The sequence below is a fragment of the Brevibacillus sp. MCWH genome, assembly GCF_013096935.1.
GTDB classification, from domain to species: domain Bacteria; phylum Bacillota; class Bacilli; order Brevibacillales; family Brevibacillaceae; genus Brevibacillus; species Brevibacillus aydinogluensis.
This window is the reverse complement of the sequence record NZ_SDLF01000003.1, coordinates 230,685-279,150: the sequence shown is the minus strand read 5'-3', so window position 1 is coordinate 279,150 and position 48,466 is coordinate 230,685. Positions and strand designations below refer to the sequence as shown.

General features: G+C 57.1%; 45 protein-coding genes (1 of these 45 running past the window's edge). 4 read left to right on the top strand and 41 right to left on the bottom strand.

Features of this window, described 5'->3' with window-relative positions; genetic code table 11:
• Positions 1 to 353 precede the first annotated feature (353 nt).
• The 15 genes from glnA to miaB all read right to left on the bottom strand — a co-directional run bounded on the left by glnA (position 354) and on the right by miaB (position 17,835).
• Positions 354 to 1,688, bottom strand: a complete 1,335-nt coding sequence (glnA, locus tag ETC00_RS04425; protein WP_171564739.1) for a type I glutamate--ammonia ligase — start codon at positions 1,686 to 1,688, stop codon at positions 354 to 356.
• Between the two features lie 34 nt (positions 1,689 to 1,722).
• Complete coding sequence (locus ETC00_RS04420; RefSeq protein ID WP_171564738.1) at positions 1,723 to 2,133, bottom strand: MerR family transcriptional regulator; 411 nt, start codon at positions 2,131 to 2,133, stop codon at positions 1,723 to 1,725.
• A gap of 188 nt (positions 2,134 to 2,321) precedes the next feature.
• The gene (locus ETC00_RS04415; protein WP_171564737.1) at positions 2,322 to 3,599 is read right to left on the bottom strand and encodes a methionine gamma-lyase family protein; all 1,278 of its coding nucleotides are present in this window, start codon (positions 3,597 to 3,599) and stop codon (positions 2,322 to 2,324) included.
• An 8-nt stretch (positions 3,600 to 3,607) separates the two neighbouring features.
• On the bottom strand, positions 3,608 to 4,900 hold the full coding sequence (gene hflX / locus ETC00_RS04410) for a GTPase HflX (protein ID WP_171564736.1): 1,293 nt from the start codon (positions 4,898 to 4,900) through the stop codon (positions 3,608 to 3,610).
• Positions 4,901 to 4,947: 47 nt separating this feature from the next.
• Positions 4,948 to 5,904, bottom strand: coding sequence for an AAA family ATPase (locus ETC00_RS04405; protein ID WP_171564735.1), 957 nt, complete (start codon positions 5,902 to 5,904; stop codon positions 4,948 to 4,950).
• Positions 5,905 to 5,973: 69 nt separating this feature from the next.
• A complete protein-coding gene (locus tag ETC00_RS04400; protein WP_171564734.1) occupies positions 5,974 to 6,762 on the bottom strand; it encodes a DUF4184 family protein in 789 nt (262 codons plus the stop codon).
• 153 nt (positions 6,763 to 6,915) lie between these two features.
• The gene (gene hfq / locus ETC00_RS04395) at positions 6,916 to 7,158 is read right to left on the bottom strand and encodes an RNA chaperone Hfq (protein ID WP_171564733.1); all 243 of its coding nucleotides are present in this window, start codon (positions 7,156 to 7,158) and stop codon (positions 6,916 to 6,918) included.
• Between the two features lie 29 nt (positions 7,159 to 7,187).
• Entirely contained in the window at positions 7,188 to 8,147 is a 960-nt protein-coding gene (gene miaA, locus ETC00_RS04390) for a tRNA (adenosine(37)-N6)-dimethylallyltransferase MiaA (RefSeq protein ID WP_171564732.1), read from the bottom strand.
• Positions 8,144 to 8,929, bottom strand: coding sequence for a class I SAM-dependent methyltransferase (locus ETC00_RS04385; RefSeq protein ID WP_171564731.1), 786 nt, complete (start codon positions 8,927 to 8,929; stop codon positions 8,144 to 8,146). Before ETC00_RS04385 ends, miaA begins: the two co-directional genes overlap by 4 nt.
• A complete protein-coding gene (mutL, locus tag ETC00_RS04380; RefSeq protein WP_171564730.1) occupies positions 8,930 to 11,059 on the bottom strand; it encodes a DNA mismatch repair endonuclease MutL in 2,130 nt (709 codons plus the stop codon).
• A 24-nt stretch (positions 11,060 to 11,083) separates the two neighbouring features.
• The gene (mutS, locus tag ETC00_RS04375; RefSeq protein WP_171564729.1) at positions 11,084 to 13,663 is read right to left on the bottom strand and encodes a DNA mismatch repair protein MutS; all 2,580 of its coding nucleotides are present in this window, start codon (positions 13,661 to 13,663) and stop codon (positions 11,084 to 11,086) included.
• Between the two features lie 116 nt (positions 13,664 to 13,779).
• Positions 13,780 to 15,072: a putative amidoligase domain-containing protein gene (locus tag ETC00_RS04370; protein ID WP_253264231.1), complete on the bottom strand. Its 1,293-nt coding sequence runs from the start codon at positions 15,070 to 15,072 to the stop codon at positions 13,780 to 13,782.
• Positions 15,073 to 15,194: 122 nt separating this feature from the next.
• Entirely contained in the window at positions 15,195 to 15,755 is a 561-nt protein-coding gene (gene cotE / locus ETC00_RS04365) for an outer spore coat protein CotE (RefSeq protein ID WP_171564728.1), read from the bottom strand.
• A 123-nt stretch (positions 15,756 to 15,878) separates the two neighbouring features.
• A complete protein-coding gene (locus ETC00_RS04360; RefSeq protein WP_171564727.1) occupies positions 15,879 to 16,316 on the bottom strand; it encodes a YlbF/YmcA family competence regulator in 438 nt (145 codons plus the stop codon).
• Positions 16,317 to 16,323: 7 nt separating this feature from the next.
• Positions 16,324 to 17,835, bottom strand: coding sequence for a tRNA (N6-isopentenyl adenosine(37)-C2)-methylthiotransferase MiaB (gene miaB, locus ETC00_RS04355; protein ID WP_171564726.1), 1,512 nt, complete (start codon positions 17,833 to 17,835; stop codon positions 16,324 to 16,326).
• A 232-nt stretch (positions 17,836 to 18,067) separates the two neighbouring features.
• Between miaB and ETC00_RS04350 the strand changes: the two genes are divergently transcribed.
• Positions 18,068 to 19,291, top strand: coding sequence for an S-layer homology domain-containing protein (locus tag ETC00_RS04350; protein WP_171564725.1), 1,224 nt, complete (start codon positions 18,068 to 18,070; stop codon positions 19,289 to 19,291).
• Positions 19,292 to 19,435: 144 nt separating this feature from the next.
• Positions 19,436 to 20,278 carry a lipoate--protein ligase family protein gene (locus ETC00_RS04345; protein WP_171564724.1) on the top strand — a complete coding sequence of 281 codons (843 nt, stop codon included), beginning with the start codon at positions 19,436 to 19,438 and terminating at the stop codon, positions 20,276 to 20,278.
• Between the two features lie 62 nt (positions 20,279 to 20,340).
• Here the strand turns inward: ETC00_RS04345 and ETC00_RS04340 are convergent, their stop codons facing one another.
• The gene (locus ETC00_RS04340) at positions 20,341 to 21,027 is read right to left on the bottom strand and encodes a hypothetical protein (protein ID WP_171564723.1); all 687 of its coding nucleotides are present in this window, start codon (positions 21,025 to 21,027) and stop codon (positions 20,341 to 20,343) included.
• Positions 21,028 to 21,313: 286 nt separating this feature from the next.
• Here ETC00_RS04340 and cbpB point away from each other — a divergent pair, with 286 nt between their 5' ends.
• On the top strand, positions 21,314 to 21,784 hold the full coding sequence (cbpB, locus tag ETC00_RS04335) for a cyclic-di-AMP-binding protein CbpB (RefSeq protein ID WP_171564722.1): 471 nt from the start codon (positions 21,314 to 21,316) through the stop codon (positions 21,782 to 21,784).
• A gap of 76 nt (positions 21,785 to 21,860) precedes the next feature.
• Here cbpB and ETC00_RS04330 read toward each other — a convergent pair whose 3' ends face one another.
• The 3 genes from ETC00_RS04330 to ETC00_RS04320 all read right to left on the bottom strand — a co-directional run bounded on the left by ETC00_RS04330 (position 21,861) and on the right by ETC00_RS04320 (position 24,484).
• Entirely contained in the window at positions 21,861 to 22,940 is a 1,080-nt protein-coding gene (locus tag ETC00_RS04330; protein WP_171564721.1) for a YheC/YheD family endospore coat-associated protein, read from the bottom strand.
• A gap of 205 nt (positions 22,941 to 23,145) precedes the next feature.
• Positions 23,146 to 23,709, bottom strand: a complete 564-nt coding sequence (gene mnmM, locus ETC00_RS04325; RefSeq protein ID WP_171564753.1) for a tRNA 5-(aminomethyl)-2-thiouridylate-methyltransferase MnmM — start codon at positions 23,707 to 23,709, stop codon at positions 23,146 to 23,148.
• Positions 23,710 to 23,734: 25 nt separating this feature from the next.
• The gene (locus ETC00_RS04320) at positions 23,735 to 24,484 is read right to left on the bottom strand and encodes an MBL fold metallo-hydrolase (protein WP_171564720.1); all 750 of its coding nucleotides are present in this window, start codon (positions 24,482 to 24,484) and stop codon (positions 23,735 to 23,737) included.
• 52 nt (positions 24,485 to 24,536) lie between these two features.
• Between ETC00_RS04320 and ETC00_RS04315 the strand changes: the two genes are divergently transcribed.
• Positions 24,537 to 25,574, top strand: a complete 1,038-nt coding sequence (locus ETC00_RS04315) for a YkvI family membrane protein (protein ID WP_171564719.1) — start codon at positions 24,537 to 24,539, stop codon at positions 25,572 to 25,574.
• Positions 25,575 to 25,659: 85 nt separating this feature from the next.
• On the opposite strand, the gene ETC00_RS04310 is transcribed toward ETC00_RS04315, so the two are convergent.
• From ETC00_RS04310 to ETC00_RS04205, 22 genes are all read right to left on the bottom strand, one after another.
• Positions 25,660 to 26,526 (bottom strand): 2-oxoacid:ferredoxin oxidoreductase subunit beta, encoded by an 867-nt coding sequence (locus tag ETC00_RS04310; protein ID WP_171564718.1) that lies wholly within the window; start codon positions 26,524 to 26,526, stop codon positions 25,660 to 25,662.
• Positions 26,498 to 28,276, bottom strand: coding sequence for a 2-oxoacid:acceptor oxidoreductase subunit alpha (locus ETC00_RS04305; protein WP_171564717.1), 1,779 nt, complete (start codon positions 28,274 to 28,276; stop codon positions 26,498 to 26,500). Before ETC00_RS04305 ends, ETC00_RS04310 begins: the two co-directional genes overlap by 29 nt.
• Before the next feature lie 194 nt (positions 28,277 to 28,470).
• The gene (locus tag ETC00_RS04300; protein WP_171564716.1) at positions 28,471 to 29,412 is read right to left on the bottom strand and encodes a dipeptidase; all 942 of its coding nucleotides are present in this window, start codon (positions 29,410 to 29,412) and stop codon (positions 28,471 to 28,473) included.
• Positions 29,413 to 29,565: 153 nt separating this feature from the next.
• Positions 29,566 to 29,826, bottom strand: coding sequence for a stage V sporulation protein SpoVS (gene spoVS, locus ETC00_RS04295; protein ID WP_003385776.1), 261 nt, complete (start codon positions 29,824 to 29,826; stop codon positions 29,566 to 29,568).
• A 117-nt stretch (positions 29,827 to 29,943) separates the two neighbouring features.
• Complete coding sequence (locus ETC00_RS04290) at positions 29,944 to 30,738, bottom strand: TIGR00282 family metallophosphoesterase (RefSeq protein WP_171564715.1); 795 nt, start codon at positions 30,736 to 30,738, stop codon at positions 29,944 to 29,946.
• A gap of 168 nt (positions 30,739 to 30,906) precedes the next feature.
• The gene (rny, locus tag ETC00_RS04285) at positions 30,907 to 32,445 is read right to left on the bottom strand and encodes a ribonuclease Y (protein WP_171564752.1); all 1,539 of its coding nucleotides are present in this window, start codon (positions 32,443 to 32,445) and stop codon (positions 30,907 to 30,909) included.
• Between the two features lie 288 nt (positions 32,446 to 32,733).
• Positions 32,734 to 33,375, bottom strand: a complete 642-nt coding sequence (locus ETC00_RS04280) for a regulatory protein RecX (RefSeq protein WP_171564714.1) — start codon at positions 33,373 to 33,375, stop codon at positions 32,734 to 32,736.
• 103 nt (positions 33,376 to 33,478) lie between these two features.
• A complete protein-coding gene (gene recA / locus ETC00_RS04275) occupies positions 33,479 to 34,537 on the bottom strand; it encodes a recombinase RecA (RefSeq protein ID WP_171564713.1) in 1,059 nt (352 codons plus the stop codon).
• A gap of 164 nt (positions 34,538 to 34,701) precedes the next feature.
• Positions 34,702 to 36,288: a DEAD/DEAH box helicase gene (locus ETC00_RS04270; protein ID WP_171564712.1), complete on the bottom strand. Its 1,587-nt coding sequence runs from the start codon at positions 36,286 to 36,288 to the stop codon at positions 34,702 to 34,704.
• A 6-nt stretch (positions 36,289 to 36,294) separates the two neighbouring features.
• Entirely contained in the window at positions 36,295 to 37,536 is a 1,242-nt protein-coding gene (locus tag ETC00_RS04265; protein WP_171564751.1) for a competence/damage-inducible protein A, read from the bottom strand.
• Between the two features lie 137 nt (positions 37,537 to 37,673).
• Positions 37,674 to 38,249, bottom strand: coding sequence for a CDP-diacylglycerol--glycerol-3-phosphate 3-phosphatidyltransferase (gene pgsA / locus ETC00_RS04260; RefSeq protein ID WP_171564711.1), 576 nt, complete (start codon positions 38,247 to 38,249; stop codon positions 37,674 to 37,676).
• Positions 38,250 to 39,596, bottom strand: a complete 1,347-nt coding sequence (gene rimO, locus ETC00_RS04255; protein ID WP_171564710.1) for a 30S ribosomal protein S12 methylthiotransferase RimO — start codon at positions 39,594 to 39,596, stop codon at positions 38,250 to 38,252.
• Between the two features lie 380 nt (positions 39,597 to 39,976).
• A complete protein-coding gene (locus ETC00_RS20920; protein ID WP_171564709.1) occupies positions 39,977 to 40,882 on the bottom strand; it encodes a helix-turn-helix domain-containing protein in 906 nt (301 codons plus the stop codon).
• Positions 40,883 to 40,894: 12 nt separating this feature from the next.
• Entirely contained in the window at positions 40,895 to 41,674 is a 780-nt protein-coding gene (locus tag ETC00_RS04245) for a YmfK family protein (protein WP_171564708.1), read from the bottom strand.
• A gap of 122 nt (positions 41,675 to 41,796) precedes the next feature.
• The gene (locus ETC00_RS04240; RefSeq protein WP_171564707.1) at positions 41,797 to 42,060 is read right to left on the bottom strand and encodes a DUF3243 domain-containing protein; all 264 of its coding nucleotides are present in this window, start codon (positions 42,058 to 42,060) and stop codon (positions 41,797 to 41,799) included.
• Between the two features lie 91 nt (positions 42,061 to 42,151).
• Positions 42,152 to 42,886, bottom strand: a complete 735-nt coding sequence (gene ymfI / locus ETC00_RS04235; protein WP_171564706.1) for an elongation factor P 5-aminopentanone reductase — start codon at positions 42,884 to 42,886, stop codon at positions 42,152 to 42,154.
• A gap of 9 nt (positions 42,887 to 42,895) precedes the next feature.
• Positions 42,896 to 44,188: an EF-P 5-aminopentanol modification-associated protein YfmH gene (gene yfmH / locus ETC00_RS04230; protein WP_171564705.1), complete on the bottom strand. Its 1,293-nt coding sequence runs from the start codon at positions 44,186 to 44,188 to the stop codon at positions 42,896 to 42,898.
• 1 nt (position 44,189) lies between these two features.
• Entirely contained in the window at positions 44,190 to 45,485 is a 1,296-nt protein-coding gene (yfmF, locus tag ETC00_RS04225; RefSeq protein WP_171564704.1) for an EF-P 5-aminopentanol modification-associated protein YfmF, read from the bottom strand.
• A 189-nt stretch (positions 45,486 to 45,674) separates the two neighbouring features.
• Positions 45,675 to 45,830 carry a hypothetical protein gene (locus tag ETC00_RS04220; protein WP_171564703.1) on the bottom strand — a complete coding sequence of 52 codons (156 nt, stop codon included), beginning with the start codon at positions 45,828 to 45,830 and terminating at the stop codon, positions 45,675 to 45,677.
• 242 nt (positions 45,831 to 46,072) lie between these two features.
• Complete coding sequence (locus tag ETC00_RS04215; protein WP_171564702.1) at positions 46,073 to 47,032, bottom strand: ABC transporter permease; 960 nt, start codon at positions 47,030 to 47,032, stop codon at positions 46,073 to 46,075.
• Positions 47,032 to 48,102 (bottom strand): ABC transporter permease, encoded by a 1,071-nt coding sequence (locus ETC00_RS04210; RefSeq protein ID WP_171564701.1) that lies wholly within the window; start codon positions 48,100 to 48,102, stop codon positions 47,032 to 47,034. The genes ETC00_RS04215 and ETC00_RS04210 overlap by 1 nt, the downstream gene beginning before the upstream one ends.
• A protein-coding gene (locus tag ETC00_RS04205; protein WP_171564750.1) for an ABC transporter ATP-binding protein crosses the window boundary here: on the bottom strand, positions 48,095 to 48,466 show its 3' end. 1,143 nt of this gene lie beyond the right edge of the window; 372 of the gene's 1,515 nt are visible here — the last part of the coding sequence; the start codon falls outside the window, past its right edge; it ends in the stop codon at positions 48,095 to 48,097. Before ETC00_RS04205 ends, ETC00_RS04210 begins: the two co-directional genes overlap by 8 nt.

Below are 48,466 nucleotides of genomic sequence, written 5' to 3'. Positions count from 1 at the left end.
AGCGAGCTCCTTTGACGACCTGCTCAGCGGAAAAACGAAGACGCGGGAATCAACAGGGGACACAAGTCTCACTTCCTCGAAATACCCAGATGTTTGTCCCCTGCCCGCGTCTCGTTTTGGAGCGGACATCATTCGCTTCTGTGCTGGGCGTCAAGCGAGCGAGCGGGCCCGATCTCCCATGTGCCGCGGACTTTGTCTACACGCTGTGCAGCCCCTGCCATGGGGCTGCTGTTTTTTTTTGCTCTCTGGAGCCCATACGCCCTCGTCCTCAAAAATAACAAAAAGGAGCAGGGCCATCACTCGGCCCCACTCCCGGAACTTCCCCGCTCCAACAGGCAAAGGGGGTTCGCTGATTAGTAGGTGTTCATGTATTGTTCGCGTTCCCAATCGTGGACGCGGGTACGGAACATATCCCATTCGATTTCTTTTGCCTCGGTGAAGTGTACCAGGGCATGCTCACCCAGCGCTTCGCAGATGACCGGATCGGCCTTCAGGCAGTCGATCGCTTCCTTCAGGGTTGCCGGCAGGCTTTCGATGCCGGCAGCTTCGCGCTCTTCTTCGGTCATCACGTAGATGTTGCGGTCCACCGACGGCGGCAGCTCCAGTTTTTTCTTGATGCCGTCCAGCCCTGCTTTCAGCATGACAGCGAGAGCCAGGTACGGGTTGGCAGCCGGGTCCGGGTTGCGCACTTCAATCCGCGTGCTCAAACCACGGGAAGCCGGGATGCGTACCAGCGGGGAGCGGTTTTTCGCCGACCAGGCCACATAGCACGGCGCTTCATAGCCGGGCACCAGACGCTTGTAAGAATTCACCAGCGGGTTGGTGATGGCGGCAAATCCGCGTGCATGGTGCAGAATGCCGGCCAGGTAGTGTTTAGCCGTTTGGCTGAGGCCCAGCGGATCAGATTCGTCGTAGAACGCATTTTCTTTGTTGCGGAAGAGAGATTGGTGAGCGTGCATGCCGGAACCGTTCACGCCAAACAGCGGCTTCGGCATGAACGTCGCATGCAGGCCGTGTTGACGGGCAATGGTTTTCACCACCAGTTTGAAGGTGACGATTTGGTCAGCCGCCTGCAGCGCGTCGGCGTATTTAAAGTCAATTTCGTGCTGACCCGGTGCTACTTCGTGGTGGGATGCTTCAATTTCGAAGCCCATTTTTTCCAGGGTAAGCACGATGTCGCGGCGGCAGTTTTCACCAAGGTCGAGCGGCGCGAAGTCAAAATAACCGCCCTGGTCGTTCAGATCGAGTGTCGGTTCCCCTTTCTCGTTAATCTTGAAGAGGAAAAACTCCGGTTCCGAACCGACATTGAAAGCAGTGAAGCCCATCTCTTCTGCTTCCTTCAGTGCACGTTTCAGGATATAGCGCGGGTCCCCTTCAAACGGGGTGCCGTCTGGCATGTAGACGTCACAGATCAAACGTGCCACTTTGCCGTGCTCGGTGCCCCACGGGAAAACCACCCAGGTATCCAGATCCGGCACCAGGTACATGTCGGATTCCTCGATACGCACAAAGCCCTCGATGGACGAACCGTCAAACATCATTTTGTTGTCCAGTGCCTTGGGCAGTTGGGAGAGCGGAATCTCCACGTTTTTAATGACCCCCATCAGGTCGGTAAACTGCAGGCGGATGTACCTGACATCCTCCTCATGGGCCAGACGCAAAATGTCTTCCTTGGTGTACTTGCTCACGTTTCTCTCCTCCTATCGCGTTTGTTGGCTTGTATTAGTGGAAGAAGCGCGAAAGCTCTCCACGTATCAACGCATTCTCGCCGTGGCGAGTCGCGTTGTTAAACATGATTTGCTGCTTCAAAAGCTGATGCAGTTCCTTTTCGGACATTTCCTTCCGCTTGGCCTCGGAAGTGGCAGTGATCTCCGTCTTTTCCGCGGCGGACTGCTGCATCTGCAGCACCTGCTTGATGCCGGCGATGTTGAGTCCTTTTTCGATCAGCGCCTTGATTTCCAGCAAGCGATCGACGTCGTTAAAGGAGAAGAGTCGCTGCTTCCCTTCCGTACGTGCCGGCTGAATCAGTCCGTTTTGCTCGTAATAACGGATTTGCCGGGCGGTCAGATCGGTCAACTTCATGACGATCCCGATTGGAAAGAGAGCCATGTTTCGACGAATGTCATCACTCATGACGTGTCCCTCCTCTTCTCAATCCTTGATTGTATTGTATGCGTTTTTAAGAATCCTGTCAATGGATGTTAGAAAAGATTACACAAAATGATGCATCTTTCGGCAAATCAACGCGAAAAAACGGGAAGCGTCTCTTGCAACGCTCCCCGTTTGCAGGCAATTGACTCGTTCACGCCGGTCTGCGACGCCTACGTATTCGGCAGTTCCAGCAGCCCTTTTTCTAACAGGAGGTCCAGCGCGGTCAGGATGCCCACCTTGACATGGGAGTAGGTCAAACCGCCCTGCACGAAGCCCAGGTACGGCGGACGAATCGGGCCGTCTGCGGAAAACTCAATGCTCGCCCCCTGGATGAACGTGCCGGCCGCCATGATGACCGGATCGGCGTATCCGGGCATGTCACTCGGATAAGGGGTGACGTGGGAATCGACCGGTGCCGCCTTCTGGATGCCCTGACAAAACGCGATCAATCGCTCCGCCGAACCAAATTCGACCGATTGGATCAGGTCGGTGCGCGGCTCGTGCCACAGCGGATTGGTCCGAAAGCCCAGCCGCTCCAAGAGTGCGGATGAAAAAATCGCCCCTTTGAGCGCTTCGCCAACCACATGAGGAGCGAGGAAAAAGCCCTGGTACATTTCCAACAGGGAGTACAGCGACGCTCCTCCCTCCGCGCCGATGCCGGGAGCGGCCATCCGGTAGGAAGCGAGCTTCACCAGGTCCTGTCTGCCGACGATGTATCCGCCGGTCTTGACCAGACCGCCGCCCGGGTTTTTGATCAGCGAACCTGCCATGATGTCCGCGCCCACCTGCAGCGGCTCCCGCTCCTCGGTAAACTCTCCGTAGCAGTTGTCCACAAAGACGATCAGTTCCGGATTCCGCCCTTTGACAAAGCGAATCATCTCTTCCAGCTTGGCGATGGTAAACGACGGACGATCAGCGTATCCGCGGGAACGCTGGATGCCGATCACCTTTGTATTCGGGGTGATCGCCTCGGCCACAGCGGCAAAGTCAACTTCCCCCTCCGGCGTCAGCGGCACATAGCGGTACCCGATGCCATAGTCCTTCAGCGAGCCTTGTCCCTCGCCGCGCACACCTACTACTTCTTCCAGCGTGTCATACGGTTTGCCGGTGATGTACAGCAGTTCGTCGCCGGGACGGAGCAGGCCGAACAGGCAGATGGCGATCGCGTGCGTGCCGGAGATGATGTGCGGCCGGACCAAGGCCGCCTCCCCGCCAAACACGTCCGCATAAATCGCTTCCAGCGTCGCACGGCCCGTGTCATCGTAGCCGTATCCCGTCGACGGCGCAAAGTGAAACTCGTTTACTTCATGCTTCTGAAACGAACGGAGCACCTTCAACTGGTTGTAGTCGACCAGGGCGGCAATCTCCTGATGCCGCCCGGCAATCATTGCTTCGACTTCCTGCACGATCGGGCGCAGCCGTTCTCCATGGGTGAATAATGAAAACATTGTCGTTCCTACCAACTCTCTTCTGCAATCTCTGGCTTGTCCAGGAGAAACGGGACAACTTTCCCGTAGATGGGATGGTCCCGGTTGATGCGTACGGTAATCAGATACGCGGCATTCGCTTCGTCAAACGTCTGCTCCATCTCGATACCTTCGCGGTGCAGCAGCGACACGATGTCTCCGCGCTCTACCGGCACTTTCAGCTTGATCCGGTCAAAGGAAGCGTAGACGTACGTTTCGATGCGCTCCAACAGCCGCTGCAAGTCTTCATCTCGCAGCGCGGAGATGAGAATGGAATCGTCCACCGGCGGCAAGTACGTGCCCTCGGGTATCAAATCAGCCTTGTTGAACACCACGAGCTGCGGGATTTCGTTCGCCCCAAGCTCACGCAGGATGCGCTCCACCACTTCCATGTGGATTTCCAGATCGGGATGGTGGCTGTCCACCACATGCAGGATCAGATCAGCTTCCTGAACGCCTTCCAGCGTAGAGCGGAAAGCAGCCACCAGCGTTGTCGGCAAATCCTGGATAAACCCGACGGTATCCGTGAGCAGCACCTCCATGCCGCTTGGCAGGGAAAGCTGCCTCGTCGTCGGGTCGAGGGTGGCAAACAGTTTGTCTTCCTGCAGGGTGTTCGCGGAGGTCAGCCGGTTTAACAGCGTGGATTTGCCGGCGTTGGTGTAGCCGACCAGCGCAATTTGATAGACGCTGTTTTTCTTGCGCCGCTCCCGGTGAAGCTGGCGGGTGCGCACGATGTCGGCCAGCTGCTGCTTCAGTTCGCTGATTCGCCGTCTGATGTGGCGCCGATCGCTCTCCAGCTTGGTCTCCCCGGGCCCGCGCGTGCCGATCCCGCCCCCCAGGCGGGAGAGCTGCTTGCCCTGTCCCGCCAGGCGCGGCAGCAGGTAATTGTACTGGGCCAGTTCCACCTGGATCTTGCCCTCCCGGGACTGCGCCCGTCCGGCAAAAATGTCCAGGATCAGCTGGGTGCGGTCGATTACCTTGCAGTCGAACACCGTGTCCAGGTTGCGGGTCTGACTGGGCGACAGCTCGTCGTTGAAGATGACCAGATCCACGTCCAGTTCCTGCGCGCGGTGGGCGATCTCCTGTATCTTGCCGCTGCCCAGATACCAGGCGGGATCGATGCGCTCGCGGTTTTGGGTGACCACGTCAAGCACGTCGACGCCGGCCGTCCGCGCCAGCTCGTGCAGTTCCTCCATTGAGAGACGTGCCCGCTCCGCATCGCGGTTATCCAAAAAACAGCCGACCAGAATGGCTGTTTCAACACGTTTGATCACATCGTCCACGTATTCACGTCCTTTCCCACCCTATCATACCACAATTCATCCGGTTGTCAGGAAGCGGGCCAGACAAAATCCTCCGGCAGCAGCGTCATCACCTCGTCGCGCGTCGGTTCCGCCACGTCCAATAGCCGCACTGCCTGTCTGCGGATGGCCTGTTCAATGGCGTTCCGAACATAGCGGGCGTTGCTGAAATTGACTTCAAACACATCGTTGCGCTTGCGCATCAGATGGTGTCGCAACTTTTCCCTGGCGGAGGGTGACAGCTTGTATTCCTTTCCCTCCACCATCAACTCGGCAATGCTGATCAGTTCGTCTACCGTGTAGTCGGCAAACCGCAGTTGAATGGGAAAGCGGGAAGGCAATCCGGGATTCAGCTCCAGAAATGCATCCATCTCATCGGTGTAGCCCGCCAGAATGCAGATAAAATCATTGCCGTGGTCTTCCAGTGCCTTTGTCAAACAATCAATTGCTTCCTTGCCAAAATCCTTTTCTCCGCCGCGCGCCAGGGAGTACGCCTCGTCGATGAACAAGATGCCGCCAAGCGCCTTTTTGATGAGCTCGCGCGTCTTTTGCGCGGTATGGCCGATAAATTCGCCGACGAGATCGGCCCGTTCCACTTCGATCAGATGTCCCTTGCTCAAAATGCCCATTTCGCGAAAGAGTTTGCCAAACAAGCGGGCGACCGTCGTCTTGCCGGTGCCCGGATTTCCTTTGAACACCATGTGGTAAACTTGCTTCTCCAGCTTCAGGTTGTGTTTTTCCCGCTCCTTGTTTACCCTCAGCAGCGCGTGGATCTCGTACATCAGCTTTTTGGCTTCACGCAAACCGATCAGTCGCTCCAGCTCGTCGAAGGCGGCGGCCACATTGCCGGGTGCGGTAGTGCGTACCTTGTCGGCCAATGTTTCCGGACGTTTGACCTTTTCCGGCCGGCGAAAGACTACCTGGATGCGGTTAGGAGCCTTGTCTGTCACGGAATCAGCCGGCGGTTGATTGCCCGACGGTTTCACCAGCGATCACCTGCCTCATGGTCATACATTAAGTATACGCATGGGGCTGGCAGACCTGCCCATTTTTTTCTACAGGGACGTATACCTGTGGACACCCGCCCGGCCAATCCGGTTGAAAAACCATGACATGACCAGCAGTCCGGCCATGCACCCGGAGAGAAACGGCACGACGCCGCCCAGCAGACGCGCCATCGTCCATGCGCCGCCAGCGCTCCATACCCACGCGGCAGCCGCGAACAGGCCGCATCCGCCCACACCCAGCCAATACAGCCATTTTATCCGGACCAAAAGACGTCTCCCGCCGACCACCATTGCCTGCCCGCGATGCACCATCCGCCAGAGTGCCAGCGCAATCAGCGACAAGCCAATGAGCGTACTGCCGTGCTGCAGCAGCTTGTAGAAGGGTATGTCCAAGCCCGCCAAAGGAAGCGGCACCCGTTGTTGCAGAAGCGGCAGGCGGCTGACCATGAACGCCCCCTGATGGGTAAACGCGTCCCAGACGATATGGGTGAGACTGCCGATTACCGCCGAATAGGAAAAGACCAGCCCATCGCGCAGCGAACCGATCATCCAAGGCTTGGCCGCAGCGTATCCCAGCCCCCGGTCAAACGGGGCGGGCAGGCAGGCGACCAGGGGGCGCTTGACGATGCGGTGAAAAAGTAAGGCCAACAGAAAACTGAGCGGCAGATCAAACACAAACAGGCCGACCAGGGTATGACTGACCGCGCTGTACGGCCTCAACCGGAAAAAGTATTCAAAATCGGGCGCCATGCTGCCAAAGACCAGTGCGGTAAAAGACAGCCAGCGAACGCGCCAGAAGGGCAGCACGATCGCCGGGTGGGCAAACGTGAACGGCAAAGAACCCACTCTCCATAAGATATTTTATGTAAACTTATAGGCTGTTTCATCCTGTCTGCTGCACCTGTTTTTTTGCGTGCCGGAACCAGCAAACCTGTCCCTGACAGTGAAAAAAGCCCGGATGGCTAAGATCCCGGCTTCGTTGGTGTGACGCTATGCTTGCTGATTGTTGTCTTGAGACATGAGCGACACGGGACGCTGCGGCGTGAACGTGGAAATGGCATGCTTGTATACAAGCTGCTGCTTACCTTCGCTGTCAATCACGATGGTAAAGTTGTCAAACGCTTTGATGTAGCCGCGCAGTTGAAACCCGTTTACCAGGTAGATGGTGACAGCGATGTTCTCCTTCCGCAAGTGGTTCAGGAACGTATCTTGAATGTTGATCGACTGTTTCATGTTCATTACCCCCTAAAAGGACTTGTATGTTATATATTCGGCAATCGCTGAAACTTTCCTGCCAATATCTGCTTGATTGTTTGGACGATCTTCGGACGCTCGGCGGGATCGGTCAGATCAAACCACTGCACCTCCGACATGCGCCGAAACCAGGACAGCTGGCGCTTGGCAAAATGGCGGGTCCGCTGCTTGATGTCGTTGACCGCCTTCTCCAGCGTGATCTCTCCGTACAAATACGGAATCAATTCCTTGTAACCCAGCCCCTGCATCGACGTCAGCGCCGAGCCGTACCCTTGATCCAACAGACGGCGCACCTCGTCCACCAGACCGGCTTCCAGCATCTTGTCCACGCGCTGGTTGATGCGCTCGTACAGCACGTGCCGTTCCATCGTCAATCCGATCATCAGCAGATCGTACGGGGAATGCTGGGCCCGATGTTGAAAATCAGACATTTTGGTGCCGGTCAATTCATAAATTTCCAAAGCGCGAATCACCCGTTTCACATCGTTGGGGTGAAGCCGTTCCGCTGTCAGCGGATCAATCGCGGCAAGCCGTCGATGAAGGGCCTCCGCTCCCTCCGTCTCGGCCAAGCGCTGCAGCCGGCTGCGCAGTTCCGGGTCCTGCTCCGCCTGGGCGAATTGAAAGCTGTGGGTGACCGACTCGATGTAGAGGCCGGTGCCGCCGACGATAAACGGCAGCTTTCCGCGCGCATTTATCTCGGTGATCAGCCGTGTCGCCGCTTTTTGAAACAGCGCCACAGAGTACTCTTCATCCGGATCGATAATGTCGATCAGGTGGTGCGGCACGCGCGCCCGCTCTTCCGGCGTCGCCTTGGCCGTCCCGATATCCATGCCGCGGTAGACCTGCATGGAATCGCCGGAAATGATTTCGCCGTCGAAGCATTCGGCCAGCTCAAGGCTCAGCTCCGTCTTGCCCACGGCGGTCGGGCCGACGATCACGACCAGTTTTTCCTTTGGTGGCAAAGTCACTCCCCTCCATCTGTCTCTTTATAGCTGTACACGACCTGATGGCCGCGCGTGCGAAACGGGGTAAACCCGAACCGCTCGTACAACCGTCCCGCTTTGCCTTCCTTCAGTACGACGCGCCGTTTGGCAACTCTGAGCGCCTCCGCCACCGCCTCCGCATCCAGCGGGGCCATGTTGGCGTGCTCGCGAATGCCGGCAATCCCGGTGGAGTCGTGTACCGTCCGCTCAAACATCGGATCGAAGTAAACTACGTCAAACGATCGGTCCGGCAGGTCTTTCAGGATGTCGAGATGGTGGCCGTGTCTCACCTCGATCCGGCCCATCGCCTCGCGCAGCGCCTCTGAGTCGGTCGGATAGTGACGCAATCCGTCTGCGACCAGTATCGCGATGTGCTTTTCGGATTCAATCCCGACCACCCTGCCTGTTCGGCCGACAGCGTGGGAAAAGACGATCGCGTCGGCACCCAGGCCGAGTGTGGCGTCCAGCACGCTGTCACCTGGTTGAATTTGGCAAGCGGCAAGCATAGTATCAGTATCGCCGCGCTCCATCCGCTTTATACGAAAGACGGCCGTGTTCGGATGAAAAAAGAACGGGCTCTTCCCCTCTGCTTCCAGGCGGACCCCTTTGGCGGTGACGATCAGCACCTCCGCCTCATTGTAGCGCCGACGCAGCTCCTCAATCGAACAATCGCCCCGCTCAATGACCGGCAGGCCAAACTGTGCAGCCAGTTCAGCTGCGTGGCGGCGCGTCTCCTCGCTGGGTTTCAGTCCGGTGGTAATCAGCATCTACATCACCCGTTTAAACATTTTCTCCAAATCGTATGTGGAGAAGTGGATGATGATCGGCCGGCCGTGCGGACATGTAAACGGACTGGTCGTTTCGCGGAGCGTATTGAGCAAGCTTTCCATCTCCGCATGGGTCAGATAGCGGTTGGCCTTGATGGCAGCCTTGCAGGACATCATGATCGCCGCCTTCTCCCGCATCGCCCGTATGTCTGCTTCAGCCGCCTCGCCCGTCTCCAGCACAAACTGGATCAGCTCTTCGATCACTTCCAGTTCGCTGCCCTCCGGAAACCAGTGAGGATGGCCCCGCACAATGAACGTTCGACCGCCAAACGACTCGATGTCGAGGCCAAACGAACGCAGCAGGGGCAGCTTTTTCTCCAGCTTCACCGCTTCCTGAGCCGTGCACTCCACGGTGTGGGGAAAGAGCAGCATCTGGCTGGCGACGCTCTCCTGCTTCAGTTTTTCCATGAAATACTCGTAGAAAATCCGCTCCTGCGCTGCGTGCTGGTCAATCAGATACATGCCGTTATCGTTCTGCGCCACGATGTAGGTGCCGTGTACCTGTCCGACCGGAAAAAGCAGGGGCACGGCCGATCTGTCGCCGTCAGGCTGTGCAGCGGCTGGTTCCGCCTCGGGAGCGGGGAACTGGACAGCAGGCTGCTCTGTCTGCAGGCCATCTGCCGTCATCGGTGCGGTTTCTGCCGGCACCAGGGAAGCCGAATGATTATCGGCTGCAGGTGTTTCCAGCCCGCCGTCTGTACCGGCCGACGCGCTGCCCTCTCTATGAGACGTGCCGAGTGCTTTTGAAGTTGCAGTCAATTCTCCCGCTGCCGCATTTCCCTGCAGCGGAACGGATGCAGGCCGCTCCTGTGCTAGACCCGCGTACTCCCCACCCGATTCCTTTACGACCGTGGCGTCAGCTGGCGCATCTCCGCCCAGCCGCGGGGAGCGCGCTTGTGACGGGGCCTCCTGCCGTGCCAACCACTCCCGCAGACGCGGACTGGCCTCAAGATCGACGGCACGGGAGATGCTTTGGCTGCTCGCCGCTCCCGGTTTGGGCAGCTGCAGGTCAAACTGCGGCTGCACCACCTGTTCCACCACTTTTGCCTTACGCTCGGCTGCCATCGGCCGGACGATCTCCAGCCCCTGACGCAGCGTCTCCCGGACGGAACGCTCGATGGCGCCCAGCAGCTGATCTTCCTTGCTGAACCGAACCTCCAGCTTGGCGGGATGGACATTGACGTCGACGAGCGAAGGGTCCATCTCGATCTGAAGCGTGACGATCGGATAGCGCCCGATCGGCAGCAGCGTGTGATAACCGCGCAGGATGGCGTTGTTCAGGCCAAAGTGGCGGACGTACCGGCCGTTGACCAGCGTGGACAGATAGGAGCGATTGGCCCGCGTCACTTCCGTCTTGGAGACGAAGCCGGTCCAGCGGAAGTCCAGCGTCTCCCCGCTGATCGGCAGCAGCAGTTTGGCCACCTGGACGCCGTAAATCGCCGCCATCACGTGCAGCAGCTTGCCGTCACCGGAGGTCTGCAGGAGCACTTTGCCGTTGTGCGTCAGGGTAAAGGCGATGGACGGGTACGTCAGCGCCAGCCGGTTGACGTAGTCGGAAATATGGCCGATTTCGGTGGCGATCGACTTCATGTACTTCAACCGGGCCGGCGTGTTGTAAAACAGGTCGCGCACGCAAATATCCGTCCCTTTGACTGTGGCGGCGTCGGCAATGTTCGTAATTTGGCCACCCTCGATCGTCAGGCGCGTCCCCACCTGGCTGCTGGAGGGACTGCTCGTCAGTTCCATCCGGGAGACAGCGGCGATACTGGGCAGGGCCTCGCCGCGAAACCCCAGGGTGCGAATCCGGAACAGGTCGCGTGTCGTGCGAATCTTGCTGGTCGCGTGCCGTTCAAAGGCCAGCTGGCAGTCTTCCCGGTCCATGCCGTGGCCGTTGTCCACCACGCGGATGAGCTGCAGCCCGCCTTCTTCCACGTGCACCTCGATCGCGCTAGCTCCGGCGTCCACCGCGTTTTCCACCAGTTCTTTCACGACCGAAGCCGGCCTCTCCACCACTTCACCGGCAGCGATCATATTGGCGAGATGCTCATCGAGCACTTGAATGTGTCCCATCGATCTCCTCCTTGGATCGGCCCGTTACGTTTTTTTCAGGCGCTGTCTCCACTCATACAGCTTCAGCATGGCTTCCATCGGCGTCATCTGGTTCAAATCCAGTTCGCGCAGCTCTGCCATCACGGTTTCTTCATCCGGCGACAGGCGGGACACGGGCTCCTCCTTCGCTGCGGACACAGGAGCCGCCCACAGCGCGTCCAAGGTCATCTGCACCTCCTGTGCCGATGTCGCGGCTGCATTCGCTTCCAGTCCGGCGAGAATCTCCCGCGCCCGCTCAATCACCCGGCCGGGCATCTCCGCCAGTTCGGCCACGTGGATACCGTAGCTTTTGTCCGCCCGTCCCGGCTCGATTTTGTGCAGAAACAAGAGCTTGCCGTCACGCTCTTCGCAGCGGGCGTGCACATTGACCACGCCGGGAAGCGACTCTTCCAGGCCGGTCAGCTCGTGATAGTGCGTGGAAAAGAGCGTCTTGGCTCCGATCTTTTCGCGAATGTACTCGATCACTGCCTGCGCCAGCGCCATTCCGTCATAGGTGGACGTGCCGCGGCCAATCTCGTCCAGCAGGATCAGGCTTTGCGCGGTCGCTTTTTGCAAGGCGTGTTTGGTCTCCAGCATTTCCACCATGAAGGTGCTGTGTCCGCCGACCAGGTCGTCGGCTGCACCGATCCGGGTAAAAATCTGGTCCACCAGCGACAATTTCGCCGCTTTCGCCGGAACAAAGCAGCCGATCTGCGCCATGATGACGATGAGCGCGATCTGGCGCATATACGTGCTCTTTCCGGCCATGTTCGGGCCGGTAATGAGCAGGATCTGTCTGTCCGACTGGTTCATCTCCACGTCGTTGGCGACGTATTTTTCCCGATCCAGCACCGCTTCCACGACCGGGTGGCGCCCTTCGCGGATGACGCACTCGCCGGTCGTGACGAGTTCGGGCCGCACATAGCCGCGCTCCTCGCTGACAGTGGCAAATGCCTGCAGCACGTCCACGGCGGCAATGCGTTCAGCCAGCCCCTGCAGGCGGGGAATGTGGGTGGCCACTTCGCTGCGGATGGCGGTAAACAGCTGGTACTCCAGCTCCACCATCTTTTCTTCCGCTTCCAGGATGAGCGCCTCTTTTTCCTTCAGCTCCGGGGTGATGAACCGTTCGGCATTGGCCAGTGTCTGTTTGCGCTCGTAGCGGCCGGCCGGCACGTTTGCCAGGTTGGCACGGGATACCTCGATGTAGTAGCCGAACACCTTGTTGAAGCCTACCTTCAGCGAACGGATGCCGGTTGCTTCCCGCTCCGCCTGTTCCAGTTGGGCAATCCAGTTCTTGCCTTCGCGGCTTGCCGTGTGCAGCTTGTCCAGGTACTCGTCATAGCCGGGCCGGATCAGACCGCCTTCGCGCACGGAAACCGGCGGGTCGTCAACCAGCGCCGACCGCAGGAAAGCAGCGATGTCGGCGCACTCGTCCATCCCTTCGGCCAGTTCGGTGAGCACGCGGGAGCCGGCGTTCAGCAGAAGCTGCCGCAGTTCAGGCACCGCTTCCAGCGACAAGCGAAGCTGCACCAGGTCGCGGGCGTTGGCGTTGCCGTACGAGACACGTCCCGCCAAGCGTTCCAGATCGTAGACCCGATCCAGGCAGGCGCGGACGTCGGAACGCAGCAGCATATCCCCTTTCAAATGTTCCACCGCATCCAGCCGTGCTTCCAGTTCGCTTTTGTTCAACAGCGGCCGCTCAATCCAGCGGCGCAGAAGACGTCCGCCCATGGCTGTCTCGGTACGGTCCAGCAGCCACAGCAGCGAGCCTTTTTTGGACTTGTCGCGAATGGTTTCGGTCAGCTCCAGGTTGCGCCGGGAAAAGTTGTCCATCTGCAGGTACTGCTTGGCGTCATAGCGCTTGATCAGCCTCATGTGGGACAAACTTCGCTTCTGCGTGGAACCGATGTAGTGCAGGAGCGCATTTACCGCGAGGCGCATCGCCAGATCCAGCTCGCGCGCCTGATCCTGATACTGCTGATCGACGGCAAATGCGTTCACCGCCCCGGTTTCTATGTACGTGACCGGCATGTCGGGCTTCAGGTCCTGCGACAGACCGCACACCACCAGTTCCTTCGGCCGGTACTGCATCGCCTCGTCCAGCGCGGCTCCCGCCGTGCCAAACAGCGAGGTGACGTACATCTCGCCCGTGCTCATGTCACAGGCGGCAATACCCATTCGGCCGTCCGCTTCGGCGATCGCCGCCATGTAGTTGTTTTCCTTGTCCGTCAGCCATTTCCCCTCCATCATGGTCCCCGGGGTAATGACGCGGGTCACTTCGCGGCGGACGACACCCTTGGCCGCTTTCGGGTCTTCCACCTGTTCGCAGACAGCCACCTTGTACCCTTTTTTCAAAAGCTCGGCAATATAGGCGTCAGCCGAGTGATGCGGCACACCGCACATCGGGATACGCTCGTCCCCGCCGCCGTCCCGGCCGGTCAGCGTAATCTCCAGCTCACGCGAGGCGGTGATGGCATCGTCGAAAAACAGTTCGTAAAAATCACCTAAACGAAAAAATAAGAAAGTATCCGGGTACTCACGCTTGATCGCCAGATACTGTTGAATCATTGGGGTATACTGAGCCATGTTTTCAAATCTCCTAGCCTGCAATCTCGCCTGTACATTATAGCACGTCCGGCCGGGGAAGTTGAACCTCTTCCCCGCAGATCAGATGCGATTCGCATTCAGGTCAATATGGTTGCTCAGCCGATTTCCCAGGCCTTGCGCAGATCCTGCCCGGCCGGCCACGTTTCTCCCGCGAGCAGATAGGCAAAATAGCAATCGAGCGGGTCCCGGCTGTCGCGGTAGCAAGCGAGGCTTGAAAGCTCTTCCCATATGGCTTTCACGTACGGTGCCAACGTCTGTTTGTCGCCGCGGTAATACGCCCTGATGAGCGACACATCCAGATGAGGGCGGGCCGTCAACTGCTCGTGACAGGCGGCCACCAGCCGGGCGAGGTGCAGGATGCCTCGCGTCACATCCGGATGGACCAGCCAACTGGGCAGGGTGCGGTACTCAAACCCGCCGTGCGTCTTCTCCCGGATGTCTCCGAGGAATCCGTATCGGGGGCGCCGCTTCAAGCAGCCGGGGTCTTCCACCATGACCAACGGCAGGGCGAGATAGGCGTCCAACTTGCGGAGCAGGGAAAAGTCGAGGGCCACGCCGCTGAAGTGGATGTGCCCGCCGACGGGATAGCCGTCGAACGGCATGCCGCCCGCCAGCCACTCCACCGTCCTGTCCGTGATCTTGCGGCGGGCGAGCAAGAGCGCCTTCCGGATGCGGGCAAACAATTCATCCGGGTCGTCGGACGGCTCCGGACGCAGTTCGGCCAACGGGTGCTGATGCAGAGCCAGCTCTTCCCGATACCGGGTGGAATCGCACCCGACCACCCCGCCTTTGCCCATGTAGTCGGAGGCCAGTACCATCGAGCCGTCCGCTCCCCTCAGGGCAAACTCCGGGTCCGCTCCCAGCATCAGCCTGTCAGCGCTGCGCCTCTTTCTCTGGTTCAGCCACCAGTCCCGCGCCTCCCGCATAAACCGATCGGACATTTGGGCAGGCCAATACGGCGATACCCGCACCACTTTGACACGATGGGGCGAAGCTGCAGTCAGCAGCACTTCTCCGCACTCCAGCCCCGTGGCGTACAGGGCACGCACCGCCAGCTTGACGGCCACCTGCGCTTCCGGATCATTCGGCAGCCGCTCCACCGGCTCGAAGTGCTGCTCGCCCCACGGCTGGGACAGCCAGTGCGCCTTCTCCAGACTTTTTTCCAGGTGCAAGAGATGAAACTGATACAGTTGGACGCGATAGATCCGTGTCCCCGGCTCCGGACCAGCCTTTGCCGTCGCGATGCCGCTCATTTTGAGCAGTTTGTTGGCCTGGTTGCCCTTCGACAAACGATCAATGGCCGCCTTGAAATTGGTCGGCATCACTTCGGTGTTGTATCGTCCGCCTGTCCCGGATGGCCTGCCGTTTTCACGTACGTGGATAAACATCATCCATCACCCCCGCTCTGCTGCTATAGCCTATGTGGCCCAGGGAAAAAAAGTGTGTGCCGGGACGGTTGCCCCGCCTGACCACCCGAAAAAAAGAAAAAAGAGGAGATGTGCCTCTCCTCTTAATCCAATTCGTCGAGCAATGTGGCCGAATCAAAGTCGTCAAACTCGTCGCTGCTGTCTTCGTAGTCACCGAGCAGGTGGAAGTCCTTGTCATCGCAGTTGTTGCAAACGACCACACACACTTTGGTTTCGCCAATAATTTCGACGGCAAATTCACTTTCCACTTTCACCGTGACAGTACCACCGCCGCTCAGTTCGGCTTTGACGCACTTCGGCTGTTCCACAGCCCGGGCGATAATTTCCAGGTCGCCGCGGCAATGTTTGTCGAAGAACGTAAGCGGAACGAGTACGGAGAACTTGACGGTTTCCCGCGTGACGTCGGTTTGGGTGTTATTGGCAAACGAGTACCACAGGTTGACGTCATACGTACCAGTCACTTCAACCGCATCCCCCGCCAGCTCCGCCTGGAAGTTCGTGTTTATCATCCAGCATCCGAGGACAGTCGAAGGAGTATGCGACGGAATGATGGTGTGGGTCGTTTGGGAGAATTTATGACCTTTACCGCAGACGGCTTTTGCGATGAGTTCCCGGCACTGCAGGTCTTTGTCTATACCCGACATTTCTTTACCTCCTCCATACAACGTTTCTGTACATTTGTATGCAGGGCATTCGACTAGGGTGCAAACACCCACTGTCATTTTGGGGAGGATTGTCGGGAATTGATCGCGCCGTTTATTCGCCTGTTACGAACAGCAGCCGCGGGATTTTTCCGGTCCGCCGCCTGTTTCGCCGGTGAGCGGATTGCCGCCGGTGTCCAGGATGATGCGTTCGGACACCGTGTTGGCGATCACGTTTGTGACCATCTGCAGCAGATCGTTCACGTCCACTTGAGACTGCTTGAATTCAGTAACGATCGGAATTGCGTCCAGTTCCTCGTGAAGCTGGTTGTACTCCGCTTCCACTTTTTTCGCCAGCTCCGGTTTGTTCATCGATTCAAACATGACCATCTGTTTTTGTTTCTTCTTTAATTCCGCGATCAGCTCCTGAACGCGTTCGTTGTGTTTGATCTGCTGCTCGGCCCGTTTGTAGAAATCGACTTCCTTGGTGCGGGCAATCATTACAGCCAGTTCGCGGGCCTTTTCCAAAATCTCGTTGTGTGTGTACAGGCTTGTTTGTTCCATCGCTCCATTACACCTCGACTTTTGTCACGATCTCTCCGTGCAGGGTCCACGTCTTCACGTCCGTGATCCGTACGTGAGCGAACTGACCAATCAGCGATTTGTCGCCGACGAAGTGCACCAGCTTGTTGGACCGGGTGCGGCCAGCCAGCACATTGGGGTTGTTTTTCGATTCGCCTTCCACCAGCACCTCGACGACCTGGTTGTGCAGCTTCTGGTTCTGCTCCAGGCTGATCTTCGCCATCAGCTCGTTCAGGCGGTAGAGACGCTCCTTTTTTACCTCCATCGGCACGTTGTCTTCCATGACGGCAGCCGGCGTACCTTCGCGAGGCGAATAAATGAAGGTATAGGCGGAGTCGTAACGGACCTCTTCCACGAGGGAGAGCGTTTCTTCGAATTGCTCATCAGTCTCGCCGGGGAAGCCGACGATAATGTCCGTGGAAAGCACCACGTTGGGAATCGCCGCTTTAATTTTACGCACCAATTCCAGGTAGTGTTCGCGCGTGTATTTGCGGGCCATCCGCTTCAGCACTTCGCTGGAACCGGACTGGACAGGCAGGTGGATGTGTTCCACCAGATTGCCCCCTTTGGCCAGGACTTCGATCAGACGGTCGTCAAAGTCGCGCGGGTGGCTGGTGGTAAAGCGGATGCGCGGAATGTCGATCTTGCGGATCTCGTCCAAAAGGTCGCCGAAGCCAAAGTGGATGTCTTGAAAATCCTTTCCATACGCATTGACGTTTTGACCGAGCAGGGTGACTTCCTTGAAGCCTTGGCGGGCCAGTTCGCGCACTTCTGCGATCACGTCTTCCGGACGGCGGCTGCGCTCCTTGCCGCGCGTGTACGGCACGATGCAGTACGTACAGAACTTGTCACAGCCGTACATGATGTTGACCCAACCCTTGATGTTGCCTTCGCGGATCTTCGGCATGTTTTCGATGATGTCGCCCTCTTTGGACCACACCTCGATCACCATTTCCTTGCTGAACATGGCGTCGCGCAGCAGCACCGGCAGGCGGTGAATGTTGTGCGTACCAAAGATGAGGTCAACATGCGGGAAGCTTTTCAGGATCTTGTTGACCACGCTTTCCTCCTGCGACATGCAGCCGCAGACGCCGAGGATCAGGTTGGGGTTGTTGTTTTTCACCCGCTTCATGTTGCCCAGTTCGCCAAACACCTTGTCTTCGGCGTTTTCCCGGATCGCACAGGTGTTGAACAGCACTACGTCCGCATCTTCTGCTTCTTCGGCCGGGCTGTAGCCCATTTGCTGAAGAATCCCGGCGATTGTCTCGGAGTCGTGCTCATTCATTTGACAGCCGTAGGTGCGTACGTAGTAGCGTTTGCCTTTCCCGATATCCTTCATGTCTTCCGGAATGGCGAAGTCGTAATGCACCTTAACCTCTTCCTTGCCGCGTTTTTTCGCGTCTTTCAAGGAAGGGGGCTGGAAGTACTTGGCGTAGTCTGCTGTTGTTTTCGGGGACTTGCCGGATTTTAAGTCCGTAGTCGCCTCAGTTTTCATTGTCATCTGTCTATCACCTCAGTAAGCATTGGTTTTACGGTTTACCATCAACACATTATAGCATAGAACATTTTATTTTAACGAATAAATCAGGAACTTCCAGTGAATCTTTCTGGAAAACCATTTTCCTGCGACTTTTTTCACATTTTTCTGAATCGGGCTGGTCCACGTGCAACATTGCCGACCCGTCCGCCGTCTGAATAGCAGCAAAACGATATATCCCGAACAGGAGGTTCCCATGAAGCGAGTCCTATCTGTTTTTCTGGCGGTTCTGATGATTCTGACTCTCGTGCCGTTCGTTCAGGCGGCGCCCTCGTTCTCCGATGTGCCCCGCAGCCATTGGGCCTACAAGGAAATCACCGAGATGGCGGCCAAAGGGATTATCAAGGGGTACGAGGACGGCAAATTCCGGCCCAACAATCAGGTCACACGCGCTGAATTTGCCAAGATCATGATTGCCGCGGCCGGCGTGGACATTCGCAAGAACAAGGTTAGTCAAACGTTTGTGGATGTGCCGAAGTCGCATTGGGCGTTCCTTTACGTGGAGCATGCCAAGCCATACCTGACAGGCTACAAGTCGGGCACCCGCTACTACTACAAGCCGGATCAGTACGCCGTCCGGGAAGACATCGCCGTGGCGCTGGTTCGCCTGCTCGGCTACGACCGCACGCACAAGGCGGACCAGGACGTGTTGAAACGTTTCCGCGACCATGAGCGAATTTCGCCCAACCTCCGCCCGTACATCGCCATCGCGATCCAGACCAATCTGATGAAAGGGTACAACAACGAGTTCCGTCCGCTTGATCCGATCACCCGCGCCGAAGCAGCCTCGCTCCTGTACCGCGCGCTTCTGGACCGAAACGATGACGAGACCAAAGTGGTTTTCCCCAACCCGGATAAACCGGAGCTGCCGCGCAGTGTAAGCGACAACTTCAGCGATACCGAACTGAAAAACTGGGACACCGATCATGCCGTCGGTACCTGGGGCGTCGTCAACAAGCAGGTGACTGCCATTTCCACCGAGAAAAATCTGCATCACTATTTCCTGCCGCTCATCTGGGATGAAGACAAAAACACGAAACGTTACGAATTGACCGTCGATGTCAACGTGAGCGGCTCCGATGGGCTGGGTGGCGTGTACTTCAACGGCAAGAACGGCGCAGCCCATGTCGTCTTCGTCAACAAAGACCGCGTCACGCTCGCCCGCGTGGAAGACGCCAAGGACGCCGACATTGACGTGATCGCGTCCGGTTCCTACAAGCTGAAAACGAGCAACCGGCTGAAAGTGGTCGTCGACGGCGACAGCGTCTCCATCTACATGAACGACCAGTTCCTCTTCAGACAGCAAAAAGTGAAACCAGAGGGTACCAAGCTGGGACTCTATCTGCAGCGTAACGCAACCAAAGACGCGCCGCGCAGCATCACCTATCTGGATAACTTCTCCTTTACAGCACAGCCGTGACGCCGCACCGCTTCCGTTTCCAGGGACCCCTGAGCGGAAGCGGTTTTTTCTTTCCCGGCAAACTTGCTGCGGTGCAGATCACTAGAAATGAACAAGGTACAGTTGTATAATGGTAGCGATTCTTGACCGGGGAAGGAGTTTCCTATGACCTTTACTGTTACTCAGCCGTTCCGCTGGATGGATTCCGGTGTCTATCGGGACAATCCGCTGGAGCCGCTGATTCGCGACGAAGCGCTGGCTGCTTACATGAACCGGGACGACGCCCAACCAGTCATCCACCTGTGGGTGTACGACAAGGCGCTCTTCCTGGGCCGCCGCGACGCCAAACTGCCGCGGCTGGAACAGGCGCTGCGCCAATTTGGTCTAGACGGCTTTGGCTGCGTGCTGCGCTCGTCCGGCGGAGCCTGTGTGCCGCTGGACGCGGGCGTGCTCAACCTCGCCTGTCTGCTGCCCGACACGTCGATTGCGATCGACGCTTTTTTCCAATTCGTCGCCCGGATGCTGCATGTGGGATTGCGCGAGTACGGCGACATGCAGTTTGGCGAAGTGACTGGTTCCTACTGCGCGGGCGAATACGACTTCTCGATTGGCGGCAAAAAAATCGGCGGCATGGCCCAACGGCGCACCCGCTTCGGGTCGATCCTGCAATTGTGCATCAACGTCGAGGAACAGCCGCGCGGTGCGTGGATGGAACGCTTCTACGCGAAAGCCGGCCTCGCTGACATGGACAATCACCGTCCCATTCCCTTCATCGACGGGAACACAGTGGGCAGCATCGCCGGATTGACCGGCCGCCCCGTTACCGTCTCGGACGTCAAGGAACGGCTGCTGACCGCCATCCGCAGGGAGTGGCCGATCAGCCCCGCACCGTTTGCCGTGCCCAAGACACTGGTGGAAGAATCCCGGCACCATCTCGCCGAGCGGTTGGGGTTGTTCGCGTTTACGGCGGATGAACTGATCAGGCCCGACTGGCATTTGCCGGGCTGATCCCCTATCATACCATGCACAGGGGAAAAGCGCCTCGTAAAGAGAGGCGCTTTTGATTTGCGTCACTTTTCGAAACGGTTAGACCGCTCATTGTAGCGCAAGAGTTCGTAGGAGCTTTTTTCCATCAAAGAGAAGCCGGTTTGATCAAGTGTACGTTCCAGCTGAAAATAGATCATCGTATGGCGCCTGGGGTCAATCTGAACGGTACCGTCCAGCAGTTCTGTCGTCTCTCCCTGTTTACGCCGGTAGGCGGCCACACCGCTCCACACTTCCTGATAGCCGGAAGACGTTTTTCGCAGCACGTACAGCGTGCGCTCCTGACCGTGGCTGGCCGGTTTTACCGTCGTCACCACCAGGTATCCGCCGCCGGCTTGCTGGAGACTGAAGAGAGGTTCATTCTTGCTGTAGGCGGGCTGATAGTCTCCATCTTCGCTTGCGTACACGACGAACAAGCCTTTTTCACCGTCCAGCGTGAGTGAACCGGCCAGATCGACGGGCTGCGAAGTCGACTGGTTCTGTGTAACCGGCGGCAGCGTCATGACATGTATCCGATCCGGCATTACGCGGGAGCGCAGTGAGGTGTCCAGCCGTTCGCGCATGTCTTCCACCATCCACGCAGGCACAGCCGACGTGCCCAATGCCTGCTCCGAGTGGCCGGCTGGCTTGATCAGCAAACGGCCGGCCAACAGCCCTATTCCGGCCGATACCAGCATCATCAAGGCGACCGCTCCCCAGATGGGTTTACGCATGACTATCCAACTCCTTGCATACATACAAAAAGACAATAGGCGTCCATCTGTAATACGATGGAACCAGCCATTCGGTTACACGTCCATCCGACCAACGTCCCGCGTACGGCACAAGGTCCTGCGAACAAGGTCCGCTTGTTCCCCGCCTTGAACGATTGTACGACATACTGCCGGGCTTTTTTTCAGGCAGGACTACCGTACGCTTACGCCATACGGTATCATAGAAGTGAACCACAAGGGTACGGTACTGCCGTGCCGTCAGAGACGAAAAAAGGTGGTGGATTGTTTGAAGCAGGTTGAGCAATTGCTGCACACCAAACTCAACGAATTGGTCATCGCTTCGACCAAGGTGGCCCACGTGCAGTTGGGCAATTCACTGGAACACGCGCTGCTCGTGCTTACCAAAACCGGATATTCTGCCATACCCGTACTGGACCACTCCTACCGGCTGCACGGCCAGATCAGCACCACAATGATCGTCAACAAGATATTGGGACTTGAACGGTTTGAATATGAAAAGCTGTCCGACTACACCGTCGATGACGTGATGAACACCAAAGTCCCCCGGATGAAAGAGTCAGATGAGTTTCTCAAAGCCTTGGAGATGTCGATTAATCATCCGTTTATCTGCATCGAGGATGACACCGGGATTTTTCAGGGCATCCTGACCCGCAGGTCGATTCTCGCGGTCCTCTACCGCCACTTCCGCAACCTCCCCTCCCCTGCTGCGGAAAAACAATTCACCGATCATTCATGAATACAGTAAGCGACAATTTACTCCGCTCGCCATGAAAAAAGCAGACCTAGTCCAGTTTGGCCCAGGTCTGCTTGCTCTACGGACGTGTCTGCCTGCCCCTTCCATTCCCGGCAAGCAGGGAACGCGCGTATTCCATCGGATGACGATAGGTTTTTTTAAACATGGCCAGTTCTCCCGCTTTGCAAAACGAATACCGCTGGTCCCGCACATTTATCTCAATCAGATACGGGTGGCCCTGCCTGTCGATGCCCATGTCCAGTCCCAGATCGGCAAGCGACGGAAAGTGGCGCTGATACTGCCTGGCAATCTCGACAGCCGCCCGTTTGATCCGCTCAACCACCTCTTTCTGCTGCTCGGCGGTAAACAGCGGCTCCAGGGCCCGTGATAAGGGAACGGCACGTCCGCCGCGAGCCAGGTTGCTCAATTTGTTTGCCCGATTGGCCACCTTGGCGACCAGGCCGCTAACCGTCCACTCCTGATTTCCGTTTTTCTGCACCGACACGCGGATGTCAAATGTCTTGCCCTGGTAACGGGCAAGCGGCACTCCCTGCTGAATAATAAACCGCCTTTTGCCCACCCACCTGGCCGCTTCGGCCATCAGCCTCTTGCGGGACAAGGTTCTGTTCCGTCTGAACGCGATAAACCTGTAGGCGTTGTTGTGCCGTTCAATGCGGGCAACGCCAATCCCCACCGAACCAATCGCCGGTTTGACGTACACTGTCTGATACCGGTCCAAAAACATGCGAAGCCTCTCTGGTGTGAACAACACCGTATGCGGCAGGTAGGTACGGATGGCGGGATTTTTCCACAGCATCTGGTGTACCCTCCATTTGTCCCTCACCACCAGCCCGTTAAACACGGTGCGCGTCCTGCTCAGCCGGCGGATCGTGGCCCGTATCCGCCCGTTTCTGGACAGCACGCGGTTGTGGATCACCTTCGGCACGTTCACCAGGCGGGGAATTAATCGGCTTCCATTCCAAAAATGACCCAGCACCGTCTGTCCGCCTGGCCGCACATGGCGCGGATGAAAAAAGACCGGCTCCATCCCCAGTTCCTTGCAAATCTCCGCGTAATAGGGAAGACGTTCGTAAGACTTGTCGCCTCTGATGCCTCTCTGCAAGACAGTCCAATCCAACATGATGCCTACTCGGTCCACGGTCATCCCCCTTGCTGCCATTCCTCACCCTATTGATATGAGTGACACATGGCTAGCGCGTGCCTATTTTTGCTCACCGTGGTGCATTACGGGGGAATGGATCTGCCGGGAGCGCGCCCAACCGACAGCCAGGCGACACGATTTTGCCCATGCCGCCACGGCTGTCGTATCCTGCGCTTGCCCGGGAAACGCAATGACGCGATCGCTAGATAACGGGCCGCCGCTCAATCGCCAGCAAAAACGGCGCCTGATTCTGCTGGTTGATGTACTGGTACTTCAATACCAGGTAATCCAGCTGGCTGAGTGTCTGGCAGTACGCCTCCACTGCCTCTTTTTCCACCTGGCCGGCAGGGTGGCCCCAGTATATCATCACCGTCATGATCCCGCCTGGCCGCAGGATTTTTAGCCCTGCTTCAATCGCCCGGATCGTGCTCGCCGCCTGCGTCGTGATGGCCTTGTCTCCGCCGGGCAGGTATCCGAGGTTAAACATGATTGCTGCAGCCGATACATCCAGGTTGGCCATCTCTTCGTGGCTGGCCAGTTGCAGCTGCACCCGCTGCAGCACCCCTTCCCGCTCCAGCCGCTGACGGGTCTTTTCCATGGCCAGCGGCTGAATGTCGTAGGCGATGACTCTCCCCTTTTCGCCGACCAGTTGGGCGAGAAACAGGGTGTCGTTGCCGTTTCCCATCGTCGCGTCGATAACTGTCTCATTTTCTCCGACGCGTTCGCGAATCAATTTTCGTGCTACTTCCAATACGTTGGGGAACAACGTCATTCTCTCCTCTCCTCATGCATTACAGCCGGATTTGCAGGCCAAACCGGGCGATGTGGCACGTACCCGTCCGGTATACATCCGCTTCCGCCCGCACTTCCTCCTCCGTGTAAGCAGGCCACAGATGGGTAATCAACAAGGATCGGCAGGCCAGCGATTCCGCCACCTGCGCTGCCTGCCGCACGGTGAGATGACCATGGGGCTCTGCCGGCTTGTAGCGCTCCAAGAACGTTCCCTCGCAGATAAACAGATCGGCCTGCCGGGCAAACGGGTCCCACATCGTATTCGGTCCGCTGTCTGCCCCGTATACCAGCGTTTTTCCCCCGGCTTCCAACCGCATGGCATAGCAGGGGTCACCATCCCCGTGGTCCGTGCGAAGAAAGCTGATCTGCACGTCCCCCACGGTCACTTGCGACTTTTCGTCTACGGGAACCAGGCGGGTTGCTTCCCGGTAAGTAAGCCCTGCTGCTTTTTCTGCCGGCTGTCCCGGCGCGTAGATCGGCAGCGGCTGATCGGGCGAGCGATCGCCCACCCGTTGATGAACCATCAATCCGTACTGCAAAACCCCGACATCTGCCACATGATCGTGATGAAAATGAGACAGCAGAAGCGCATCCAGCTCGTAGATCGGGAGCAACTCTCCCAACTTGGCCAGCACGCCGCTGCCGCAGTCGAGCAGCAGGGTGGTGTGATCAGTTTGCACCAGATACCCGGGGGTGGCACCGCCTGGCCCCGGATATGGCGACTGAAAGCCTAACACGGTTACCAGCATATTCACGTCGCTTCCTTTCATAGGATGAATTAAGTGGGACAGGAGGTTTGACATGCAGCAATCATGGAAAGCCGCTCTGCAAATCGCCTTTACGTATATTGGTACAGTGGTAGGCGCCGGTTTTGCCTCAGGAAAAGAGATCGTCGAATTTTTTGTCCGGTACGGCACGCAGGGTTTCATCGGCATCCTGCTCGCCTCGCTGCTGTTTGTGTGGGCAGGTGTGAGCATCATGCTGATTGCCTACCGGATTCAGGCCAATTCCTATCAGGATGTGAGCACGTACTTGTTCGGACGGGCCATTGGCACCGTGTTCAATACACTCCTGCTTACAGTCCTGCTCGGCACCACGTCCGTCATGCTGGCCGCCACCGGAGCGATCTTCTGGGAATCGTTCCGCCTGTCGCCGCAGGTGGGCATCTGGATCAGCATGGTGATGACCTTTTTCGTGGCGCGGAAAGGGTTGTTTGGCATTCACTCGGTCAACAGTCTCTTTGTTCCCCTGTTGATCGGCTTCACCCTGCTCGTGTTTTTGTACACGCAGCCGTGGAACGACACTGGTCCGCAGGTGGTGAGCATCCGTCCGTGGGTCTGGCTCAGCTCTCCTCTCTACTATGTTGCCTTAAACGTTGCGCTGACACAAGCAGTGTTGGTGCCGATCGGCAGGGAGAGCGAGAGCGAACGGCCGCTGATTTGGGGAGGCATTTTGGGAGGAACAGGCATCGGCATCCTCTTGCTGCTCTCGTACGCCTCCCTGTCAGCAGGAATGCCGGGAATCGGCGAAGCGGAGATGCCGATGATTGCCCTCCTGCAGAGCGTGGGTAAAGGAATTCCGTTTTTCTTTTCCCTGCTGGTGTACACCGAGATCTTTTCGACGCTGTCTGCCAACGTCTTTGGCTTGTCGGAACAGGTAAACAAGACGACCGGCCTGCGCAGACCGGTCGTGGTCTTTGTCATCCTGCTCGTCTGCTACGCTGTCAGCTTCATCGGCTTCGGGCCGCTACTGCGCTTTTTGTACCCGTTGTTTGGCCAGCTTGTCCTGCTGTTTTTGTTCATGCTCTTTGTCCGCCAAGTCTGGAACCGCTCTGTCTGAACCCTGCCGGGCCGCGTATGGACAAAAACCCCGACAAAAAAACCTCTCCGCGCGGGAGAGGTTCTTTCGCTTACGATTGTGCTGCTTAGGCAAATTCTGCAACCAGTTTGGCGAAATCTTCGTCGGAGATGCGGAGGTCTTGTTTGACCAGCCCTTCTTCCTTGAAGCCCGGAACCAATTGCTCGTAAGATTTTTGTTCGGTGTTTTGGTAGATCAGACCGGTGATCAGGCCTTTGTACTGCATGGAGTAGGACATGGCCTTGATGCGGTCATGCGGATCGTAGCCTTCGATGGTATCCACCGGTACGATGTTTTCCTTGAACCAGTCGTACGTGTTCACCTTGTTGTAGGTCACGCACGGGCTGAACACGTTGATCAGGGAGAAGCCTTTGTGCTTGATCCCCATTTCGATCAGTTCGGTCAAGCCTTTCAGGTCGCTGGAGAAGGATTGGGCAACAAACGTTGCGCCTGCGGACAGCGCCAGCTCAACCGGCGAGATTGCCGACTCGATGGAACCGCTCGGAGTGGACTTGGTCACGAAACCGGTCGCAGAACGCGGAGAGGTTTGCCCTTTGGTCAGACCGTAGATTTGGTTGTCCATCACGATATAGGTAATGTCCATGTTGCGGCGAATGGCGTGAACCGTATGGCCCATCCCGATGGCGAAACCGTCACCGTCACCGCCGGCAGCAATAACCGTCAGTTCGCGGTTTGCCATTTTCAGCCCTTGCGCGATCGGCAGGGCGCGGCCGTGTACGCCGTGGAATCCGTAGCAGTTAATGTAGCCGGAAATACGACCGGAGCATCCAATACCCGAAACGACCGCCAGCTGTTCCGGTTCCAGGCCCACGTTGGCAGCGGCGCGTTGGATGGCCGCCTGCACGGAGAAGTCACCACAGCCTGGGCACCAGTTCGGCTTTACGTTATTGCGAAACTCTTTCATAGTCGCCATGTTTAATCAGCCCCTTAACTTCGGTATAGATTTCCTTCGGCAAGAACGGGTTCCCGTCGTATTTCAGCACGGATTTGATTTTTTCTTCGTGTCCAACGTTCAGTTTGATCAGGTTGGCCACTTGCGCTTGCGCGTTGTGTTCCACGACGATTACTTGTTTTGCTTTTTCCACGTACGGTTTCAGTTGTTCGGCCGGGAACGGATGGATCAGGCGGATTTGTGCGTGGTTCACTTTTACGCCCTCTTGTTCCAGACGACCTTTTGCTTCCTGGATCGTGCCAATGGTGGAGTTGATGCCCACGATCAGCACGTCAGCTTCTTCATGCGGAGCGTCGAAGGTGATCGGGTTCTTGAAGGCTTTCAGCACGCCTTGCAGTTTGCGCATCCGTTTATCCATTTGCTGCACGCGGTTTGCAGCGTTCTCGGACGGACGACCGGTTTGATCGTGCTCAACCCCTGTCACATGGTGCAGGCCGTATTTTTGACCCGGCACCACGCGCGGAGAAACGCCGTCTTCGGTCACTTCGTAGCGCTTGAACAAGTCGTTTTGCTCTTTCGGCGGAAGTTCTTGTCCAGCCAGGAGCTTGCCGCGGCGGATTTCCACTTTGCTGTAGTCAAACGGCGTAACCGTCTGTTTGCCCAGCGACAGCGTCAGGTCGGTCAAGACGATAACCGGCAGTTGGAATTCTTCCGCGATGTTGAACGCCTCAGCCGTGTCATAGAAGCACTCTTCCACCGTGCTCGGAGCGATCACCACTTTCGGAATATCGCCATGCGTACCGTAGATCATGGCGTTGACGTCGGATTGCTCTTGTTTGGTCGGCATACCGGTAGACGGGCCGCCACGTTGGGTGTTGACGATGACCACCGGTGTTTCGGTGATACCGGCAAGGCCAATTGCTTCCATCATCAGGGACAGACCCGGGCCGGCAGATGCAGTCATGGCGCGCACGCCGCCGTAGTTGGCGCCGATTGCCATGGTGATGGCTGCGATTTCGTCTTCGGTCTGGATAACCGTACCGCCAAACTTCGGCAGTTTTTTGATCAGATATTCCATAATCTCGGAAGCCGGGGTGATGGGGTAAGCCGGCATGAAACGACAACCCGCTGCCAGTGCGCCAAGTGCGATCGCATCGTTGCCGATCATGAAGAGCTGCTTTTGACCGTCAGCCTTCTCCAGTTGGAATTCAGGGAGTTGTCCACCCGTCAGTTCATTGACGTATTCAAATCCGCGGCGAATGGCTTCCATGTTCTTTTCCACCACTTTTTCGCCTTTGCGGAGGAACATGTCTTCAACAATATTGCGGAAGCTTTCCACTGGAATGCCGAGGATGGCAGCAGACGCACCAATGGACACCATGTTCTTCATCAGGGACGTTCCCAACTCGTCGGCAATTTCCGTCAGCGGCACCGTGAAAAAGCGAACCGCTTTCAAACCTTCCGGCAGTTTCGGGTTAAATTTCGAGTCCGCGATGATGATGCCGCCTTCGCGCAGCTCGTGCGCGTTGAAGTCGATTGTCTCCTGGTCGAACGCGACGAGGATGTCCAAATCGTCGGAAATGGCGCGCATCGGTTTGGTGCTCACACGAATTTTGTTGTTGGTGTGTCCACCTTTGATCCGGGAAGAGAAGTGACGATAGCTGTACAGATGGTATCCCATCCGGTTCATCGCCATGGAGAAGATTTCACCGGTACTCTCGATACCCTCCCCTTGCTGTCCTCCAACTTTCCAGGAAAGTTGACTAATCATTCAGATTCCACCCCTTCAGTGACTGTGAGAAAAAGCTGCCCCACCTTACCCGACAGGTTCCGATAAGATGTGACAAAATTGTGCATAGACTGTACCAATTGTAGTCCGAGCTATGCAAAAATGCAAGTGCTTTTACTCAAATTAGTATTGATCTGAATTAAACGATGAACTTGGTACATTAATAATCTGCAATATTATTGTAGCACGTTTCGGAAAACACGCAACCAGTTTTCACGCACAAATTTCTGCACGTCCGCCTCTTTGTAGCGCTTCAGGAGCGCCTCCACCAGATTGTGGTAGTCTCCTGCCCGGGTCAGATCGCCAAACGTCTCAGTAATGCCGTCAAAGTCGGAGCCAAACCCGACATGATCGACACCGCCCAAGGCACAGACGTGATCCAGGTGGCGCAGCAGGTCGTCAATCCAAACGGTCCGCTTATCCGCTGTGACAAAAAAGTCGACGAACGTCAGTCCCATCACACCGCCATTGGCTATCAGCGCCTTGATCTGATCGTCGGTCAGGTTGCGCGGATGGTCGCACAGCCGTTTGACATTGGAATGGGAAGCGATCACCGGCATCTTGGACAGTTCCAGCGTGTCCCAGAACCCTGGCTCGGCTACGTGCGACACGTCGATGATCATGCCGAGCCGGTTCATCTCTTCGACGACCGTCCGTCCAAACGAGGTCAACCCGCCCGGATGCGGCTCATGACAGCCCGAGGCAACCGCGTTGCTGTAGTTCCACGTCAGCGTCATCCCCCGCACCCCCAGGCGGTGCCAGGTCCTCAGCTGCACGAGGCTTTCTTCCAAGGCATGCGCCCCTTCTACAAACAGAATAGCCCCTTTTTCTTCCTTTAATACGCACGCATCCAGATCGGCGCGACTGCGAATCGCGCGGATCTTGCCGCTGGCCACGCGTTCGTAAAACACATCCAGCATCTCCAGCACGGCCTGAAAACGGCGGCCGTAGGGAACGTATTTGGGAACGTAGCAGGCCATTACCTGGATGCCTACGTTTCCTTTCACCATTTCGGGATAACTTACGTGCAGCCGTTCGTCTGCGCGGTAAAAGTCGAGCTCTGGCAGCTCCCACAGCTTGGACAACACGTCGCAATGCGCATCAAATATCGGAACCATTTGTTTCTCCCCGTTTCTGTTCTGTGTTCTGGAAGTGAAGGAACCTCAACGAGGGGGCATCGACAGGCACTCTCGATTATTGTCCCTCCACAAACGAAAAAAACCTGTTCATTCAACGAACAAACAGGCCGGTTAAATCGTATTCACATCGATTTATCTGGGTTCTACGATCAGCTTGATCGCTGTGCGCTCTTCTCCATCAATCACGATGTCGGTAAAGGCTGGAATGCAAATCAGGTCAACTCCACTCGGCGCTACGAATCCTCGTGCGATAGCTACAGCCTTCACAGCTTGGTTAAGCGCCCCAGCGCCAATAGCTTGGATCTCGGCGGCGCCGCGTTCGCGCAGAACACCGGCAAGGGCACCAGCAACGGAGTTGGGGTTAGACTTTGCTGAAACTTTTAATACTTCCATCCTTTTGAACCTCCCGTCTGATAGGATACCTGTCATTATTAGAATGATATTCGCATAACCCCGAAAAATTCCTGCTTACGCGCAGCAAAGATTCAAAAAATTCAAATCTCGTTCTTATTATTCCATAAACGGGTGGTCGTCGTCAATTCTGATTCGCTCCAGTTTTTTCGCGTGGCCGGTCGCCTTGTCCAACGTGATCAGCACGGCATTCAACTGGGCCGGTTCCCCTGCCACTTCAAATCGTACGGGCAGTTGGGTAAGAAACTTGCGGATGACCGCTTCCCGCTCCATGCCGAGGATGCCATTCATCGGACCGCACATGCCTACGTCGCACAAAAAGCCCGTGCCTTGGGGGAGAACGCGCTCATCGGCGGTCTGCACATGCGTGTGTGTCCCTACCACCGCGCTGACGCGGCCGTCCAGATACCAGGCGAGCGCCTGCTTCTCGGAAGTGGCTTCAGCGTGGAAGTCGACAAATATGTATTTGGTCCGCTTGCGTGCCTGCTCCACCAGCTTGTCGGCCGTCTGGAACGGACACTCCAGCGGCGGCAAAAAGGATCGGCCCTGCAGGTTGATCACAGCCAGTTCGCCTTCGGGCTGCTTGATGTATGTAATCCCTTGTCCCGGAGCGCCTGCGGGAAAGTTGGCGGGGCGGATCAGACGAGGTTCACTGTCAATGAATTCAAAGATGTCTTTGTTATCCCAGGTATGGTTGCCGAGGGTGATCGCCTGAACTCCGCCTTCAAACAGTTCCTTGGCAATCTTCTCGGTAATGCCCCTGCCGTGGGCGGCATTCTCCCCGTTGGCAACCAGAAAGGTAGGTTGGTATTTTCGCTTCAGCAGCGGCAGATACGCCTTCACGATGTCCCGTCCGGGCGCACCCATGATGTCACCGATAAACAGCAGTTTCATTGGCTTTTCACCTCTCCATTAGTATACACGACCGAATGACGGAAGAAAAATGCGCGTAAGCTAACACCCCACCGCGTTGAGCCTGGTCCATAACCGGTCCGGTTCAAAAGCGGTTGCAGGCCGCCCGCGTTTCTTTCGCACAAAAAAGTAAAGTGGCCCAAAGCCACTTTACTTTGCATACTCGACTGCCCGTGTTTCGCGGATGACGGTCACCTTGATGTGACCCGGGTAGTCAAGTTCATTTTCGATTCGTTTGGTAATGTCGCGTGCCAGGCGCGCCGCTTCCGCATCGTCAATCTTCTCAGGCTGCACCATTACGCGGATTTCGCGGCCGGCCTGAATTGCGTACGATTTTTCCACGCCGTCGAACGACTCGGAGATCTCCTCCAGCTTTTCCAGCCGCTTGATGTACGTCTCCAGCGTTTCGCGGCGAGCTCCCGGCCGGGCGGCGGAAAGTGCGTCAGCCGCTCCCACCAGCATCGCAATGACGGATGTCGGCTCGGTATCCCCGTGATGGGACGCGATGCTGTTGATGACAACGGGATGCTCGTTGTATTTCTTCGCCAGTTCCACGCCGATCTCCACGTGGGAACCTTCCACTTCATGGTCGATGGCCTTGCCGATGTCGTGAAGCAGACCGGCCCGTTTTGCCAGTTTGACATCTTCGCGCAGTTCGGCTGCCATCAGTCCGGCCAGGTGGGCCACTTCCATCGAGTGCTTCAGCACGTTTTGCCCGTAGCTGGTCCGGTAGCGCAGACGGCCGAGAATCTTGATCAAATCCGGATGCAGGCCATGAACACCGGTTTCAAATGTCGCCTGCTCGCCGTATTCGCGGATGCGCTCATCCACTTCCCGACGCGCTTTTTCCACCATCTCCTCGATGCGGGCAGGGTGGATGCGTCCGTCGGCAACAAGCTTGTCCAGAGCAGTTTTGGCGATCTCCCGACGAATCGGATCGAAGCCGGACAGAATGACCGCTTCCGGCGTGTCATCGATAATCAAGTCAATGCCGGTCAGCGTTTCCAGCGCGCGGATGTTGCGGCCTTCGCGTCCGATAATGCGGCCCTTCATCTCATCGTTCGGCAGCGTTACCACGGAAACGGTGGTCTCCGCTACATGGTCTGCCGCACACCGCTGGATGGCGGTGGTGATGATCTCGCGTGCCCGCTTGTCCGCCTCTTCCTTGGCTTGTGTCTCAATCTCCTTGATCATGACCGCCATTTCATGGCGAACGGTGTTCTCCACATCGGTCAGGATAATGTTCTTGGCTTCTTCCTGAGTCAGTCCGGAGATGCGTTCCAGCTCGGCCACTTGTTCTTTATATAAGTGCTCTACCTTGCTTTGCAGTTCCGCGATGGTTCTGTCCCGCTCGGACAGTTCGCTCTCCTTGCGCTCCAGCTGTTCCATCTTGCGGTCCAACGCCTCTTCCTTCTGCAGGATGCGGCGTTCCTGGCGCTGTATTTCGTTGCGGCGTTCGCGCAGCTCGTTTTCAGCCTCGGAGCGCAGTTTGAATACCTCGTCCTTGGCTTCCAGCACCTTTTCCTTTTTGACGGCTTCGGCGTCCCGTTTGGCTTCTTCGACGATCTGCCGCGCCGCTTCCTCGGCGCTGGAGATCTTCGCCTCCGCAATGGATTTGCGCGTGAAGTAGCCGGCACCATAACCGACAATCAGCACGGCGAATAGCACGATCAGTACAATCGGATCCATAATGGCCATAGGCTCTTTTGTTTCACCTCCTTGTGGTAAGACATCTCCCCGCTTTCCACACATTCGTTTTCATGGCGTGTCGCTGTTGTTTCGCTCTGGTATTAGTTAAAAAACAAGACCGATTTTACTCGGTCCGCTGAATCCGCACTGGTATGTACGGGTGTTCAGTTGTGACACTGGCAACGAGCGATCAAATCAGCGAAATAGTATGATGCACCAAGTAAATACACATCTATTTTATTATTTGTGAACAAGAAATGTCAAGAACTGCAAGTGTGCCGCTCCTGCCTACGACTCCACGTCCTCGCGCATTTCGCGGCGAATCCTCTGCACGATTGAGCCGGCGAACCCCTTGCGCGCCAGCATGGCCAGCAGCTTTCGCTCTTCGTCCGGTTCCGGCGGCCCTTGCCGGTGCCGCCGCTTTTTTTCCACCAGCCTGCGGGCCGCTTCCAGCTCATCCTCGTAGGAAACGGCGCGCACGGCCGCTTCCGCCGTGTCGCTGTCAATCCCCCGCTGCTGCAGTTCCATCCGCATCATGTACGAGCTGCGCGGCTTGAGCCGCATCCGCTCATCGACCCACTGCCGGGCAAACCGCTCATCGTCCAGATAGCCCTGCTCTTCCATGCGGCGGCAGATTTCATCCGCCACGTCCCCTTCATACCCTTTTTCCTGGAGATAGGAAGCGACTTGTTTTTTCGTCCGCGGGCGGATGCCCAGATAGCGGAGTGCCAACAGGTAGGCTTTGTGCTTTTCTTCCGCCTCCAGCACTTCCCGGCAAAACGCCTCGTCCAGCTCTGTTCCCTTTAACAGCTGATACTTGACAAGGATGTCTTCATGGACGGAAAAGACAATGTCATTGCCGATCTGAATATGATAGCGATGCTGGTTTTTCGCGTCGCGGTGAACGGCGGTAATCCGGCCGCTTTTCATCGCGCCTCTCCCCCTTTACGGCAAACACCGCCCGGCTCGCAGCTCCTCACACCGGGCGGTTTGAACATGAAACAGCCTGTCAGGCCGACAGGCTGTCATGCGATTAGTCGAAATCAAATACCGGTTCCTCATCCTGCTCCGGATCGTTGATCGGCTCCATGCTCGGGATGGAGCTAGGATTGAGGCTGTAATACTCACGTACTTTGGCTTCGATTTGCGCCGCCACTTCCGGATTTTCCTTGAGGAAGAGCTTGGCGTTCTCCCGTCCTTGACCCAGACGCTCATCGTTGAAGGAGTACCATGCTCCGCTCTTTTGAACCACATCAATCTCCGCGCCGATGTCGAGAATGCTGCCCTCTTTGGAGATGCCTTCACCGTACATGATGTCCACTTCGGCAGTTTTGAAGGGCGGCGCCACCTTGTTTTTCACGACCTTGATCTTGGTCTTGCTGCCGACCACGTCGTTGCCCACCTTGATCGCTTCCGCCTTGCGCACGTCCAGGCGAATGCTCGCGTAGAACTTGAGCGCGCGCCCACCCGGAGTCGTCTCCGGATTGCCGAACATGACGCCCACTTTCTCCCGGAGCTGGTTGATGAAGATGGCGATGGTTTTCGATTTGTTGATGGCACCGGACAGCTTGCGCAGCGCCTGCGACATGAGGCGGGCCTGCAGCCCCACGTGGGAGTCTCCCATTTCGCCTTCAATCTCTGCTTTTGGCACGAGCGCGGCTACCGAGTCTACGACGATGATGTCAACGGCACCGGAACGCACCAGCGCCTCGGCGATTTCCAGCGCCTGCTCCCCTGTGTCAGGCTGGGAGAGCAGCAGTTCGTCAATGTTTACTCCCAATTTTGCCGCGTAGACCGGGTCCAGTGCGTGCTCTGCGTCGATAAACGCAGCTTGTCCGCCCTGGCGCTGCACTTCGGCGATGGCGTGAAGGGCAACCGTCGTTTTACCGGAGGATTCCGGTCCGTAAATTTCGATGATCCGTCCACGCGGGAATCCGCCCACACCCAGGGCGATGTCGAGGGCAAGCGCACCGCTGGAGACCGTGGAAACCTGAACGTTGGCCATGTCCCCCAGCTTCATGATGGACCCTTTCCCGAACTGTTTTTCTATTTGACGCAATGCGTTTTCCAAAGCAGCGCGACGATCTGACAAATGGTACACTCCCTTTCAACTCGTAACTGATTTGCTTGTCTTCATCATACATCGAGACAGAAGCGTTTGCCAAGTATTTTTTGCGAACAAATATTCGCATCGCAAAAAGAGGCCGTCCGTCCCGAAAACGGAACGTGACGGCCTGTGTCTGCGTGCTGTCGGTATCAGGAACGCTTGGCGCGCGGTTTTGCCGGCTCCAGATTGATCCGTCTGCCGTTGATGCGCGTTTGACGCAGCGATTCGTAGACGAACGGGGCTACGTCTTCGGGAACTTCCACGAAGGTGAAGTTCTCGAAAATGTCGATGCGGCCAACCGCCTTTCCGGGGATTCCGACGGACTCGGAAATCTCCCGCACCAAATCCTGCGGGCGTACGTTGACATTGCGGCCCACGTTGAGGAAGAAACGCACCATTCCCTTGGCGGCACCCGTCTCCCCGAAGTTGTAGGCGTCGGTATCGTCCGTCTCGCCGATCTCGGTATGGAACGCGAGGTGCAGCGCCGCAGCGGCGATTTTTTCAGCCGGGTACTGAGCGATGAGCGAGTTGGCCACCTTCAGGTACATGTCGGCCACTCCATCGCTCTCCAGCAGGTTGACCAGTTGTTCCCGCAGCTGTTCTTGCTTGCGTTCCGCCACTTCCTCCAGGGACGGCACGTTGCGGCAGATCAGTTGGGCTTTGGTCTGTTTCTGGATGAACATCATCTGGCGCATCTCGCGCGGCGTCACCAGCGTCATGGCAATGCCTTTGCGGCCGGCGCGGCCCGTGCGGCCGATCCGGTGCACGTAGCTTTCCGAATCCTGCGGAATGTCGTAGTTGATGACGTGGGAGACGTTGCCGACGTCAATGCCGCGCGCCGCCACGTCGGTCGCGATCAACAGTTCGATGGAACCCTCGCGGAACGCATTCATCACCTTGTCGCGCTGAGCCTGGGACAGGTCGCCGTGCAGACCGTCGGCCAGGTAGCCGCGCGCCTGCAGCACTTCCGTCAGCTCGTCCACGCCCCGCTTGGTGCGGCAGAAGATGATTCCCAGCTCGACGTCTTCGCTGTCCAGAATGCGGCAGAGGCTTTCCACCTTGTTCCGTTCAAATACCTTGTAGTACACCTGCTCGATCAGTGGAGCGGTCACTTCTTCGCGGCTGACAGCGATCGTCTGCGGCTGTTTCATGTAGCGGGTCGCCAGGCGTTTGATTTCCGGCGGCATGGTCGCGGAGAACAGCAGGGTCTGACGGTCTTCCGGGAGGTGGTTGATAATGGTTTCAATGTCGTCGATGAATCCCATGTCCAGCATTTCATCCGCTTCGTCCAGGACCAGTGTGTGTACGTGATCCAGCTTCAGCGTTTTGCGGCGCAGATGGTCAAGCACGCGGCCGGGGGTCCCCACCACGACCTGGACACCCTGGCGAAGCGCACGGATTTGGTGGCCGATGGACTGTCCGCCGTAGATCGGCAGTGTCCGCACCTTTTTGTATTTGGAGATGCGCAAAAGCTCGCCTGCCACTTGGATGGCCAGTTCGCGGGTGGGCGTGAGCACAATCGCCTGCACGCGGTTGCCCGGCGTCACTTTTTCAATCAGCGGAATCCCGAACGCGGCGGTTTTACCCGTACCCGTTTGCGCCTGACCGATCAGGTCGCCGCCCTCCAGTACTTTCGGGATGCAGGCAGCCTGGATCGGGCTGGGCTCTTCAAAGCCCATGTCGTAAATGGCTTGCAGAATGGATTTATGTAAAGGAAAATCAGAAAAAATCGTCATGTGTTGTCACCTTTCTTTTAGTCGTTGCAACGCGTAAAACAACGCAAATTTCGCTGCCCGGCCGACGATGGCCTGGCGCCGCCCGGCCAGGCGAAGCTCCTTGACCAGCGTGGGCAGTCCTTCCACGGCAACGCCAACGTAGACCAGTCCCACCGGTTTGCCTTCTGCGGGGTCTGGGCCGGCCACTCCTGTCACGGAGATGCCGACGTCCGCGCCGAGCGTCGCCCTGATGTTTTCGGCGAGCAACCGGGCCGTCTGCTCGCTGATGGCCCCTGCCTCTGCCAGGACTTCTTCCGGCACGTTGAGCATCTGCCGCTTCGCCTCGTTTGTATAACACACCACGCCGCCGCGCATGACGGCAGAGCTGCCGGGTACGGACGTAATGAGGGATGCGACCGTTCCCCCGGTACAACTCTCCGCACAGGCGATCGTCGCCCCCCTGCGCTTCAGTTCGTCCACCAGCACCTCGTGCAGTGACGTTTCTCCTGTCGCGTAGATGTACTCGCCCAACCGCTCACGTATCTCCCGCTCTACAGGTTGAATCAGCCGCTCCGCATCGTCTACGTTCGCCGCCCTGGCCGTGATCCGCAGCGTCACTTCAAACTCCTTGGCATACGGGGCGATGGTCGGGTTGTCCTGCTGTTCAATCAGGTCGATCAACCGCTCTTCCAGCGCCGATTCGCCGATGCCGTAGAAGCGCAGCACGCGCGAGTGAAACACTTGCTGTTCCGGCTTTAACCCGATCAGATACGGCATCACGTATTTCTCTACCATCGGATACAGTTCACTGGGCGGCCCCGGCAGCAGTACAAACGTGCGTCCGTCGCGCTGCGCTGCCATGCCCGGTGCCATGCCGTGATCGTTCGGGAAGACGTGGCTGCCCGCCAGCACCAGTGCCTGCTTGCGGTTGTTTTCCGTCATCGTAATGCCACGCTGGCGGAAAAACGCCTCGATCCGCGCCATCGCCGTCTGATCAATGGTCAACCCGACGCCCAGGTGCTCCGCCACCGTCTCCTTGGTCAAGTCATCCTGGGTCGGTCCCAGTCCGCCGGTGAACACGATCAGCTCGGACCGGGCCGCGGCCTGACGAATCACGCTAGCCAGCCGTTCGGCGTTATCCCCCACCACTGTGTGGAAATAGACGCCGATACCAATCTCGGCGAGCTTTTGGGAGAGATACTGGGCGTTCGTATTGGCGATCTGCCCAAGCAACAGTTCCGTTCCAACCGCGATTATCTCCGCTCTCATGCCCCTCATCCACTCTCTTTGGAATAAAGTAACGCTGCCGGCAAAGCCCATCCGGCGAAGCCTTTCCTTACGCATCGTCAGGCCGCCTCGGACGTTTCCTGTCTGACGCGGAAGAAAAGAAGACCAATACCCGTTTTTCACGAGTATTGGATGACATTGCGATTTTTGACAAAGTAGTCATACCCGGAGTACAGGGTAATCACCACCATTGCCCATATCGCTGCTTCATCAAAGGGAATGCCGAAAATCTCAAACGGAAAATTGTTTACCATCACCGCCGTAATGGCCACGATCTGCACCCATGTTTTTAGTTTGCCCAATGCGCTGGCGGCAATTACCTGTCCTTCCGCCGCTGCGACCAGTCTTAGACCGGTCACGGCAAACTCTCGGCTGATGATGACGATGGCAATCCACGCTTCCAACCGATGCATTTCCACCAGCGAAATCAACGCAGCGGAAATCAGCAGCTTGTCAGCCAACGGATCAAGGAATTTCCCCAAGTTGGTCACGATTTTGCGCTTGCGGGCGATATAGCCGTCCAGTCCGTCCGTACTGGCTGCCAGGATGAACACCAATGCCGCAATCAGTTCGTTGTACGTCATCGACACGGTGCCGATGGTAAACGTCCCGATGTTGTATCGCACCAGCAGAAAAAACATGACTACCGGCACCAGGAAGATCCTGGCGAGGGTGATGCGGTTGGCGAGATTCACCTAGACTACCTCCCCGGCCAAGTCGTATTCGTAGGAGTGCGTAATCTTCACCTTTACGATTTTGCCCAGTTCGCCCTTGTATCCCGTGACGAACACCTCGCCGTCAATCTCTGGAGCATCGTACTGGGTGCGGCCGACGTAAATGTCATTGTGCCCTTCGTACCGCTCGATAAGCACATCCAGTACCTTTCCGACAAAGCGGCCGTTTTGCTCGGCAGCCACTTCCCGTTGAATCTCCATCAGGATGTTGGCCCGTTTTTCCTTGGTCTCCTCATCGACGTGGTCCGGCAGTCGGCTTGCCGGCGTATCGTCTTCATTCGAATAGGTGAAGACGCCCAGCCGGTCAAACTTCACTTCCTTCACAAATTCACACAGCCGCTGGAAGTCCTCTTCCGTCTCACCGGGGAAGCCGACGATCAGGGACGTGCGCAGGGCGACGTCCGGTACGCGGGCGCGAATCTTCGCCACCAGTTCGCGAACATCCCGCTGGCGGCCGGGGCGGCGCATCTTTTTCAGGATATGATCCTCGGAGTGCTGCAGCGGCATATCGATGTATTTGCACACTTTGGGGTTGGTTGCAAACACCTCGATCAGCTCGTCGGTAAAGAAGCCGGGGTACGCATAGTGCAGTCTGATCCACTGAATCCCATCCACTTCGGCCAATCGGTTCAGCAATTCGGGCAGCATGTGCTTGCCGTCGTAAATGTCCGTGCCGTAGTTGGTGGAATCCTGCGCGATCAGGCTGATCTCCACAATCCCCTGTTCGGCGAGATGCTTTGCCTCCTCCACGATCGATTCGATGGTCCGGCTGCGAAATCCTCCGCGCATCAGCGGAATGCTGCAGAACGTACAGGCGTTGTCGCAGCCTTCCGCAATCTTGATGTAGGAGGAATAAGTGCCCGCCTTCACTTTCCGTTTGACCACTTCCTCGTACGTGAAAACGGGATTGCCGACATAGACGGGCCGCTTGCCCGCGAGCGATTCAGCAATAATGTCCGTAATCGACATAAAATCGCCTGTTCCGACAATGCCGTCCACTTCCGGGATCTCCTGTAGAATTTCCTCTTTGTACCGTTGCGTGAGACAGCCTGCCACGACAAGCGATTTCAACTTGCCGGATTCCTTCAGCTCCGCCATGTCAAGAATCTTGTTGACCGATTCTTCCTTGGCGGCGTCGATGAATCCGCAGGTATTGACGATGACGACCGTTGCTTCTTCGGGGTTATCAACCAATTCGTACCCTTTTTCATCTATCAGATGGGCCATCATGTCCGAATCGACAAGATTCTTTTCACAGCCCAGCGTAACGATCGCTACTTTTTCACGTGAGCCTACCTTCTCTGTCATTTGTTTTCCTCCAATTGGTCACACCTGCCCAGATTACACCTATTCAGTATAATATAAGCCCCAACAGAGTGTCAAAAGTGAAGAAAGTACGAAAGGCAAGCGAGATGCTTGCCTCAGGCTGAAGACAATGTGCATCGCATGGCGGGATGGGCCAAGCGAGCTCCTTTGACGACCAACTCAGCGGAAAAACGAAAGACGCGGGGATACACAGGGGACACGAGTCTCACATCATCGAAACACCCAGATGTTTGTCCCCTGCCCGCGTCTCGTTTTGGAGCGGACTTCATCCGCCTCTGTGCTGGGCGTCAAGCGAGCGAGCGGGCCCGATCTCCCATGCGCCTCGGACTTTGTCTACACGCTTTGGCAAGCATGACGCTTGCCTATTGCGTAGGGGATTGTGCCATCGTAACGACGACGTTGGACGGCATGTATTTCATGTTGGATGTGTCTACATGCGCGCCGTTGACCGTCAACTCTACAGCCATCGGCTTGCCCAGACGGATGTATGCCGTCTTGCCCAGTTCGACGACGACTTCCTCGTCTTTCTTCAACGTGCCCTCTTTGACGTACTTCTTGCCCTTCGCCTCGGACACCCCGTACCAGCATTTGTCGTCGACAACTTTCAGTTTGACCGTGATCTTGTCGCCGCCGCTCAGCGTGTAATTGTACAAGGCCCCCTGCTGCGACTCGAATGTGACCGTCGCCTGCTGCTCGCTGCTCGGAACTTCCGGGTTGACCGCGGTCGAGCCGGGGTCTGGTTCCGTATCGGTGGACGGAGGGATAGGCGTTTGACTCTGCGGTGAAGGAGTTGGCGTCGCGTTTCCGCCCTGGCCCGGTTTCACGATTTCCGCGCCCGGCGACAGGTTCCCCCCCGGCAGCGCCGGCTGGATGTTCATTCCGCTGTTGACGACAGCGATGTAGATCACCCCGATGATCAGCGCAATAAACAGCACCAGCAGCGTCTTGGTCAACCATCTTCCGGCCTGCAGCGGGTTGTTGGCGGCCACCACCCGGCGACGGCGCAGCCGTTCCACTTGTTCCTGCGGAGGTTGGGCAGGCAGGTCTGCCTGGAAGTGACTCATGATGTGGTTCGGATCAAGACCGACGGCTTCCGCGTAGCTCTTGACGAAAGCCCGTGCGTAAAAGTGGCCAGGGAGTACGTGAAAATGGCCCCTTTCTATGGCTTCCAAATATCGCCGTTGGATCTTGGTGATCCGTTGAATGTCGTCGAGCGTGATCCCTTTTTCTTCGCGGGCCCTTTGTAGTACTTGACCTAGCTCAGACACAGCTTACCCTCCTTAATTCATGTCGAAATGGTCGAAGCCGCGGTTGTTGATCAACTCGTATGTAATCTCTTCGTCCGGATGCTGACGCAGCTCGATGATGTAGTGAAAATCTGACAGTTCATACTCCGACTCGCGGACAAAAATATCGGGGTGTTCAATGATCTTGGCCGCCGGGAAGTTCATGATTTCCCTCAGCAGTGCGTGATGTTTCTCCGTAGAGCGCAGCGTCGACACAATTCCATCTATTAAATATACATGATCAGTCGACATCTCATCAACGGCAAGGGAACTGCGCACGGTCTGCCGCAGCAGCGTCGAAGAGATGAACGTCCAGCGCTTGTTGGCCGAGACGCTGGCCGCGATCATCGACTCGGTTTTGCCGACGCGCGGCATGCCGCGAATGCCGATCAGCTGGTGGCCCTCCCGCTTCAAAATCTCCGCCATGAAGTCGACCAGCAGCCCCAGCTCGTCGCGCACAAAGCGGAAAGTTTTTTTATCCTCGCTATCGCGCTCGATGTAACGACCGTGGCGAACAGCCAGTCTGTCCAGCATCGTCGGCGGACGCAGCCTCGTTATGGTTATTTTGTCCATTTTTTGCACAACGTTGCGCAGCACCTCTATTTTTTCGTCATCATCCGTCAATAGCAGCATGCCGCGTCGCATATTGTCGACACCGTTGATCGTCACGATGTTGATGTTGAGCATACCCAGGATGGAGGCGACATCCCCCAGCAGACCGGGCCGGTTTTTGGAGATTTCGTATTCCATGTACCATTCTTTTTTCGCTTCCATGCCCTATCCCTCTCCGACAGCCAATTTTCTCTTCGTATGTAGTATATCACGTTCCATACAATCGACAATCAGTATTCAGACAGAAAAGAAAAATCCCCGTAAAAAGGGGATTTTCAAGCAAGTTACCTGTTTTGATTGGCGTCGTTCTCCACCAGCTTGACCATCATGGAAGCGAGCGCGCGCTGCTGCTGTTCGTCGCCGGCGTCCCACAGCTGTTTCAGCAGGCGTTCCTGATCGTTTTTCGGATCCACCTGATCAGCCAGGTAATGGCCAATCTGGTACGCCACATTTTCAATCGTGTCAGATTCCATGCCTGCCTGTTTGGCCTGCTCTACTCGCTCGCCGAGAAATTGCTTCCAGTCGCGGAAATTGTCGAGAACCGACATGTACTATTCCCTCCTTACTGTCGTTACGGACTAGGTTTGTGCCCGTATATTGGTAGAATGCCTTCATCAAGAGGGAATTATGCATGCCGCCTCAGGCGTACCAGCCACCGTTGGGGCTGATGATCTGACCGGTCAGGTAGCTCGCCTCTGCCGTCAGCAAAAAGCGAACGACCGCAGCCACCTCCGCCGGCGTGCCAAGTCGGCCGGCAGGGATCTCGGCCGCGATCATCTCCCGTTCTTCGGGAGAAAACCGCTCCATCATGCCGCCTTGGATCGCTCCCGGTGCCACTGCGTTTACGGTGATCCCGTTGGGGGCAAGCTCTTTGGCCAGCGCTTTGGTAAAGGCGTTGACAGCCCCTTTGGTGAGCGAGTAAAGCACTTCGCAGGAGCCGCCCGTCAGGCCCCAGACGGAGGAGATGTTGACGATCCGGCCGTACCGCTCCAAGAGCATCGCGCCCAACGCCGCCTGTGTCACAAAATAGGCGGAGCGGACGTTGAGCGCCACCAGTTCGTCAAACGTTTCCGGCGACACATCGGTAAAAAGGCCGACGTGATCCGCTGACGCGTTGTTGACGAGCAGCAGCGGAGCGACGGGCATGGCCTGAAACATGGCGGTGATTTGCTTCACATCGCGCAAGTCGGCCTGCAGGGCATACGCAGGGACGCCTAGCGCCCGGCATTCGCTCAGCACCGGCTCCAGTTTGTCGTAGGATTGATGGTAATGAAGGTACAGCGGGACGCCCGACGCGGCCAACGCCAGGCTGATGGCGCGGCCGATCTCGCCGGACGCCCCTGTCACCAACGCCCACGGCGTCTGTTGATTCATCTGTGTTCACTACTCCTGCGGCGAAGCGGAACGAACGATCGAGACAGACATTTGTTCCGGCAGGAAGTGCTCCCTCATGCGTTCTTCCACGTCTTCGCGGGTGATCGACTCCAGCATCGGCACCACGGAGAAAAGATCGTTGCCGTTGAATTTGTAGCTGGTGAACTGGTTGGCGATAAACTCCACGGAATTCAGCGAGCGCAAAAACTGGCCGATTTTTTTCCGCTTGGCGCGTTCAAAATCGTCCTCCGCGATGCCCGACTGCTTCAACGCCTCGATCCCCAGCTTGACTTCCTCGGCCAGGCGGTCGGGATCTGGGGTGTCGGCGCCGATAATGGAGTAGCCGTAGTCCTGTTCACCGCTGTAGTCGACGTCGAAATTCTCCGTGATCAGCCCGCTGTCGTACCATTTCTGGTAGAGCGCGGAACTGGTGCCAAATGCGATGTCCAACAACAGTTTAGTGGCTAGCTCCCGTTTTAACAAGGCCTCTTGAGACAACCCGCATTGTTTTTCCTTAAAGCCGATCATGCATTTGGGAATCCCCACGGGCAGATGATGTTCGATGCGCTGTTTGGCCACCTCCGCCGGCTCTTCGGGAAAGATGCGTTCAATCTTCGGCGCCGGCGGGAACTGCTTGGCGGCCTGATTGTTCCGGATCAACTCCATCACTGCTTCTGGCGCAAACGATCCCACCACCAACAGCAGCATGTTGGCCGGGTGGTAAAACGTTTCGTAGCACTGGTACAGCATCTCCTTGGTGATCTTGGAGATGGAGTCAATCGTGCCGGCGATCTCGATGTTGATCGGATACCGCTGGTACATGGCTTTCAGCAGATTCATGTACACTTTCCAGTCCGGGTTGTCGTCGTACATGGTGATTTCCTGCCCGATGATGCCTTTTTCCTTTTCCACGCTGGCATCGGAAAAGTACGGCTCCTGCACGTAATCCAGCAGCAGGTTAAGGTTGGCCTCCAGCTTGTCAGTGCAGGAAAACAGATACGCCGTGCGGTTGAAGCTGGTGAACGCGTTGCAGGAGGCGCCGTTCTTGCTGAACTCGTGCATGACATCCCAGTCCTGCTTCTCAAACATTTTATGTTCCAGAAAATGAGCGATCCCGTCCGGCACGTGCACTTCCTCCCCGTTGCGGGTGCGAAAATGGCTGTCGATTGAGCCGTACCGCGTGGTAAAGACGGCGTATGTCTTGCTGAATCCCTGCTTGGGCACCAGGTATACCTGCAGGCCGTTCGGCAGTGTCTCGTGATAGACGGTCTCGTTCACCTGTTCAAAGACGGTGGTCTGCATGTTACACGTCCCCCTTTTTGTCCCGCAACAGATAGATGGTATCAATGGCGACGCGTTCTGCCACGCGCTTGATATCGTCCACTGTCACGCTGTTGATCTCGTTCAGCAGTTCCGTCAACTGCCGTTTCCGCCCGCTGAGCACGCCATTGTAGGCAAAGTCGATCATCATCCGGGCGCTGTCCAGCAGTTCACGGAACTGGTTGGTCAGCGTCGCTTTCGTCTGCTCCAGTTCTCCGGCGGTGATGCTTCCCTGTCGCATCAACTCCAACTGTTCCTTGATGATGTCGACCGCCCGCCGGTAATTGTTTACGTCGATGCCGGACATCATCATCAGGATGCCTTTGTGGCTCTCCAGCCGGGAGACGGCGTAGTAAGCCAGGCTCGCCTTTTCGCGGACATTGACAAACAGTTTGGAATGGGGAAAGCCGCCCAGCACGCCGTTGTAGACCAAAAGCGCCGGGTAATCGTCGTCCTTAAAGGAAATCTGCGTCCGGCAGCCGATGTTCAGCTTCGCCTGGGTGACATCGAGCCGCTCGATCACTTCCCGCTCCTGGGTTACTTGCTTGGTGACGTCAGTCGGCGGGAACGCTTTCACATCGGCCCGCTTCAGCGTCACATGAGTGCCGATTGCCCGCTCCACCTCCGCCTGCTGCACATCCCCGACCACGAAGATGTCGATCGGATTGCACGACGTGATCTCACGGAAATAGCGGTACAGCTCCGCCCCCGTAATGGACGGCAGGTCCTCGGTACGCCCCTGAACAAGCAGGGCGAACGGCTCCCCTTTGCACATCTCCGCCGTCACCCGCTGGTTGGCGTACTTCATCTTGTCGTCAATCAGGCTCTCGATCCGCTTGCGCAGTGACTCTTTTTCCTGAGCGACGTACTTTTCGGCAAACGCTTCCCCTTCCAGATAGGGACGGGTCAGCACGTCGCCGACGAAGTGAATCGCCTGGTCCAAAAGGGACGTTTCAGTTGACAGGTACTTCTCGTTGGGCACTTCCATGTAGATTTGGAGGATTTGTCGCTCCCCCTTTTTCACCACGTCCACGTCGAACGTGGCCCCGTAAAGAAAGTCCAGATGTTCACGAAGCTGCTTGGTCTCAGGAAAACGGGCGGTTGCCCGCTTCATTAGCATGGCCAGCAGCGCCGTCTTGGTCACGTGCGCTTCGGAGAGTTCCTGTTCAATCATCGTCACGATGGTCGTCGTCTTGAATTTGGCAGTCGGCAGGATATGTACGCGAATACCGTTGACTGAGGAGGTGTGAAACGCTATCTCATTCCGCTGCTCGCTCATATTCCAATCTCCCTTCTCGGTCGGCTTGATCGTTTCTATTGTAACCAATTGGCAGGCCGTTCAGCAAAACAGACGAGAAAAGGCGGGACCGTACCGTCGCCGCCTTTTCATCGTGGAAATGATCTCTGCTGTTACTGTATGCACCCCGGACGATACCTACCACTACCGAATGGATTTTTTCTTGTGTCGTTACAAATCGGTGTCATCCCACTCGCTGAGGTCGTCAGGGTCCCAATTTCTGTCGACAAACCGGCCGCAGTCTGGTTCCATGCATAGGATCCCATCCAGTTGGCTGTCATGAAACGGCAGACCGTGCGTGCCGCCGCAGTAGGGGCAGGTCCACATTAGACGTCCTCCTTTATGAAAAAGTGCTGTACTCGTCTAGTGTGCCCCGATTTCCCGCCGGATTACGCGCAACGCACCTGCTGGTGGTTTGTTTTCATAAAAAAAGCGCCCGGAAGTCCGGGCAATTTGAACGACCACCATTTGCAGAGAGCTGCGGATCGCTCTTCTCCTCCTGCATCGTTGGACGAGAACACGACTCGTGCAGGAAGAGTCCCAGATTCCAGACGCATGCTTGTGTATGCTTAGCGGGAGCCAGTCTCGTACGGCTTGCCCAGTGCAGCAGGTGCGTTCGAACGGCCGACGACGCCTGCCAGGACCAGGATGGTCAAAATGTACGGGAACATGTAGATGAATCCGGTCGGTACGTATTGCGTCAGTCCGAAAATCTGCACCAGCGATTTGATCGCCTGCGCAACCCCGAAGAACAGCGCCGCGCCCATCGCACCAGCTGGATGCCATTTCCCGAAAATCAACGCTGCCAGCGCGATAAATCCTTGGCCGGACACCGTGTTGTGGGAGAAGTTGCTGGTCGTGGTCAGGGCGATCGTCGCACCGCCCATCGCTGCCAGGGCGCCGCTGATCATGACCGCCGTGTAGCGCATGCGCTTGACATTGATGCCCACAGTGTCAGCGGCGCGCGGATGCTCACCGACCGCCCGCAGCCGCAGACCGAACGGCGTTTTAAACAGCACGTACCAGGAAAGTGCCACCAGTGCGAAGGCGATAAAGCTGGTCGGGTACCCTTCGAACAGTGCGTGTCCCACATACGGGATGTCGGCCAAGAGCGGAATCTGCCATTTGCTGAACACATGGGCGAGCGTCGTAGTCTGACCCGCACCGTTGAAGATGATCTTGGTCAGGTAGACGGACAACCCGGCGGCCAGGAAGTTCAACGCAACGCCGCTGACCACCTGGTCGGCCTTGAACGTGATTGAGGCGACCGCGTGCGGCAGGGCAAAAATCGCACCGGCCACAATCGCAGCGGCAAAACCTATCCACGGCGCGCCGCTGCCAAACGCGTCCTGCGCAAAGAAGGTGATCACGGCACCGGTAAACGCCCCGATGATCATCATCCCTTCCAGTGCGATGTTGACGACACCGGAACGCTCCGAGTACATGCCGCCCAGCGCGGCAAAAATCAAGGCAGTGGAAAACACGATGGTATCGTGAATCAGGTTGCTGAGAATCATGCCCCAATCCATCAGTTTCCACCCTCCTTTTTCTTCAGTATGGGCTTCAGGAATACTTTTACGATGCCGTGAGCAGCCACGAAGAAGATGACGGAGGCGATCACGACGCGAATCAGTTCGACCGGAACACCGGCGCCAAACTTCATGCCGGCCGCGCCGAACGTCAGGATGCCGAACAGAATCGCAGCCAGCACGACACCCAACGGGCTGTTGCCGCCGATCAGCGCAACGGCAATACCGTCAAAGCCGTACCCCGGCATGCCTGCCATGACAGACTGGTAGTGATGCACGCCCAGAATTTCGCACGCGCCGCCGATACCGGCGAACATCCCCCCGATAAACATGGCGTTGACCACGTTGCGGTTGACATTCATGCCGGCGTACTCGGAAGCGTGCGGGTTCAGACCGACTGCGCGCAGTTCGAACCCGGTCTTGGTCTTCCACAGGACGACGTAGAAAAAGACGGCGGCAAGCAAGGCCAACAGCGTCCCCCAGTGCAGCCGGGCACTGTCAAACATCTGCGACAGCCAGCCGATCGTAATGGAGGCAGAATCCTTGATCAGCTCGGAACGCTGCTGTCCCTCTGGCACATAAAAAGTGGTCAGGATGTAGTTGGCAAAGTAGAGGGCAATCCAGTTCAGCATGATGGTCGTAATGACCTCGTTTACACCCCGGGCAGCTTTCAGATAGCCGGCGATCGCTCCCCACAAACCCCCTGCCAGCGCCCCGGCCAGCACCGCGAGCGGCGCGTGAATGTACGCCGGGAGATCCAGGGAAACGCCTACAGCCGTAGAGGCGATCATCCCGATGATGAACTGCCCCTCCGCCCCGATGTTAAACAGCCCGGTGCGAAACGCAAACGCCACGGACAAGCCCGTAAAAATCAGCGGGGTGATCTGGCGAATCGTCTCACCGAAGTTGTACGCATTGCCGAATACCTTATCCACAAGGGACACGTACGCCTTGATCGGGTTGAATCCTCCCGCGAGCATGGCGACGGCTCCAGTCAATAATCCAAGAATGATAGCTGCTGCCGGGACGAGGAACGATTCCTTGGTAAAAACAGCAATCACTCTATTCATCGCTTCCTCCTCCTTGCATCCGTTTTCCGCCGGACATCATCAGGCCCAGTTCTTGTTCGGTAGTCGACTTGGCGTCAACAATGCCGACGATCTGTCCCTCGTAGATGACCGCAATCCGGTCAGAGACGTTGATGACCTCGTCCAGCTCGAGCGAGATCAACAGCACGGCTTTGCCCTTGTCGCGCTGCTCCACGAGCCGTTTGTGAATAAACTCGATCGCCCCTACGTCCAACCCGCGCGTCGGCTGTGCCGCAATCAACAGATCCGGGTCCTTGTCCACTTCACGGGCGATGATCGCCTTCTGCTGGTTACCGCCGGAAAGCGCTCTGGCCTTGGTGTGGATGCTCGGCGTGCGGACGTCGAA

Bases quoted from the DNA above. Each gene is read 5' to 3' on its own strand.
- ETC00_RS04300 (WP_171564716.1), bottom strand. From the start codon at position 29,412: ATGGTTCCGATATTTGATGCGCATTGCGACGTGTTGTCCAAGCTGTGG.
- ETC00_RS04305 (WP_171564717.1), bottom strand. From the start codon at position 28,276: ATGATTAGTCAACTTTCCTGGAAAGTTGGAGGACAGCAAGGGGAGGGT.
- ETC00_RS04320 (WP_171564720.1), bottom strand. From the start codon at position 24,484: ATGCTGGTAACCGTGTTAGGCTTTCAGTCGCCATATCCGGGGCCAGGC.
- rny (WP_171564752.1), bottom strand. From the start codon at position 32,445: ATGGATCCGATTGTACTGATCGTGCTATTCGCCGTGCTGATTGTCGGT.
- ETC00_RS04280 (WP_171564714.1), bottom strand. From the start codon at position 33,375: ATGAAAAGCGGCCGGATTACCGCCGTTCACCGCGACGCGAAAAACCAG.
- hfq (WP_171564733.1), bottom strand. From the start codon at position 7,158: ATGAAACAGTCGATCAACATTCAAGATACGTTCCTGAACCACTTGCGG.
- ETC00_RS04215 (WP_171564702.1), bottom strand. From the start codon at position 47,032: ATGGATTGGGGCATGATTCTCAGCAACCTGATTCACGATACCATCGTG.
- ETC00_RS04290 (WP_171564715.1), bottom strand. From the start codon at position 30,738: ATGAAACTGCTGTTTATCGGTGACATCATGGGTGCGCCCGGACGGGAC.
- ETC00_RS04420 (WP_171564738.1), bottom strand. From the start codon at position 2,133: ATGAGTGATGACATTCGTCGAAACATGGCTCTCTTTCCAATCGGGATC.
- ETC00_RS04360 (WP_171564727.1), bottom strand. From the start codon at position 16,316: ATGGAACAAACAAGCCTGTACACACACAACGAGATTTTGGAAAAGGCC.
- mutL (WP_171564730.1), bottom strand. From the start codon at position 11,059: ATGGGACACATTCAAGTGCTCGATGAGCATCTCGCCAATATGATCGCT.
- ETC00_RS04415 (WP_171564737.1), bottom strand. From the start codon at position 3,599: ATGTTTTCATTATTCACCCATGGAGAACGGCTGCGCCCGATCGTGCAG.
- ymfI (WP_171564706.1), bottom strand. From the start codon at position 42,886: ATGAATCAACAGACGCCGTGGGCGTTGGTGACAGGGGCGTCCGGCGAG.
- ETC00_RS04245 (WP_171564708.1), bottom strand. From the start codon at position 41,674: ATGGAAGCGAAAAAAGAATGGTACATGGAATACGAAATCTCCAAAAAC.
- ETC00_RS04370 (WP_253264231.1), bottom strand. From the start codon at position 15,072: ATGTTTATCCACGTACGTGAAAACGGCAGGCCATCCGGGACAGGCGGA.
- ETC00_RS04310 (WP_171564718.1), bottom strand. From the start codon at position 26,526: ATGGCGACTATGAAAGAGTTTCGCAATAACGTAAAGCCGAACTGGTGC.
- ETC00_RS04270 (WP_171564712.1), bottom strand. From the start codon at position 36,288: ATGACGATTTTTTCTGATTTTCCTTTACATAAATCCATTCTGCAAGCC.
- ETC00_RS04210 (WP_171564701.1), bottom strand. From the start codon at position 48,102: ATGAATAGAGTGATTGCTGTTTTTACCAAGGAATCGTTCCTCGTCCCG.
- spoVS (WP_003385776.1), bottom strand. From the start codon at position 29,826: ATGGAAGTATTAAAAGTTTCAGCAAAGTCTAACCCCAACTCCGTTGCT.
- ETC00_RS04350 (WP_171564725.1), top strand. From the start codon at position 18,068: ATGAAGCGAGTCCTATCTGTTTTTCTGGCGGTTCTGATGATTCTGACT.
- ETC00_RS04220 (WP_171564703.1), bottom strand. From the start codon at position 45,830: ATGTGGACCTGCCCCTACTGCGGCGGCACGCACGGTCTGCCGTTTCAT.
- yfmH (WP_171564705.1), bottom strand. From the start codon at position 44,188: ATGCAGACCACCGTCTTTGAACAGGTGAACGAGACCGTCTATCACGAG.
- rimO (WP_171564710.1), bottom strand. From the start codon at position 39,596: ATGACAGAGAAGGTAGGCTCACGTGAAAAAGTAGCGATCGTTACGCTG.
- miaB (WP_171564726.1), bottom strand. From the start codon at position 17,835: ATGACAATGAAAACTGAGGCGACTACGGACTTAAAATCCGGCAAGTCC.
- ETC00_RS04240 (WP_171564707.1), bottom strand. From the start codon at position 42,060: ATGTCGGTTCTCGACAATTTCCGCGACTGGAAGCAATTTCTCGGCGAG.
- cotE (WP_171564728.1), bottom strand. From the start codon at position 15,755: ATGTCGGGTATAGACAAAGACCTGCAGTGCCGGGAACTCATCGCAAAA.
- ETC00_RS04345 (WP_171564724.1), top strand. From the start codon at position 19,436: ATGACCTTTACTGTTACTCAGCCGTTCCGCTGGATGGATTCCGGTGTC.
- ETC00_RS04315 (WP_171564719.1), top strand. From the start codon at position 24,537: ATGCAGCAATCATGGAAAGCCGCTCTGCAAATCGCCTTTACGTATATT.
- ETC00_RS04385 (WP_171564731.1), bottom strand. From the start codon at position 8,929: ATGCTGATTACCACCGGACTGAAACCCAGCGAGGAGACGCGCCGCCAC.
- mutS (WP_171564729.1), bottom strand. From the start codon at position 13,663: ATGGCTCAGTATACCCCAATGATTCAACAGTATCTGGCGATCAAGCGT.
- ETC00_RS04340 (WP_171564723.1), bottom strand. From the start codon at position 21,027: ATGCGTAAACCCATCTGGGGAGCGGTCGCCTTGATGATGCTGGTATCG.
- ETC00_RS04265 (WP_171564751.1), bottom strand. From the start codon at position 37,536: ATGAGAGCGGAGATAATCGCGGTTGGAACGGAACTGTTGCTTGGGCAG.
- yfmF (WP_171564704.1), bottom strand. From the start codon at position 45,485: ATGAGCGAGCAGCGGAATGAGATAGCGTTTCACACCTCCTCAGTCAAC.